The sequence below is a fragment of the Streptomyces sp. NPDC055815 genome (assembly GCF_053616475.1).
The window spans coordinates 56,154-111,502 of sequence record NZ_JBSHDU010000010.1 but is presented as its reverse complement, the minus strand read 5'-3'; the positions used below and the strand labels follow the sequence as shown (position 1 = coordinate 111,502).

The 55,349-nt window shown below is 72.9% G+C and carries 54 protein-coding genes and 1 riboswitch (1 of these 55 only partly in view); of the genes, 18 read left to right on the top strand and 36 right to left on the bottom strand.

Features of this window, described 5'->3' with window-relative positions; all coding sequences use genetic code 11:
• On the top strand, positions 1–507 hold the 3' portion of the coding sequence (locus ACWGN5_RS10055; protein ID WP_453513100.1) for a TetR/AcrR family transcriptional regulator. It extends 168 nt beyond the left edge of the window; 507 of the gene's 675 nt are visible here — the last part of the coding sequence; its start codon lies off the left edge, out of view; the stop codon is at positions 505–507.
• 32 nt (positions 508–539) lie between these two features.
• On the opposite strand, the gene ACWGN5_RS10050 is transcribed toward ACWGN5_RS10055, so the two are convergent.
• The 3 genes from ACWGN5_RS10050 to ACWGN5_RS10040 form a co-directional block, all read right to left on the bottom strand.
• Complete coding sequence (locus ACWGN5_RS10050; protein WP_453513097.1) at positions 540–1,319, bottom strand: SIMPL domain-containing protein; 780 nt, start codon at positions 1,317–1,319, stop codon at positions 540–542.
• Between the two features lie 123 nt (positions 1,320–1,442).
• Positions 1,443–2,459, bottom strand: coding sequence for a DUF6745 domain-containing protein (locus ACWGN5_RS10045; RefSeq protein WP_453513095.1), 1,017 nt, complete (start codon positions 2,457–2,459; stop codon positions 1,443–1,445).
• Positions 2,460–2,484: 25 nt separating this feature from the next.
• Positions 2,485–2,811, bottom strand: coding sequence for a hypothetical protein (locus ACWGN5_RS10040; protein ID WP_453513093.1), 327 nt, complete (start codon positions 2,809–2,811; stop codon positions 2,485–2,487).
• A 167-nt stretch (positions 2,812–2,978) separates the two neighbouring features.
• On the opposite strand from ACWGN5_RS10040, the gene ACWGN5_RS10035 reads away from it, so the two are divergent.
• From ACWGN5_RS10035 to ACWGN5_RS10015, 5 genes are read left to right on the top strand one after another with little or no spacing between them, the layout of a single operon-like run.
• On the top strand, positions 2,979–3,938 hold the full coding sequence (locus ACWGN5_RS10035; protein WP_453513091.1) for an STM4015 family protein: 960 nt from the start codon (positions 2,979–2,981) through the stop codon (positions 3,936–3,938).
• Positions 3,939–3,997: 59 nt separating this feature from the next.
• Complete coding sequence (locus ACWGN5_RS10030) at positions 3,998–5,158, top strand: STM4014 family protein (protein ID WP_453513159.1); 1,161 nt, start codon at positions 3,998–4,000, stop codon at positions 5,156–5,158.
• Between the two features lie 11 nt (positions 5,159–5,169).
• Positions 5,170–6,000 (top strand): STM4013/SEN3800 family hydrolase, encoded by an 831-nt coding sequence (locus ACWGN5_RS10025; protein ID WP_453513156.1) that lies wholly within the window; start codon positions 5,170–5,172, stop codon positions 5,998–6,000.
• Complete coding sequence (locus ACWGN5_RS10020; protein ID WP_453513088.1) at positions 5,997–7,328, top strand: STM4012 family radical SAM protein; 1,332 nt, start codon at positions 5,997–5,999, stop codon at positions 7,326–7,328. The genes ACWGN5_RS10025 and ACWGN5_RS10020 overlap by 4 nt, the downstream gene beginning before the upstream one ends.
• Before the next feature lie 9 nt (positions 7,329–7,337).
• On the top strand, positions 7,338–8,201 hold the full coding sequence (locus tag ACWGN5_RS10015) for an STM4011 family radical SAM protein (RefSeq protein WP_453513086.1): 864 nt from the start codon (positions 7,338–7,340) through the stop codon (positions 8,199–8,201).
• On the opposite strand, the gene ACWGN5_RS10010 is transcribed toward ACWGN5_RS10015, so the two are convergent.
• Both ACWGN5_RS10010 and ACWGN5_RS10005 read right to left on the bottom strand, forming a co-directional pair.
• Positions 8,188–8,982 carry an SGNH/GDSL hydrolase family protein gene (locus ACWGN5_RS10010; protein ID WP_453513085.1) on the bottom strand — a complete coding sequence of 265 codons (795 nt, stop codon included), beginning with the start codon at positions 8,980–8,982 and terminating at the stop codon, positions 8,188–8,190. The genes ACWGN5_RS10015 and ACWGN5_RS10010 overlap by 14 nt on opposite strands.
• A 163-nt stretch (positions 8,983–9,145) precedes the next feature.
• A complete protein-coding gene (locus ACWGN5_RS10005; RefSeq protein ID WP_453513082.1) occupies positions 9,146–10,090 on the bottom strand; it encodes a M23 family metallopeptidase in 945 nt (314 codons plus the stop codon).
• Positions 10,091–10,092: 2 nt separating this feature from the next.
• A riboswitch (cyclic di-AMP (ydaO/yuaA leader) is annotated at positions 10,093–10,267 on the bottom strand.
• Positions 10,268–10,622: 355 nt separating this feature from the next.
• Between ACWGN5_RS10005 and ACWGN5_RS10000 the strand changes: the two genes are divergently transcribed.
• The gene (locus ACWGN5_RS10000; protein ID WP_453513080.1) at positions 10,623–11,444 is read left to right on the top strand and encodes a tyrosine-protein phosphatase; all 822 of its coding nucleotides are present in this window, start codon (positions 10,623–10,625) and stop codon (positions 11,442–11,444) included.
• 3 nt (positions 11,445–11,447) lie between these two features.
• Here the strand turns inward: ACWGN5_RS10000 and ACWGN5_RS09995 are convergent, their stop codons facing one another.
• The 18 genes from ACWGN5_RS09995 to ACWGN5_RS09910 form a co-directional block, all read right to left on the bottom strand.
• A complete protein-coding gene (locus ACWGN5_RS09995) occupies positions 11,448–11,603 on the bottom strand; it encodes a DUF6126 family protein (RefSeq protein WP_189803391.1) in 156 nt (51 codons plus the stop codon).
• A 19-nt stretch (positions 11,604–11,622) separates the two neighbouring features.
• Entirely contained in the window at positions 11,623–12,252 is a 630-nt protein-coding gene (locus ACWGN5_RS09990; RefSeq protein WP_392156065.1) for a helix-turn-helix domain-containing protein, read from the bottom strand.
• A 65-nt stretch (positions 12,253–12,317) separates the two neighbouring features.
• On the bottom strand, positions 12,318–13,703 hold the full coding sequence (locus tag ACWGN5_RS09985; protein WP_453513077.1) for an aspartate aminotransferase family protein: 1,386 nt from the start codon (positions 13,701–13,703) through the stop codon (positions 12,318–12,320).
• Positions 13,700–14,725 carry an adenosyl-hopene transferase HpnH gene (hpnH, locus tag ACWGN5_RS09980; protein WP_453513075.1) on the bottom strand — a complete coding sequence of 342 codons (1,026 nt, stop codon included), beginning with the start codon at positions 14,723–14,725 and terminating at the stop codon, positions 13,700–13,702. Before hpnH ends, ACWGN5_RS09985 begins: the two co-directional genes overlap by 4 nt.
• Before the next feature lie 7 nt (positions 14,726–14,732).
• Entirely contained in the window at positions 14,733–15,404 is a 672-nt protein-coding gene (locus ACWGN5_RS09975) for a phosphorylase family protein (protein WP_453513073.1), read from the bottom strand.
• The gene (gene shc, locus ACWGN5_RS09970) at positions 15,404–17,389 is read right to left on the bottom strand and encodes a squalene--hopene cyclase (protein WP_453513071.1); all 1,986 of its coding nucleotides are present in this window, start codon (positions 17,387–17,389) and stop codon (positions 15,404–15,406) included. Before shc ends, ACWGN5_RS09975 begins: the two co-directional genes overlap by 1 nt.
• A 107-nt stretch (positions 17,390–17,496) precedes the next feature.
• On the bottom strand, positions 17,497–18,597 hold the full coding sequence (locus ACWGN5_RS09965; RefSeq protein ID WP_369147593.1) for a polyprenyl synthetase family protein: 1,101 nt from the start codon (positions 18,595–18,597) through the stop codon (positions 17,497–17,499).
• Complete coding sequence (gene hpnE / locus ACWGN5_RS09960) at positions 18,594–20,042, bottom strand: hydroxysqualene dehydroxylase HpnE (RefSeq protein ID WP_453513068.1); 1,449 nt, start codon at positions 20,040–20,042, stop codon at positions 18,594–18,596. Before hpnE ends, ACWGN5_RS09965 begins: the two co-directional genes overlap by 4 nt.
• A gap of 103 nt (positions 20,043–20,145) precedes the next feature.
• Positions 20,146–21,096, bottom strand: a complete 951-nt coding sequence (hpnD, locus tag ACWGN5_RS09955; RefSeq protein WP_453513066.1) for a presqualene diphosphate synthase HpnD — start codon at positions 21,094–21,096, stop codon at positions 20,146–20,148.
• Positions 21,093–22,004: a squalene synthase HpnC gene (gene hpnC / locus ACWGN5_RS09950; RefSeq protein ID WP_453513063.1), complete on the bottom strand. Its 912-nt coding sequence runs from the start codon at positions 22,002–22,004 to the stop codon at positions 21,093–21,095. The genes hpnD and hpnC overlap by 4 nt, the downstream gene beginning before the upstream one ends.
• 302 nt (positions 22,005–22,306) lie before the next feature.
• On the bottom strand, positions 22,307–22,954 hold the full coding sequence (locus ACWGN5_RS09945; RefSeq protein ID WP_453513061.1) for a TetR/AcrR family transcriptional regulator: 648 nt from the start codon (positions 22,952–22,954) through the stop codon (positions 22,307–22,309).
• Positions 22,955–23,065: 111 nt separating this feature from the next.
• Complete coding sequence (locus ACWGN5_RS09940; RefSeq protein WP_453513058.1) at positions 23,066–23,851, bottom strand: ABC transporter ATP-binding protein; 786 nt, start codon at positions 23,849–23,851, stop codon at positions 23,066–23,068.
• A complete protein-coding gene (locus tag ACWGN5_RS09935) occupies positions 23,844–24,773 on the bottom strand; it encodes an ABC transporter permease (RefSeq protein ID WP_453513056.1) in 930 nt (309 codons plus the stop codon). Before ACWGN5_RS09935 ends, ACWGN5_RS09940 begins: the two co-directional genes overlap by 8 nt.
• Before the next feature lie 50 nt (positions 24,774–24,823).
• Entirely contained in the window at positions 24,824–25,669 is an 846-nt protein-coding gene (locus tag ACWGN5_RS09930) for a glycosyltransferase family 2 protein (protein WP_453513154.1), read from the bottom strand.
• 47 nt (positions 25,670–25,716) lie between these two features.
• Positions 25,717–26,496 carry a CDP-alcohol phosphatidyltransferase family protein gene (locus ACWGN5_RS09925; RefSeq protein WP_453513053.1) on the bottom strand — a complete coding sequence of 260 codons (780 nt, stop codon included), beginning with the start codon at positions 26,494–26,496 and terminating at the stop codon, positions 25,717–25,719.
• 10 nt (positions 26,497–26,506) lie between these two features.
• Positions 26,507–27,568 carry an iron-containing alcohol dehydrogenase family protein gene (locus ACWGN5_RS09920; protein WP_453513051.1) on the bottom strand — a complete coding sequence of 354 codons (1,062 nt, stop codon included), beginning with the start codon at positions 27,566–27,568 and terminating at the stop codon, positions 26,507–26,509.
• Positions 27,556–28,305, bottom strand: a complete 750-nt coding sequence (locus tag ACWGN5_RS09915; protein WP_453513049.1) for a phosphocholine cytidylyltransferase family protein — start codon at positions 28,303–28,305, stop codon at positions 27,556–27,558. Before ACWGN5_RS09915 ends, ACWGN5_RS09920 begins: the two co-directional genes overlap by 13 nt.
• A complete protein-coding gene (locus ACWGN5_RS09910; RefSeq protein ID WP_453513152.1) occupies positions 28,302–30,122 on the bottom strand; it encodes a DUF5941 domain-containing protein in 1,821 nt (606 codons plus the stop codon). Before ACWGN5_RS09910 ends, ACWGN5_RS09915 begins: the two co-directional genes overlap by 4 nt.
• A 386-nt stretch (positions 30,123–30,508) precedes the next feature.
• Between ACWGN5_RS09910 and ACWGN5_RS09905 the strand changes: the two genes are divergently transcribed.
• From ACWGN5_RS09905 to idi, 3 genes are all read left to right on the top strand, one after another.
• The gene (locus ACWGN5_RS09905; RefSeq protein ID WP_453513047.1) at positions 30,509–31,450 is read left to right on the top strand and encodes a cation diffusion facilitator family transporter; all 942 of its coding nucleotides are present in this window, start codon (positions 30,509–30,511) and stop codon (positions 31,448–31,450) included.
• Positions 31,451–31,655: 205 nt separating this feature from the next.
• Complete coding sequence (locus ACWGN5_RS09900; protein ID WP_453513045.1) at positions 31,656–32,915, top strand: GNAT family N-acetyltransferase; 1,260 nt, start codon at positions 31,656–31,658, stop codon at positions 32,913–32,915.
• A gap of 152 nt (positions 32,916–33,067) precedes the next feature.
• Complete coding sequence (idi, locus tag ACWGN5_RS09895) at positions 33,068–33,688, top strand: isopentenyl-diphosphate Delta-isomerase (protein ID WP_453513043.1); 621 nt, start codon at positions 33,068–33,070, stop codon at positions 33,686–33,688.
• A gap of 121 nt (positions 33,689–33,809) precedes the next feature.
• On the opposite strand, the gene ACWGN5_RS09890 is transcribed toward idi, so the two are convergent.
• Positions 33,810–34,262, bottom strand: a complete 453-nt coding sequence (locus ACWGN5_RS09890; protein WP_453513150.1) for an ATP-binding protein — start codon at positions 34,260–34,262, stop codon at positions 33,810–33,812.
• A 130-nt stretch (positions 34,263–34,392) separates the two neighbouring features.
• Positions 34,393–35,058 carry an HdeD family acid-resistance protein gene (locus tag ACWGN5_RS09885; protein ID WP_453513041.1) on the bottom strand — a complete coding sequence of 222 codons (666 nt, stop codon included), beginning with the start codon at positions 35,056–35,058 and terminating at the stop codon, positions 34,393–34,395.
• Between the two features lie 66 nt (positions 35,059–35,124).
• Here ACWGN5_RS09885 and ACWGN5_RS09880 point away from each other — a divergent pair, with 66 nt between their 5' ends.
• Positions 35,125–35,868: an enoyl-CoA hydratase/isomerase family protein gene (locus ACWGN5_RS09880; protein WP_453513038.1), complete on the top strand. Its 744-nt coding sequence runs from the start codon at positions 35,125–35,127 to the stop codon at positions 35,866–35,868.
• A 3-nt stretch (positions 35,869–35,871) separates the two neighbouring features.
• Here the strand turns inward: ACWGN5_RS09880 and ACWGN5_RS09875 are convergent, their stop codons facing one another.
• Positions 35,872–36,510: a DJ-1/PfpI family protein gene (locus ACWGN5_RS09875; protein ID WP_453513036.1), complete on the bottom strand. Its 639-nt coding sequence runs from the start codon at positions 36,508–36,510 to the stop codon at positions 35,872–35,874.
• A 12-nt stretch (positions 36,511–36,522) separates the two neighbouring features.
• Positions 36,523–37,494, bottom strand: coding sequence for a GlxA family transcriptional regulator (locus ACWGN5_RS09870; protein ID WP_453513035.1), 972 nt, complete (start codon positions 37,492–37,494; stop codon positions 36,523–36,525).
• Positions 37,495–37,713: 219 nt separating this feature from the next.
• On the opposite strand from ACWGN5_RS09870, the gene ACWGN5_RS09865 reads away from it, so the two are divergent.
• The 4 genes from ACWGN5_RS09865 to ACWGN5_RS09850 all read left to right on the top strand — a co-directional run bounded on the left by ACWGN5_RS09865 (position 37,714) and on the right by ACWGN5_RS09850 (position 42,374).
• Positions 37,714–38,580 (top strand): SCO6745 family protein, encoded by an 867-nt coding sequence (locus ACWGN5_RS09865; protein WP_453513033.1) that lies wholly within the window; start codon positions 37,714–37,716, stop codon positions 38,578–38,580.
• A gap of 107 nt (positions 38,581–38,687) precedes the next feature.
• Positions 38,688–41,129: a Tex family protein gene (locus ACWGN5_RS09860; protein WP_453513031.1), complete on the top strand. Its 2,442-nt coding sequence runs from the start codon at positions 38,688–38,690 to the stop codon at positions 41,127–41,129.
• Positions 41,130–41,335: 206 nt separating this feature from the next.
• Complete coding sequence (locus tag ACWGN5_RS09855; RefSeq protein ID WP_453513028.1) at positions 41,336–41,791, top strand: DUF2690 domain-containing protein; 456 nt, start codon at positions 41,336–41,338, stop codon at positions 41,789–41,791.
• 136 nt (positions 41,792–41,927) lie between these two features.
• Positions 41,928–42,374 (top strand): DUF2690 domain-containing protein, encoded by a 447-nt coding sequence (locus ACWGN5_RS09850; protein WP_453513026.1) that lies wholly within the window; start codon positions 41,928–41,930, stop codon positions 42,372–42,374.
• Between the two features lie 71 nt (positions 42,375–42,445).
• On the opposite strand, the gene ACWGN5_RS09845 is transcribed toward ACWGN5_RS09850, so the two are convergent.
• Genes ACWGN5_RS09845 through ACWGN5_RS09830 form a run of 4 tightly spaced genes read right to left on the bottom strand, consistent with a single transcriptional unit; the run spans position 42,446 to position 45,716 of the window.
• Positions 42,446–42,847, bottom strand: a complete 402-nt coding sequence (locus ACWGN5_RS09845; protein ID WP_453513024.1) for a hypothetical protein — start codon at positions 42,845–42,847, stop codon at positions 42,446–42,448.
• Positions 42,844–43,587, bottom strand: coding sequence for a 2-phosphosulfolactate phosphatase (locus tag ACWGN5_RS09840; protein ID WP_453513022.1), 744 nt, complete (start codon positions 43,585–43,587; stop codon positions 42,844–42,846). Before ACWGN5_RS09840 ends, ACWGN5_RS09845 begins: the two co-directional genes overlap by 4 nt.
• Before the next feature lie 28 nt (positions 43,588–43,615).
• Positions 43,616–45,253, bottom strand: a complete 1,638-nt coding sequence (locus ACWGN5_RS09835) for an ABC-F family ATP-binding cassette domain-containing protein (protein ID WP_453513021.1) — start codon at positions 45,251–45,253, stop codon at positions 43,616–43,618.
• 13 nt (positions 45,254–45,266) lie between these two features.
• Entirely contained in the window at positions 45,267–45,716 is a 450-nt protein-coding gene (locus ACWGN5_RS09830) for a hypothetical protein (protein WP_453513018.1), read from the bottom strand.
• Between the two features lie 70 nt (positions 45,717–45,786).
• Between ACWGN5_RS09830 and ACWGN5_RS09825 the strand changes: the two genes are divergently transcribed.
• Positions 45,787–46,743, top strand: coding sequence for an FAD-dependent oxidoreductase (locus ACWGN5_RS09825; RefSeq protein WP_453513015.1), 957 nt, complete (start codon positions 45,787–45,789; stop codon positions 46,741–46,743).
• Positions 46,744–46,808: 65 nt separating this feature from the next.
• On the opposite strand, the gene ACWGN5_RS09820 is transcribed toward ACWGN5_RS09825, so the two are convergent.
• The 3 genes from ACWGN5_RS09820 to ACWGN5_RS09810 all read right to left on the bottom strand — a co-directional run bounded on the left by ACWGN5_RS09820 (position 46,809) and on the right by ACWGN5_RS09810 (position 50,608).
• Positions 46,809–47,111 carry a hypothetical protein gene (locus tag ACWGN5_RS09820; RefSeq protein WP_453513013.1) on the bottom strand — a complete coding sequence of 101 codons (303 nt, stop codon included), beginning with the start codon at positions 47,109–47,111 and terminating at the stop codon, positions 46,809–46,811.
• A gap of 118 nt (positions 47,112–47,229) precedes the next feature.
• Complete coding sequence (locus ACWGN5_RS09815; protein WP_453513011.1) at positions 47,230–48,537, bottom strand: M14 family metallopeptidase; 1,308 nt, start codon at positions 48,535–48,537, stop codon at positions 47,230–47,232.
• A 37-nt stretch (positions 48,538–48,574) separates the two neighbouring features.
• Positions 48,575–50,608 carry a Xaa-Pro dipeptidyl-peptidase gene (locus ACWGN5_RS09810; RefSeq protein ID WP_453513009.1) on the bottom strand — a complete coding sequence of 678 codons (2,034 nt, stop codon included), beginning with the start codon at positions 50,606–50,608 and terminating at the stop codon, positions 48,575–48,577.
• Positions 50,609–50,822: 214 nt separating this feature from the next.
• Here ACWGN5_RS09810 and ACWGN5_RS09805 point away from each other — a divergent pair, with 214 nt between their 5' ends.
• Positions 50,823–52,373, top strand: a complete 1,551-nt coding sequence (locus tag ACWGN5_RS09805) for a M1 family metallopeptidase (RefSeq protein ID WP_453513007.1) — start codon at positions 50,823–50,825, stop codon at positions 52,371–52,373.
• Between the two features lie 65 nt (positions 52,374–52,438).
• On the opposite strand, the gene ACWGN5_RS09800 is transcribed toward ACWGN5_RS09805, so the two are convergent.
• Together ACWGN5_RS09800 and ACWGN5_RS09795 are read right to left on the bottom strand one after the other, a co-directional pair.
• Positions 52,439–53,329, bottom strand: coding sequence for an oxygenase MpaB family protein (locus ACWGN5_RS09800; protein WP_453513004.1), 891 nt, complete (start codon positions 53,327–53,329; stop codon positions 52,439–52,441).
• 96 nt (positions 53,330–53,425) lie between these two features.
• Positions 53,426–53,914, bottom strand: a complete 489-nt coding sequence (locus ACWGN5_RS09795) for a F0F1 ATP synthase subunit B family protein (RefSeq protein ID WP_453513002.1) — start codon at positions 53,912–53,914, stop codon at positions 53,426–53,428.
• A 157-nt stretch (positions 53,915–54,071) separates the two neighbouring features.
• Here ACWGN5_RS09795 and sph point away from each other — a divergent pair, with 157 nt between their 5' ends.
• On the top strand, positions 54,072–55,064 hold the full coding sequence (gene sph, locus ACWGN5_RS09790) for a sphingomyelin phosphodiesterase (RefSeq protein WP_453513000.1): 993 nt from the start codon (positions 54,072–54,074) through the stop codon (positions 55,062–55,064).
• Positions 55,065–55,349: the final 285 nt, after the last annotated feature.

Below are 55,349 nucleotides of genomic sequence, written 5' to 3'. Positions count from 1 at the left end.
CTGGTCGCCGCGGCCTTCGCGCACGCCGCCGAGGCCGACCTGGCCCGGCTGCGGCAGCTGCTCGAACGCCGCTCCACGGCGGTGCGGCGGCTGCGGGCCGCCGTCCGCTGGTACGCCCCCACCGGCCAGGCCAAGGGCTGGCGGCTGTGGATCGAGAGCTGGGCGGTCTCGCTGCGCGACCCCGAGCTGCGCCGGGTCGCCGCCTCCCTCGACCGGGAGTGGAAGGCGGCGCTGGCCCGGGTGATCGAGGAGGGGGCGGCCGCGGGGGAGTTCCGCTGCGCGGATCCGGCCGCGGCGGCCTGGCGGCTCACCGCCTTCCTCGACGGCCTCGCCGTACAGACGACGGCCTACGCCGGCTCCCTCTCCCGCGCCGCCCTGCTCCGCTGGGCGGACGAGGCCCTCGGCCGAGAACTGAATCTCCCGGCCGACGCCCCGATGAAGGTGGGCGGGGAGACGGGAGACGGCGGGAACCCGGCGACCGGCGGCGACGGCGTGCCGTCGGTCTGATCCGACCCTCCCTCGGTCGGCGGGCGGGTCCGTCAGATCAGTTCGTAGACCGCCGAGACCGTGACCTGCTCCTCGATCTCGCCGGGCGCCAGCGGCACGGTCGGTTCGTCCGCCGGCAGGGTGGGGGCCGCGCCCGGGCCCGGGCGGACCGACTCGCCCTCGCTCAGGGAGACCAGCCGGCCGAGCCGGTGGCCGCTCAGCTGGGCGTGCTGCGAGGCCTTGTCGTACGCGTCCCGGTAGGCGGCCTCACGGGCCTTCGCCCGCAGCGCCGAGGGGTCGGCGACGTCGAAGACGACACCGTTGACCCGGCCCGCGTTGCCGGTGGCCTCGTTGAGGGCGCCGATGACCTGGCCGGTCCTGTCCAGGTCGCGGACCTTCACCGAGAAGGACTGGCCCGCCTGATAGCCGGTCACCTTGCTGTCCCCGGCGGTGTTCTGGGCGTAGACCGGGGCCAGCGAGAGGTTGTCGGTACGGATGTCCCGGTCGGCGATCCCCTGCTTGTGCAGGACGTCGAGGAGCGCCTCGGCCGCGGTGGTCTGCGCCGCCATCGCCTCCTTCGCCGTCGGGCGGGTGGCCTCGACCCCGACGGACAGGATCGCCAGGTCGGGCGCGGCGGACGCGCGCCCGTTGCCCGTGACGGTGACCGTGGCCGTGGTCGTGGCGGCGGCCGGTTCCGGGGCGGTACGGAGGGCGGTCCGCTCGGGCGCGGCGGCCAGGGCGGGGGCCGCGGTGCCGGTGAGGAGGCCGCCGAGCACGGCGGTGGCGGCGAGGAGACGGGCGGTGCGGGCGGCGCTGGGCCGGCGGAATGTCACAGGCGGTCCCTTCGGGGGTGGCTGCCGGGGCTCCGGCGGGCACATCCCAGCACCCGGCGCCGCCGCCTCCCGCGCGCCACTCCTGACCGGCGGCTCCCTTCACCTCTCCGCACCAACCGTGCGCTAGGTCTGGACGAGCGGCTCGTACTCCTCGGGCCGGAGCCCGAACGTCCAGGCGACGCCCTCGCGCGCGGTCCTGGTCGTGGGCGGCACCCGCAGCCAGTACGTCCGGTGGGTGCCGTCCGGTTCGGGCGTGGAGTTCACGACCTCGACCATCACCACGTCCTCGTCGTCGGCGAGTGCGATCCGCCAGAGGACGCCCGTCTCGTCGCTGTGCTCGTGCCGGGCGCCGGAGACGGCGAGGTAGCGGTCGTAGCCGTAGTACTCCAGCATCACGCGCCGCAGTTCGGCGTTCTCCTCCTCGCGTATCCGCTCGGGGGTGAGGTCGGCGAGACCGGCGAGGAACTCGGCGGGCACCGGCATGCCCCGCCAGGCGTGGAGGGCGAACCCGTCGGCGAAGGCGAGCGCGGGGCCGTCGCCCCGGTCGAGCCGGCCGGCCTCGTCCCGGTGGAGCTCGACGGGCCTCTCGCAGATCACGACGGCGTTCTCGTAGGGCCACCACCAGCCGGCGTGCCCGGCGACGGTGGTGAGTCCCGCGAGCCGGGTGCCTTGTCCGTCGAAGGCGGCGAGCCAGGCCGCGTCGTGCTGCCCGAGGACGGCGTCGAGGAGCAGCAGCCGCACGCCGGCCGCGTCGGCGCCCGCCGCTTCCGTCACGCCCGCCCGTATCCGGTCCGCGAGGCTCCGCGTCAGGTCCCAGAGCTGTGCCCCGGTCGCCTGCCAGTGCGCCGCCCAGCCGGCCGGTCCGAGCACGTCGTGGAGGCGGCGGCGCTCCTCGGCCCACGGCCGGGTGCGCACCTCGTCCCGTACAGAACGGCCCGGGTCCGCCAGGCCCCGTACGAGCGTGACGGCCGCGAGCGGCGAGTCCGCCCAGAGGACGCGCTCCGGCTCGGCGAGGCCGGCCGTGCGGTACGCGAGCCGGACGCCGGCCTCGGCGGCGGCGCGGTCGGCGGGCCCGGTGGCGGCGGCGACGGCCCGCCACGTGTCCGCGGTGGTGGTGCGGTTCATCTCGTTCTCCCCCATGTCCTTCACTTCTCTCCGGCGGACGTCAGTCCGCCACGATCCGGTACGCCCCGGGCACGTACTCCCGCTGCCGCACCACCCGGTACCAGCCCTTGGGCAGCGGTATCGGCGCGTGCTCCTCGTGCACCACCCGCCCGCCCTCGGGCAGTTCGAGCAGGAGCGGGCCCAGCGGTCCCGGTTCCCGCACGAGCCGCCCGGGGCCGGGGATCGCGTGGGCGTGCCCGGTGACCTCGCCGAGGGCGAGGAGCAGGCGGCCCCGGGCGTCCCTCGGCTCCCCCGCCGCCGCCTTCACCCGCTCCGGAACCGCGGTCTCCGCGACGGGCGCGATCAGCACGTCTCCCTGCCGGTACATGGCTCTCCCCTCCCCGTCCGGCACGGGCGGCCGAACACGAGAACGACGCTAGGGCCCGGCACTGACAATCGGTCCGGAACCCACCCGGCGAAGGGCGTTGTCGGTGCGGCTTGGTAGAACTCTCTCCATCAGCCCGACCCACCCCGACCGTTGTCTGGAGCACCGCCATGACCGTTGGCACCTACCTGCAGGAATTCCACGGCCTGCCCGTGTTCGACTTCCCGGGCGCGGACGCACAGGTCGAGCTGCCCGCGACGGACACGGTCGCCTGGCGGATCTCCGCGCCGACGTACTCGGATCCCGGAGACGAGCTGTGGGGGCCGCAGTTCGAGCGGTTCCTGAAGACGGTCGACACGGGACGGGTGCGCGCGCTGGTCGTCGGCGGCTGGGACGAGGCCTACGAGAACTCGTCCGCCGACATCGTCACCGCGCTGATCGGCGCCAACAACCGGCTGACGGCCCTGGAGGCGGTCTTCCTCGGCGACATGACGGGCGAGGACTGCGAGATCTCCTGGATCATCCAGTCCGACGTGACGCCGCTGCTCGCCGCCTACCCGGCCCTCACGGAGTTCGGGGTGCGCGGTGGCTCGGAGCTGGCCTTCCCCTCGATCCGGCACACGGGTCTGCGGACCCTGGTCGTCCAGACCGGCGGCCTGCGCGCCGAGGTCGTGCGCGGCATCGTCGGCAGCGACCTGCCCGCCCTGGAGAAGCTGGAACTCTGGCTCGGCACCGACGAGTACGGCGGCGACAGCACGACGGACGACCTGGCGCCGCTGCTCGCCGGCACGGCGTTCCCCGCCCTGCGCGACCTGGGCCTGTGCGACAGCGTGATCCAGGACGCCGTGGCCGCCGCCGTCGCGGGCGCGCCCATCGTCGCCCGGATCGAGCGGCTCGACCTCTCCATGGGCGTGCTCACCGACGAGGGCGCGGCGGCCCTCCTCGACGGGCAGCCGCTGACCCATCTCACCCACCTCGACCTCTCCCACCACTACCTGTCGGAGGCCATGTGCGAGCGCGTCCGCGCCGCGCTCGTCCCGCACGGCGTGACCGTCGACCTCAGTGACGCGCAGGTGGCGGAGGACGACGGCGACGGGGACGTCTGGCGCTACGTCGCGGTCGCCGAATGACCTCCGTCCCGCGCCTCGTGGGCTCCGGCGATCGGGCGGACTCCCGACAGCCGCGCCTCATGGCCACCGGCGACCCGACGGGCGGCCGTCGAAGCCCGCGTCTCGTCGTCGTCGGTGATCCGGCCAGCCGCCGTGTCGCGTTCTTCCAGGACGCGCTGCGGGCCGCCGGGCTGCCCGAGGCGCGGGCGGTGTCGTGGCCGGACGTGCTCCGGGGCCGGGCGCGGTTCGCGGCGGGCGAGACCGTGCGGCTCGATTCCCCCGGCGAGGACCCGGAGGCCGACCGGCTGCTGCGCGGGATCGAGGATCCGGCCCGGGTCGAGGGCACCGGCCGCTGGTACGGGCGGTTCACCGCCGCCGTGGCGGACCTGGCCCGCTCCGTCGCCGAGGCGGGCGCCGTCCTCGTCGACGATCCGTCCGAGCTCGCGGTCCTGTTCGACAAGCGGCTGAGCCACGGCCGGCTGAGGGCGGCCGGAGTCCCGGTGCCCGAGTCGCCGACCTCGGGCCCCGGCGCCGCGGAGATACGCGGCTGGGCGGACGTCAGGGCGTTGACCGCCGAGAGCGGTATGCGCCGGGTGTTCGTGAAGCTCGCGCACGGCTCCTCCGCCTCGGGGGTCCTGGCTCTGGAGACGAACGGCGCGGGCCGCGTCCAGGCCACCACCTCCGTGGAGCGCGGAGCCGACGGCCTGCTCTTCAACTCCCTGCGGGTACGGCGCTACACGAGCGAGCGTGAGGTCGCCGCGATCGTGGACGCCCTCGCCCCCGACGGCCTGCACGTCGAGCGCTGGCTGCCGAAGGCCACGCAGGACGGCCGGGCCGCCGACCTGCGGGTGGTGGTGATCGACGGGCGCGCCACCCACGCCGTGCTCCGCACCAGCCGCTCCCCCATGACCAATCTGCACCTGGGCGGCGCCCGGGGCGATCTGGCCGCCGCGCGGGCGTCGATCGCCGCGGCCGGCGGCAGCTGGGCGGACGCCCTCGGGGTCTGCGAGCGGGCGGCGGCCGCCTTCCCCGGCACCCGGTGCGTGGGCGTCGATCTGCTGCCCGCGAGCGGCTGGCGCCGGTTCGCCGTGGGCGAGGTGAACGCCTTCGGCGATCTGCTGCCCGGCCTCACGGGCCTGCCCGGCAGCGGCGCCGAGGGGCTCGACACGTACGGTGCCCAGGTCGCGGCACAGTTCCCGTACCCCGACGAAACCAGCACCACAGGAACGAGCACCACGTGAACCAGCCCGACATGAACGCGATCGTCGGCAGCCACGATCTGCTCCTGGTCACCCTCGACACCCTCCGGTACGACGTGGCGGCCGAGCTCGCGGCCGAGGGCCGCATCCCGAACCTGGCGCGCCATCTCCCCGGCGGGGTCTGGGAGCGGCGGCACGCGCCCGGCAGCTTCACGTACGCCTCCCACCAGGCGATCTTCGCCGGCTTCCTGCCGACCCCGGCGTCGCAGGGGCCTCACCCCCGGCTGTTCGCGGCCCGTTTCGCGGGCAGCGAGTCGACCGCCGACGGCACCTGGGTCCACGACACCCCCGACTTCGTGTCCGCCCTGGCACGGGAGGGCTACCGGACGGTCTGCGTCGGCGGGGTCGGCTTCTTCAACAAGCGGCCGCCCCTAGGCTCGGTGCTCCCGGACCTGTTCCAGGAGAGCCACTGGGAGCCGTCCTTCGGCGTCGCCTCCCCGTCCTCCTTCGAGTCCCAGGTCGCGTGCGCCGAGGAGGTCGTCGCCGGCCTCCCCCGGGAGGAGCGCCTCTTCCTCTTCGTCAACGTGTCGGCGCTGCACCAGCCCAACTGGTTCCATCTGCCGGGGGCGACCCGCGAGGCCGGCGACTCCCGGGAGACCCACGCGGCCGCCCTGGAGTACGTCGACCGGCACATCGGGCGGCTGTTCGCCGCGATGAGCAGCCGCCGCCCCTGTTTCGCGATCGTCTGCTCCGACCACGGCACGGCGTACGGCGAGGACGGCTTCACCGGCCACCGGCTCGGCCACGACGTCGTGTGGACCGTGCCGTACGCACAGTTCGTCCTACCAGGACCCCCGGGCGCCGAGGGCGAGGTCGCGGCATGACCCACAGCCCCCGCCCGTACCGCAGCTACGTCTACGCCTACCCGCACAAGACGGCCTACCGCGTGCTCCCCGAGCGTCCGGAGCTGGCCGCTCTCTGGGCCGACGAGCCGAAGGACGCTCTCTCGCTCTACGCGCACATACCGTTCTGCGAGGTCCGCTGCGGCTTCTGCAACCTCTTCACCCGGATCGGCGCCCCGGACGAGCTGACCACCCGCTATCTCGACGCCCTCGACCGCCAGGCCACCGCCGTCCGCGAGGCCCTCGGCGACGCGGCACCGGTGCGGTTCGCGACGGCCGCGTTCGGCGGCGGGACGCCCACCTTCCTCACCGCCGCCGAGCTGGAGCGGCTCTGCGACATCGCCGAGAAGCGGATGGGCGTGGACCTGCGCGCGGTGCCGCTCTCCGTGGAGACCTCACCGGCGACGGCGACCGCCGACCGGCTGGCGCTGCTCGCTGACCGGGGCGCGACCCGGCTCAGCATCGGCGTGCAGAGCTTCGTGGAGGCCGAGGCGAGGGCCGCGGTCCGGCCGCAGCACCGCGCGGACGTCGAGGCGGCGCTCGGCCGGATCCGGGACACGGGCGTTCCGGTCCTCAACATCGACCTGATCTACGGCATCGACGGCCAGACCGAGCGGTCCTGGCGGGTCTCGCTCGACGCGGCCCTCGCCTGGCAGCCCGAGGAGCTGTACCTCTATCCGCTGTACGTGCGCCCGCTGACCGGTCTCGGCCGGCTCCAGGACCCGGCGGCCGCCGACCGGGAGTGGGACGAGCAGCGGCTGCGCCTCTACCGGTACGGCCGGGATCATCTCCTCGCGCACGGCTACGAGCAGGTGTCGATGCGGATGTTCCGCCGCAGGGACGCCGGTCCCGCGGGGCCGGACGACTACGCCTGCCAGACGGACGGCATGATCGGCCTGGGCTGCGGCGCCCGCTCGTACACCTCGGCCCTGCACTACTCCTTCGACTACGCCGTCGACATGCGGGAGATCCGCTCGATCATCGACGCGTACACGGAGACGGAGGACTTCTCCCGCGCCCAGCACGGATACGAGGTGGACGGGGACGAGGCCCGTCGCCGTCATCTCCTCCAGTCGCTGCTCCAGGCCGAGGGCATGCCGGTCGCCGGGTACGAGGAGCGGTTCGGGTCCTCGCCGTTCGCGGACTTCGGCCCGGAGCTCGCCCGCTTCGAGGAGTACGGCTGGCTGGCGGACGCCCCGGCCGGGCTGCTGCGGCTGTCGCCCGAGGGACTCGCGTACTCGGACGGGCTGGGCCCCGAGCTGTTCTCCCCCGCCGTGGCGGCCGCGATGGCCGCGTACGAGGCGAAGTAGGGGGCGGCCGTGGATCTCACCCTGCTCTACCGGGGCCCGCTCTCCTCCTGCGACTTCGACTGCCCGTACTGTCCCTTCGCCAAGCGCCGGGACAGCCGGGAGCAGCTGCGCGCGGACCGGGCGGCGCTCGAACGGTTCACCGGCTGGGCGGCGGCGCAGACGGGCGACCGGCTGCGGATCCTCTTCACCCCGTGGGGCGAGGGCCTGGTCCGCTCCTGGTACCGGCGGGCGCTGGTCGAGCTGTCGCGGCTTCCGCAGGTGGAGCGGGTGGCGATCCAGACCAATCTGAGCTGCCGGACGGAGTGGCTGGCCGAGGCGGACCCGGAGAGCGTGGCGCTCTGGTGCACGTACCACCCGGGGCAGACCCCGTACGAGCGGTTCCTCACGAAGTGCCGGGAGCTCGCGGATCGAGGCGTCCGCTACAGCGTCGGCGTGGTCGGCCTTCCCGAGCACCGGGAGGAGGCACGCCGGCTGCGGGCCGCGCTGCCGCCGCACGTCTACCTCTGGGCGAACGCGGCGGAGGGGCACACGTACACCGACGCGGAGGCCGCGGGCTGGACGGAGCTCGACCCGCTGTTCCCGTACAGCCGGCATCCGCACCGCTCGGCGGGGCTGCCCTGCCGCACCGGCGAGTCGGTGATCTCGGTGGACGGCGAGGGGACGGTGCGGCGCTGCCACTTCGTCAGGGCCGAGCTGGGGAACCTGTACGACGGCTCGTACCGTGCCGCCCTGCGTCCCCGCGCCTGCCCCCTCGCCGTCTGCGACTGCCACATCGGGTACGTCCACCTGGAGACGCTGCCGCTGTACGACGTGTTCGCCGGCGGGGTCCTGGAGCGGATCCCCGCCGCCGTACCGCCCGCTACAGGGGCATGAGGTCGGGGCGCTTGGCCTCGACGTGGTCGCCGGAGCTCTCGCCGCGCAGCCGGCGCCCGATCCACGGCACCAGGTACTCCCTGGCCCAGTGGATGTCGTCGCGGCGCACCTCGAGCGTGCCGCGCGCCGGGACCGGCGGCCAGGGCTGGTCGGGGTCGGCGGGCACCGGCATGCCGAGGACCTGGGCGGCGCGCAGGGCGACGCGGGTGTGTCCCTCGGGCGACAGGTGCAGCCGGTCGTCGTCCCAGGCCCGGCGGTCCTGGACGGACTTCAGCGACCACAGGTCGAGGACCGGGCAGTCGTAGCGGTCCGCGATGGCCCGGACGTGCCCGTTGTACGTGGCGATCTTGCCGCGCAGGTGCTTGAGGAGCGTCACGTCGCGGGTGTCGAAGCCGGTGGTCACCATGACGGTGCCGACGGCGGAGCTGAGGTCGGCGACGGCGCGCTCGAAGCGCTCGGCCACGTCGTCGGGGTCCGTCCCGGGGCGGATGATGTCGTTGCCGCCCGCGCAGAAGGTCACCAGGTCGGGGGCGAGTTCCTTCGCCCGGGGGACCTGTTCCGCCACGATCTGGTCGAGAAGGCGCCCGCGTACGGCCAGGTTGGCGTAGCGGAAGTCGTCGTGCTCCGGCAGCTGGTCGGCGAGCAGGACCGCGAAGCGGTCCGCCCAGCCGACGTACGTCCCGTCGGGCCCGGGGTCTCCGACGCCCTCGGTGAAGCTGTCACCGATCGCCGCGTACGACCCGAATGCGTTCTTGTCTGTTGATCTCGAATCGTCTGCCACGGGAGCACATTTTTCCCCTTCGCGTGTGACCTACGCGACCGTAAGGAGGGGTTGACGCCGGGTGACATATGCCACCGATAAAGATTCCGCCAAGCCGGAATACGCCGGAAGCCCGGCACGTGTGTGCCGGGCTTCCGGATGACGAAGGCTTCTTGACGCGGTGTCAGATGCTCACGCCGTGCGACCGCAGGGCGGCCAGCGGGTCGACGTCGGAGCCGTACTCCGGGCCGGTGCGCATCTCGAAGTGCAGGTGCGGGCCGGAGGAGTTGCCGGTCGAGCCGGAGAGGCCGATCTGCTGGCCGCCGCGGACGGTCTCGCCGGCGGAGACGGAGATCGAGGAGAGGTGGGCGTACTGCGAGAAGGTGCCGTCGGCGTGCTGGATGACGACCTGGTTGCCATACGCGCCGCCGTTGCCCGCGGAGTAGACCGTGCCGGGGCCGACGGCGATGACGCTGGTGCCGGTGGAGGCGATGAAGTCGACACCGGTGTGGTAGCCGGAGGACCACATCGCGCCCGAGGCGCGGTACGGGGTGGAGACGCCGCCGCTGACGGGGGCGAACCAGCCAGAGGAGGAGGTCGTACCGGCCGACGAGGAGGACGACGAAGAGGAGGTGGAGGTCGCGGCGGCGGGGGCCGAGGAGCGCTCGCTGCCGCGGGAGGCGCGCTGGGTGTCGCCGTTCTTGCCGGAGCCCTGCGTGCTCTCGTGCGTGGCCTTCTTCGGGTGGGCCTTCGCGGTGCTCTTGGCGCCGAGGGTGAGCTTCATGCCGGGGAGGATCAGCGAGGGGTTCTCGCCGATGACCTGGCGGTTGTCCTGGTACAGCTTCTGCCAGCCGCCGACGAGGTGGTGCTCGGCGGCGATCTTCGACAGGTAGTCGCCGCGGACCACGGAGTACGTCTTCGGCGCGGCCTTCGCCTGGGCGGCAGGGGCGGCCTTCGTCTGGGCGACGGCGTGGGCGGGGGCGGCGGCCGGGGCGGCCTGCTCGGCGGCGTGGGCGCCGGTGGCTCCGAGGAGCGGGAGGGCGACGACGGCGCCGCCGGTGCCGGCGGCGGCGATGCCCCGGGTCAGACGGTTGACCTTGGGGCGGCGGTGCTTACCCTTCGCGGGCATGGCGAATTCCTCTCCGTCGCCTGCGAGGTGAGCTGTCGGGTTCGGACTGGAGATGTCCGGCCGCGTTCTCACGCGACTTCACCCCGAGCCGTCCTTCTTCGAGGGATCGGCGTACTTACCTGGGTCCCCCGCTCCTGCCTTCTACGGGTGAGTGCGGATTCCGGGCGGTGGCAGGATTCGGCGGTCCGACCGGAGTGAGCGCGACGCTAGACGAGGGGGGCGGCGTGAACAAGCCACGGTTTTCAAGTGCTCCCGGTTCGCGTGATATCCGGCCGGAATTCCGGTCACCCTCCGTGGATGACGGTCCCTCGATCTCCTTTTCCCGGGGGGAAATTGGAAAAGACGATCAGGCACGGTCCGTCACGGTTATGACGCTCCTCACGCGCCGATCCCCATCTCCCCTGCAACCGGGGCGGGTTATACCGAACTCCTCAATACGGACAGATCACCCATTCCCGTCCGAGGGGGTGCGTGTTCCGGCCCTCACCCGAGATGATTGCCCCAGGAATCGATCTACAGAACAGGAGCAGCCGTGACGCAGCAGCTGCCGCAGGTCCCGCCCGCCGAAGCCGACGAGCCCGAGCTGACGGAGGTCCGCAACTTCCGGGACGTGGGCGGGCTGCCGACGGCGGACGGGCGCGCCGTCCGCCCCGGCCGCCTCTTCCGCAGCGGCCACCTCGCCCACGCGACGGAGGACGACGCCGCCTTCCTGGCCTCGCTGGGCCTGCACACCGTATTCGACTTCCGCAACGAGGCGGACCGGAAGATCGAGGGCGCGGACGTCGAGCTGCCCGGCGTGCGGAACGTGAACATACCGCTCAACGACCCGGCCGACGGCAAGGAGTTCTGGCGACTGGTCCGCGACGGCGAGATCGAGCAGCTCCGGGAGATCCTCGGCGACGGCAAGGCGGCCGCCCGGATGTCCGATTCGTACCGTAAGAGCGTGCTGGAGCGGACCGCGGAGCACAGCCGGCTCCTGCACTCCATGGCGGAGGAGAGCGTCCCGGCCCTCCTGCACTGCGCGGCCGGCAAGGACCGGGCCGGGGTCGCCATCGCGATCACCCTGCTCGCCGTCGGGGTCGACCGGGAGGCGATCGAGGCCGACTACGTGAAGTCGAACGCCCCGCACCGCCGCTACAAGGTGCGCCGCAGCTCCACCTCCCCGGACGCGATGTCGCCCGAGGTGATGGAGCTGCTGAGCCCGCTCTTCGACGCGCGGGTGGAGTACCTGCGGGCCGCGTTCGAGACGATCGAGACGACCTGGGGCTCGGTCGACGCCTACTTCTCCGAGGGCCTGAAGCTGGCCCCGGAGACCCGCGAGCGGCTGCGGGAGCGGCTGGTCACGGAGGCCTGAGGCCTACTGGTTCTGCCCGCCCAGCATGAAGAGCAGGTAGAGGAAGCCGGCGAAGAGGTGGCCGGCGATCAGATAGGCGAAGAGGCGGAGCACGAGCCCCTTGGGGAACTTGCCCTCACCGCGCTCCTCGCCGGTGACCGGTACGGACTTCTCGGACATGTCGGTCCTTTCTGGGACGTCAGCGCCGGTGCGGGGTCCCGTCGCCGAGGCACAGCTCGGCGGCGGGGCTCTGCATCAGGGTGTGGACGAAGAGCAGCTCGGCCCCGCCGGGTGTGGCGGCGCCGATCCGGTGCGGGGTGAGCGAGTCGAAGTGCGCGCTGTCCCCGGGGTCGAGTACGTGGACGGCCTCGCCGAGCGCGAGCCGCACCCGCCCCTCCAGGACGTGGATCCACTCCTCGCCGGGGTGGACGCGCACGATGTCGGCCCGGGTGGCGTACGGCACGTGGACCCGCAGGCACTGGAGGGCGCGCCCGGCACCGCCCGCCTGCCGGTAGATCCAGCCGTCCGCCTCGACAGGCTCGGAGCGGCCGGCCCGGACGACGGGGTCGCGTTCGGGGGGCGTCTCGCCCAGGAGCTCGGAGACCGTCGTACCGTAGATGCGGGACAGGGCGAGCAGCATCGGAAGCGAGGGCTGCCGGTTGCCGGTCTCCAGGCGCGAGAGGTGGGCCGGCGAGAGACCGGCCCGCTGGGCGGCGGCCTCCAGGGTGAGTCCCCGGCGGCGGCGCAGGGCCCGCAGCTGGGGGGCGACGTCGGGCAGGACGTCGGGGGTGACGGGGTCCGGGGAGGTGTCCCCGGGGACGTGGTCCATGCGTCCATTCCGCCAGGATCGTGCCTCTGAGGCAAGTTTCTTGCCTCAGAGGCAAAAGCCCGTGCTCAACGCTGGGCGACCGCCTGCTTGACCAGCGTCTTCCCGAAGTCCCACATGAGCCCGCCGCCGCCGTGGGCGTCGTCCATGACCGCCGTGAAGGCCGTGACGAACCGGTCCACGTCCGCCTCGTCGATGACCAGCGGCGGGATCAGCTTGATCACCTCCAGGTGGTCCCCGGAGACCTGCGTGAGGATCCGGTGCCGCTGGAGCAGCGGGACGACGACCATCTGGGCGAAGAGGCCCTTGCGGGCCGCCTGGAGCATCGTCCAGCGCCCGCGCAGCCCGAGCGAGGAGGGCCGCCCGAACTCGATCCCGATCATCAGGCCGCGGCCGCGGATCTCGTGCAGCAGCTCGTACCGCGGCACGAGCTCCTTCAGCCGGCCGGACAGCAGCGCGCCCATCCGACGGGCGTGGGCGACGGTGCCCTCGTCCTCCATGACCGAGAGGACGGCGAGCCCGGCCGCCATGGCCTGCGCGTTCGACCCGAAGCTCGCCGAGTGGACCAGGACCCGGTCCATCGACGAGTACACCTTCTTGAAGATCCAGTCCTTGCCGAGGGTGGCGCCGACCGGCACGTAGCCGCCGGAGAGCGCCTTGGCGACGCAGACCAGGTCCGGCTCGACGCCCTCCTCGTGCTGGTAGGCGTAGAAGTCCCCGGTCCTGCCGAGGCCCGTCTGCACCTCGTCGGCGATGAGCAGCGCACCGTGCCGGTGAAGCAGCTCCTGGGCGCCCCGGAGGAAGCCCGGGGGCGCCTCGTGGACGCCCTTGCCCTGGATGGGCTCGACGACGAAGCCGGCCACGTCCCCCTTCCGCAGCTCCCGCTCCAGGGCGCCGAGGTCGCCCAGCGGGATCGCCGTGTCCGGCAGGAGCGGGTCGAAGCCCTCCCGGAAGCCCTGCTCGCCGTTGACGGAGAGGGAGCCGGTGGTGAGCCCGTGGAAGGCGTGGTGGCAGTAGAGGATCCTCGGCCGCCCGGTGGCGTACCGGGCGAACTTGAGGGCGGTCTCCACGGCCTCGGTGCCGCTGTTGCCGAAGAAGACCCGGTCCAGGTGCGGGCTGTGGGCGAGCAGCTTCTCGGCGAGGAGCCCGGGCAGCGGCTGGCAGTCGAAGCGGGTGAGGTCGGCGAGCTGGGCGTCCAGGACGTCGTGGAGGGCCTTGCGGACGACGGGGTGGTGCCGTCCGAGGCCCATCACGCCGAAGCCGGCGAGCATGTCGAGGTGGTCGACGCCGTCGGCGTCCCAGAAGTGGGCGCCCTCGGCCCGCTCGTAGACCTTGTCGAAGCCGATGGTGTGCAGCATGCGGGGCAGCTGGTGGTTGAGGTACCTGGCGTGCAGCTCGTACCGCTCCGCGCCGCGCTCGGAGAGCAGCGCCCGCAGGTCGAACCCGCCGGTCATGACGTGGTGTTCCCGGAGACCGTCTCACGGATCGCCCGCAGGGACTCCTTGAGGGAGCCCATGGTGGCGAGGACGGCGGTGGGCTCGTAGCCGCAGTGCGCCATGCAGTTGGCGCAGCGCGGGTCCTTGCCGCGGCCGTACTTGTCCCAGTCGGTGTCCTCGACGAGTTCGCGGTACGTGGGGACGTATCCGTCGCTCATCAGATAGCAGGGGCGCTGCCAGCCGAAGAGCGAGTAGTTGGGAATGGCCCAGGCGGTGCAGGGGAAGTCCGCCTTTCCTTCCAGGAAATCCAGGAAGAGCGGCGAGTGGTTGAGCCGCCAGCGCCGCCGGTTGCCGCCGGCGAAGGCCTTCTTGAAGAGTTCGCGGGTCTGCTCGACGCCGAGGAAGTGCTCCTGGTCGGGGGCCTTCTCGTAGGCGTAGGCGGGCGAGATCATCATTTCGTCGACCTGGAGGTCGTCGTTGAGGAAATTGAGCACCTCGATGATGGTCTGCGGGGTGTCGGTGTTGAAGAAGGTCGAATTGGTGGTGACCCGGAAGCCTCGCCGCTTGGCCTCCTTGATGGCCGCCACCGCCTCGTCGAACACGCCCTCCTTGGCGACGGACTCGTCGTGCCGCTCGCGCAGCCCGTCGATGTGGACCGCGAAGGCGAAGTACGGGGAGGGGGTGAACTTCTCCAGCTTCTTGCGCAGCAGCATCGCGTTGGTGCAGAGGAAGACGTACTTCCGCCGGGCCACCAACTGGCGCACGATCTCGTCGATCTGAGGGTGCATCAGGGGCTCGCCGCCCGCGATGGAGACCATGGGGGCGCCGGACTCGAGCACCGCGCCGACCGCCTGGGCGACCGGCATGCGCTGCTTGAGGACACCCGCCGGGTGCTGGATCTTCCCGCAGCCCTCGCACTTGAGGTTGCAGGCGTAGAGCGGCTCCAGCTCGACGATCAGCGGGAACTTGTCCCGCTTGCGGAGCTTCTGTTCGAAGAGGTAGGTCCCGACCCGGATGGACTGACGGAGCGGCATGGCCATAACTCGTTCACCTCCTGGGGAGCAGCAAAGAACGGTGCCATTCGAAGAACGCGGGAAGGACGGCACGAAGAACACGGAAGGCTGATATTCCCCCGCGTACCGTGCCGATCCGGACCAGTTCATGTTCCGGAGCGTCCACGACCACCCGGACGGCCGCAACCGGACGCGCGTCCGGACCGTCCCCGAACGCTCCGGCGGCCCGGGCGGTACGGAGCGTGGCGGCGGACTCCATGTCGACGGCGATCGCGCCGCCGGCCCCCAGCGCGGCCCGCTCGGGGCCGCGGACCACATGGTCGGAGCCGATCAGCGGCCCGGTGTGGACGGCGCGCCCGGGCACCGCCTTGACCAGGGCCTTCACCAGGAGCTCGGTCCCGGCGCAGAGGGTCGTGCCGTCGGGGGCGCGGGTCTCGTCGGCGACGATCAGGTCCCCCGGGTGCATGCCGGGCGCGAGGCCCGCGCAGAAGCCGGAGGCGATCACCGCGGCGTCCCGCCAGGCCTCCTCGCCGAGGACCCGGGACACGGCCCGCCGGGCCCGGTCGGGCCCCATGCCGGTGCGCAGCACGGTCACGGGTCCCGGCGCGCCGCCCCGGTCCCCGCTGCGCAGGGCGAACTGCTCGATGCCGAGCGCGCAGGCGATCAGCAGCGGCGGGCCGGCGCCCGGGCCGGGCTCGCGGCCCATCAGCACTCCTTGCGCGGCGAGGGCTCCCCGTACACATAGCGCCCGAGCGCCGTGAGCGGGAACACCTGCCGGTAGAGGTGGTAGTTGATGGAGAAGTCCCAGGGGAAGCCGGTGCCGGTGAAGTACGGCTCGTCCCAGGAGCCGTCCTCCCGCTGGTTCTCGACCAGCCAGGCGACGCCCCTGCGGACGGGCTCGGAGTCGCGCTCCCCGGCGGCCAGGAGGGCGATCAGGGCCCAGGCGGTCTGGGAGGCGGTGGAGGGGCCGCGCCCGACCCACTCCTCCTCCTTGTACGAGCGGAGGTCCTCGCCCCAGCCGCCGTCGTCGTTCTGCGTGGATCCGAGCCAGGCGACGGCCCGGCGCATCGCCGGGTGGGAGGCGGGCAGGCCGGCGGCGGCGAGCGCGGGGAGCACCGAGCCCGTGCCGTAGACGTGGTTGACGCCCCAGCGGCCGAACCAGGCGCCGTTGGGCTCCTGTTCGGCGAGCAGCCACTCGATGCCCCGGCGGGCGCGCGGGTCCTGGGCCATCCCCTCGTACGCGAGCATCTCCACCACGTGGGCGGTGACGTCGGCGGAGGGCGGGTCGATCACCTCGCCGAAGTCGCAGAACGGCAGCTTGTTGGGGAAGACGCTGGTGTTGTCGGCGTCGAAGGCTCCCCAGGCGCCGTTCTTCGACTGCATGCCGAGGGTCCAGCGGGCGCCCCGGGCGACGGCCGCCTCCACCCGGGCGGGGTCCGGGTGCTCCACCCGCCGCAGGGCGAGCAGGACTTCGGCGGTGTCGTCGATGTCGGGGTAGTTGTCGTTGTGGAACTCGAACGCCCAGCCGCCCGGCGGGAGTCCGGGCCGGCGCACCGCCCAGTCCCCGGTGCGGGTGATCTCCTCGTCGAGCATCCAGTCCACGGCCTTGACCAGGGCCGGGTGGTCGGGCCGGAGCCCGGCGTCGGCGAGGGCGATGGTGGCGAGGCAGGTGTCCCAGACGGGCGACTGGCAGGCCTCGATCATCCGCGAACCGTCCTCGCGCCATACGGCGAACCGGTCGAGGGATTCCAGGCCGGCCCGCATGACCGGGTGCCGGAGGTCGTAGCCGAGGAGGTGGAGGGCGATGACCGAGTAGACGGCGGGAGGCTGGATGCCGCCCCAGCAGCCGTCGTTCTCCTGCCGCTCGACGATCCACCGGGCGGCGACGTTCATCGCCGTCCTGCGCACCCCGCGCGGGGCGAAGCGGTGGTAGACGTGCAGCGCCTTGTCGAGCCGCTGGAAGATCCCGTCCCAGCCGGTGGCGGGGGCGAGCGGCCGGGGCGGGTTCGGCCGCGCCGGGTCGGTGTGCAGTTCGTCGAGGGGGAAGGGCGCGGGCCTCACCGGGCGCTTCGCGGAGACGACGGTGAGCGGCACGATCGTCTGCCGGGCCCAGCAGCCGAAGTCGTAGATGTTCAGCGGGAACCACTTCGGCAGGAAGAGCAGCTCCGGTGGCAGCTCGGGCAGGTCCTCCCAGCGCCACCAGCCGAAGAGGGCCAGCCAGATCCGGGTGAAGACCCGGGTGGCGGCGATCCCGCCGCGGGCGCGGACCCAGGCGGAGGCGCGGGCCATGTGCGGGGCCTCGGGCGGGTCTCCGGCGAGCCGCAGGGCCACATAGGCCTCGACGGTGGCGGAGAGCTCGCCGGGTCCGCCGTAGAAGGTGGCCCAGGCGCCGTCCTCACGCTGCTCGCGGCGGATGTGGAGGGCGGCGGCGCGGGTGGTGTCGGCGTCGAGGATGCCCAGGAACTGGCGGAGGAGGAGGTCCTCGGCGTCCATGGTGACGTTGGTCTCCAGGTCGCCCTTCCACCAGCCGGCCGGGTCCTGCCGGGCGAGCAGATGCTCGACGGCCCGTTCGGCGGCCCGCGCGGCGGTGCCGTCGAGGCCGGACGCGAAGGCGTCGGTGTCGTTCGTCTTGCTGGCCGAGGCTGCCCGGGGGCCCACGGCCCCGGCGCTTCCGTCGGTCGTCGCTGTCATGGCTTCCCCTTTGTGCAGTCGGTTCCTTCTGCTCCTGCGGGTCTGCCGTCGGCCGGCGCCGGATGGCACCGGCCGGCGACTGCGAACTCATATCTGGGTGATGGTGATCATCTCTTCCGTACGACCACGAAGTCGGCCAGTGCGACGAGCTGGTCCCGCACCCGCGCCGGCATGTCCACCTCGTTCAGCGCGGCGATCGCGATCGCGTGCTGGCGGCGGGCCTCCTGGGAGGTCCACTCGCGGCCTCCGGCCTCCTCGATGAGGGCCGCGCGGGTGGCGAACTCCTCCTCGGAGAAGGTGTCGAAGTCGATGGACTTGGCGTCCGCGGCGAGCAGTTCGCCGAGCCGCTCGGAGGCCGGTCCGCCCGCGGCGAGGGCGGCGACGACCGGCAGGGACTTCTTGCGCTGGCGCAGGTCGCTCCAGGTCTGCTTGCCGGTGGCCTCCGGGTCGCCCCAGATGCCGAGCAGGTCGTCCACGGCCTGGAAGGCGAGGCCGAGGTGGTAGCCGTACTCCTCCAGCTTGTCGGCGGTGCGGTCGTCGGCCCCGCCGAGGACGGCGCCGATGGAGACGGCGCAGGCGAGCAGGGCGCCGGTCTTGTTGCCCTCCATCTCCAGGCACTCCTCGACGGTGACCCGCTCGCGGTGCTCGTAGGAGATGTCCTGGGCCTGCCCGTCGATGAGCTTGCGGCTGGCCGTGGTCAGCCGGCGGGTGGCGCGGCCGGCCTCGACGGTGCCGAGTTCGAGCAGGATCTCGTTGGCGAGGGCGAAGAGGGCGTCGCCGACGAGGATCGCCTGCGCGGGGCCGTGCACCTTCCACACCGTGTCGCGGTGGCGGCGCTGCTCGTCGCCGTCCATCAGGTCGTCGTGGAGCAGCGAGAAGTTGTGCACGAGCTCCACGGCGACGGCGCCGGGGATCCCGACCTCGGGCCCGACCCCCGCGGCCTCGGCCGACAACAGGGCGAGCGCCGGGCGGACGGCCTTGCCGCTGTCGGCGTCCGTCGGGTTGCCGTGGGCGTCGATCCAGCCGAAGTGGTAGGCGGCCACGGTGTCCATGGGCGGCGCGAGGCGGTCGACGGCCGCCCGCAGTACGGGGGTGGACAGGGTCCGCCCCCGCTCCAGCAGTGCGGACACGTCCGCGGTGTCGACGGCCGGATTGTCCGGCGGCACTGTCGGCACGGTCTCTCCTCTTGTTCCGGTACTCACACTCATACCGCCTCCTGCAGCGGATGGTCATGGCGGCGGCCGAGGGCGGAGAGCGCGGCGCCCGCGGCGCTGAAACCACTGCGGACGGCACCCTCCATGGTCGCGGGCCAGCCGGTGGCGGTCCAGGCCCCGGCCAGATACAGCCCCGGGGCCCTGGTGCGGGCGCCGGGCCGGAGCCGGCCGACGCCCGGGGTGGGGGCGAACGTGGCCGTCCGCTCCCTGGTGACGAAGAAGTCGCGGATCCCGGCGCCGCGGGCGGCGGGCAGGAGCCGTTCCAGCTCGGGGAGGTACTTCTCGCGCAGGGCGGCGACGGGTTCGTCGATCTCGTCCTGCGCGGCGGACTGGGAGATGGCCAGGTACTGGCCGGCGCCCTTCAGTCCGGAGGAGTCGGTGCGGTCGAAGACCCACTGCACCGGGGAGCCGAGCGTGGTGAAGAAGGGCTGCTTCAGCACCTTGCGGTCGTAGACGACGTGCAGGTTGAGGATGGGGGCGGTGTCGATGTCGAGGAGCCGGTCGGGGTCGTCGAGGGCGCCCTCGGGCAGCAGGCCGTGGGTCTCGTGCTGCGGGACGGCGAGGACGACGGCGTCGGCCTCGATCCGCTCCCCCGGTACGTCGACGGCCCAACGCCCGTCGTCGGTACGGGAGATCCGCTCGGCCTTGGTGCGCAGCGCGGTGCGGACGCCGAGGGCGTCGAGCTCCTTCGAGGCGCGGGTGTCGTGGAGTTCGCCGAGCGGGACGTGCGCCCAGCCGATGTCGGCGGCGCCGGGCTCGGAGAGGAGTCCGGTCTTGAACACCATCGCGGCGAGCCCCATGGAGGCCTGCGGGGCGGGGGCGTTGAGGGTGGGGATGCCGACGAGGTCCCAGAGGGCTTCGACGGCCCGCGGGGACTGTCCGTGGCGGCCGAGCCAGGTGGCGAAGTCGATGCCGTCGAGGGCCGGGTCGGCGGGGTCGAGCTTCTTCAGGGCGAGCGCGGCCCGGCCGACGGAGGCGCGCTCGGCGAGGGAGAGGTGCGGGTACGTGGCGAGGCTGCGCGCGAGGTGCAGCGGTACGGGGAGGTTGTCGCGGCGGAGCCGGCCGAGCCGGGGGCCGCGCGGGTGCGCGACGTCGAGGACGGGGACGTCGAGGCGGTCCTGGAGGGGTGCGAGCCGGGCGCCGTCGACCCGGTCGAGGAACCAGCGGTAGGCGGTGCAGCAGCGCAGGTAGACGTGCTGGCCGTTGTCGACGGTCAGGTCGCCGCGCCGGAAGGAGAAGGCGAGGCCGCCGAGCCGGGGCCGGCCTTCGAGCAGGGTGACGCGGACGCCGCTCTCGGCGAGCTGGAGGGCTGCGGTGATCCCGGCGAGCCCGCCGCCGACGACGACGGCGGAGTGCTGCCGGCCGGAGCCCGTGCCGGGGACGCGCCCGGTGCCGGGTGTGGCCGGCGGGGTGTCGTGGTCGGTTCCTTCGGGGTTCACGCGGCCTCCGTTCGGGTCGTCGTGGTCGGATTCGGGGGCACCTCGGGCAGGGACGCCGGAACGGCGCCCGGGGTTGCCCGGCGGGCGGCGGCGCACGGGCGCATCACGCGCGCCTCCTGACCGTGCGGCGGGCGATGTGGCGGGTGTCGAGGCCGGAGAGGCCGCGCACCGCGACGTACGCCTTCTCGCGGCCCGGCAGGGAGACGCGGCCGCGCAGGACGGCCTCGGGGTCGCGCTCGATCCGGTCGAGGAGGCGCCGGTAGATGCCGGCCATGGCGGCGACGCACGCGCCGCTGCGCCGGTCGAGCATGGGCAGCAGCCGGTAGCCCTCGGCGAACAGGGCGCGGGCGCGCCGCACTTCGAAGTGGACGAGCCCGGCGAAGTCGGCCCCGGGGCCCGGGGCGTCGCCGCCGAAGCCGTCCGAGCAGCCGAACTTGGCCAGGTCGTCGGCGGGCAGATAGGTGCGCCCGTTCCCGGCGTCCTCGCGTACGTCCCTGAGGATGTTGGTGAGTTGGAGCGCGAGGCCCAGGGTGTCGGCGTACTCGGGTGCCCGGTCGGCGCCCTGGGCGCCGGGCTGGGTGCCGAAGACGCCGAGGGACAGCCGGCCGATCGCACCGGCGACGCAGCGGCAGTAGACCTTGAGGTCGTCCCAGGTCTCGTAGGTCGCGCCGCGCACGTCCATGAGGACGCCGTCGATGAGCTCGTCGAGGCCGCCGAGCGGGATCGGGAAGCGGCGGGCCGAGTCGGCGAGGGCGACGGCGACGGGGTCGGTGTCGTCCTCCTCGACGAGGCCCTTGCGGATGCGCTCCAGGATGTCCCGGGTGGCTTCGAGCCGCTCCCGCTTCTCCTCGGGCGGGAGCGTGCCGTCGCCGATGTCGTCGACGCGCCGCGAGAAGGCGTACAGCGCGGACATCGCCTGTCGCTTCTCGGCCGGGAGCAGCCGGATCCCGTAGGCGAAGTTGCGGGCCTGCTGTCCGGTGACCGCCTCGCAGTAGCTGTAGGCGGCCTGGACCGGTGCGGACGGCTGGTGCTGTGCCTCCACGGTCGCGCTCACCCCTCTCTCCGCGCCCGGAGCAGTACCGCTCCCGCCTGGCGCATCAGGCTCGGCTTGGTGGACTTCGGTGGGCCGGCCAGCACGTCGTATCCGGCGTCGGCGACGGCGTCGAGCGCGGCGAGTCCCCCGGCCGTGAACCCGGCGAGGAGGAGGCGGAGCCGTCCGTGGACGCTGCCGACGAGCGGGGCGCCCGCGTGCAGGAGTGCGCGGGCCCGCTCGGCCTCGAAGGCGATCAGGGCCCGCACGGAGGCGCCGGCGGTGGGCGCGGCGAGGTCGTGCTCGGTGACGTGGAAGCGCTTGAGGTCCTCGGCCGGCAGGTAGATCCGGTCGCGGGCGAGGTCCTCGGCGACGTCCTGGAGGTGCTCGACGATCTGGAGGGCGGTGCAGATCTCGTCGGAGCGGCGGATCCGCTCGGGGGTGTCGGTGCCGGTGATCGCGAGGACGAGCCGGCCGACGGGGTTGGCGGAGAGCTCGCAGTACGCGAGGAGGTCGTCGTACGTCTCGTAGCGGCGGACCAGCTGGTCCTGCCGGTTGGCGGCGATCAGGCCGAGGAAGGGCCCGGGGGTGAGCCCGCGCCGGCGCACGGTCGGCTGGAGCGCGCGCAGCAGCGGGTGGTGCGGGGTGGAGTCGAAGACCCGGCGGAGGTCGGCCTCGAAGGCGTCGAGGAGGACGAGCCGGTCCGCCGCGGCCGCGGGGTCGACGCCGAGGTGGCGGGCGTCGGCGCCGCCGGGGGCGAGGTCGCCGTCGCCGATGTCGTCGACGAGCCGGGCGAAGCCGTAGACGGCCATGAGGTCGTCGCGCCAGGCGCGGGGCAGGAAGAAGGGGGCCACGGGGAAGTTCTCGTCCGCGGCCTTGCCGAGTGTGGCGCGCGAGGAGGCGTCGGTGCGCGCCTGCCGGGTCTCCGTCACTGGGCGGTTCCCGACGGAGGGACGGCGACACCCTCGTGGAGCTGGAGATTCTGCGTCATGGCCGTCACGTCTCCCGTTCTACACTGCCGATCCAATCCATCCTATTTCGGACACGCCGCCGACCCCTGCCCGTAGGGCCGCCACCCGGGGGCCCGATGGCCGCGGGGTACCGCCCTCATTGCCGCGAAACAGACCGGTCCAGCTTACGTTGTACGACGACCTTCGCCATTCCGGGGTGGCGGGCGTCGCGCCCCTCACCCGTACTGGCCGTCAACCAGCCCTCCCCGCAAGGGAGTTCGGGTTCAGCCGGCGGTCGTTCCGGAGACCACCATGGAGAGGGTCGCCTCGACGACGACGCTCCTGCCCTGGGCGGAGAGACGGCGAAGGGGCCCGTCGACCAGGAGAAGTGACAGTCCGTGCACGGCCGACCACGCGGCGGCGCCGGTGGCGGGGCGGACGCCGGGCCGCGCGGTGCCGAGCGCGGCGAGCGCTTCGAGCGCCTCCCTGAGCAGGGTGAACGCCCGGATCTCGGGCTCGGCGGGCCGCCGCTCGGGGGCGGGCTCGCCCCCCGCGCCGGGGCGGGGGACGCAGAACGCGGCCCGGTAGAGGCCGGGCTGCTCCACGGCGAAGCCGACGTACCCCCGGCAGAGGGCGGTGACCCGGCGCTCGGCCGCGAGGAAGGGGTCGTCGGCGCCGGGTTCACGGGCGGCGGCCCGCTCCATGGACGCGGCGAGCTCCCGGCGGGCATGGGCCCGGACGGTACGGAGGAGTTCGCCCCGCCCGTCGAAGTGCCGGTAGGCGGCGGTGGGCGAGACGCCGACCCGGCGGGCCGCCTCGCGCAGGACGACCCGCTCGGGGCCGCCTTCGCAGGCGAGGTCGACGGCCGCGCAGATCAGCGCGTTGCGCAGATCGCCGTGGTGGTACGTCTTTCCCGCCGAGCTCGCTGCCATGGGCTCATCCTGCCCGAAGTTAACCGCATGAACATTCCAGGTGGGGGTTGCGACGCGCAGAAAACGGAAGAACCCCTACCGGATGAATCCGGCAGGGGTTCCTCAGAGGCTTCAGCGCGCGGTCTCGCGCTCGTACGCCTTCAGGACTTCCTCCGTGGGGCCGTCCATCAGGAGCTGCCCCTTCTCCAGCCAGAGCACCCGGTCGCAGGTGTCGCGGATGGACTTGTTGCTGTGGCTCACCAGGAAGACCGTGCCGGCCTCCTTGCGGAGCTCGCGGATGCGCTCCTCGGAGCGGATCTGGAACTTGCGGTCACCGGTGGCGAGGGCCTCGTCGATGAGGAGGACGTCGTGGTTCTTGGCGGCCGCGATGGCGAAGCGGAGCCGGGCGCCCATGCCGGAGGAGTACGTCCGCATGGGAAGGCTGATGAAGTCGCCCTTCTCGTTGATGCCGGAGAAGTCGACGATGCCCTCGTAGCGGTCCTTCACCTCCTCGCGGCTCATGCCCATGGCGAGGCCGCCCAGGATCACGTTGCGCTCGCCGGTGAGGTCGTTCATGAGCGCCGCGTTGACGCCCAGGAGCGAGGGCTGCCCGTCGGTGAAGACGCTGCCGCTCTCGGTGGGGAGCAGACCGGCGATGGCGCGCAGCAGGGTGGACTTGCCGGAGCCGTTGGAGCCGATGAGGCCGATGGCCTCGCCGCGGTAGGCGGTGAAGGTGACGCCGCGGACCGCGTGGACCTTGCGGACGCCCCGGGTGACCTCGGCCTTGCCGCGGCCGACGATCCGGCTGAGCGCCGCCGTGGCGCTGCCCTTGCCGCCGCCGCCGGCGTTGACCCGGTAGACGATGTGGACGTCGTCGCAGATGACGGTGGGGACCTTGCCCTGGTTCGTGTCAGCCACGGCCGTACCTCTCCTCGGCCTTCCAGAAGTAGACGAAACCGCCGATGCCGAAGAGCAGGGCCCAGGCCAGCGCGGTGATCCAGACGTGGTCCGGCAGGTTGTCCGCGCCGTAGCCCTCGATGAGGGCGTAGCGCATCAGGTCCATGTACACGGCCGCCGGGTTGTACATGAGGATGTCGGCGATCCAGGCCGGCTTGTCGGCGAGCATCGTCTGGATCGAGAACATCACGCCCGACGCGTACATCCAGGTGCGCATGATGAACGGCATCAGCTGGGCGAGGTCCGGCGTCTTGGCGCCCAGCCTGGCCACGATCATGGCGAGGCCCGTGTTGAACACGAACTGCAGGGCGAGCGCCGGGATCACGAGCAGCCAGCGCAGCGAGGGGTAGCTGCCGAAGAAGACCGCGACCGCCACGAGCACGATCATCGAGTACAGCAGCTGCTGGAGCTGCTGGAGCGAGAAGGAGATCGGGAGGGTGGCGCGCGGGAAGTGCAGGGCCCGGACGAGGCCGAGGTTCCCGGAGATCGCCCGGACGCCGGCCATGACCGAGCTCTGGGTGAAGGTGAACACGAAGATGCCGGTGACCAGGAAGGGGATGTAGACCCCCTTGGACATGCCCCGGCCGGCTTGCAGGATGAGCCCGAAGATCAGGTAGTAGACCAGGGCGTTCAGGAGCGGGGTCGCCACCTGCCACACCTGGCCGAGCTTCGCCTGGCTGTACTGGGCGGTGAGCTTCGCGGAGGAGAAGGCCAGGATGAAGTGGCGGCGGCTCCACAGCTCACGGACGTACTCGGCGAGACCGGGCCGGGCGCCGCTGACCGAGAGGCCGTACTTCGCGGCCAGCGCGGCCGAGGAGAGGCCCTCGTCGACGGACGGAGGCGCGCTCGTCGCGACCGCCCCGCCCTGGTGTGTGTCACTCACAAGTCGAAACTTTCGTGTTCAAGATGCGCGGCACGTCGGGTACCACGATGTCAGACGACCGGGGGGCGACCCAGCCGGGTCAGCCGCCACACCGTACGCCACCTCATGGGGCGGCGCGGTCCGCAGGGGGTCGTCCAGCCCGCGCGGAATCCGCCGAGCCACGCCTTCAGCGCGGAGAGCGAGGGCCGCCGGGCCAGGGTGAGCAGGAGCCAGACGCCGAGATAGACCGGCACCAGGGGTGCGGGCAGATTGCGACGTGCCAGCCACACTCGGTTGCGGGCCACGTTGAAGTGGTACGAGGCATGCCGGGACGGGGCTGTGGTGGGGTGCAGCAGCACCATGTCGGAACGGTAGTCGATCATCCAGTCGGCGTCGAGCGCGCGCCAGGCGAGGTCGGTCTCCTCGTGCGCGTAGAAGAACTCGTCGGGCAGACCGCCGACTTCGGCGAAGACCTTGGTGCGCACGGCGTTGGCGCCGCCGAGGAAGGTGGTCACCCGCGAGGAGCGCATCGGGTCGGCCGAGCGGAGCCGGGGCACGTGCCGGCGCTGGGTGACCCCGGTCTCCGGATCGGCGATCCGGAAGCTGATGATGCCGAGGCGCGGGTCGGCGGTGAAGGCCTGCCGGACCAGCTCGCCGGTGTCGGTGTGGGCGAGCAGCCCGTCGTCGTCGAGGAAGAGCAGGACGTCGACGTCGGTGCCGCCGGGTCCGAAGGCCTCGATGCCGACGTTCCGGCCGCCGGGGATGCCGAGGTTCTCGGGCAGCTCGACGGTCCGGACCCAGTCGGGCACCCCGGTGACGGGGGTGCCCTGACCGACGACGACGACCTCGATCGGGTCGCCCTCCTGCTTCGCGATCGAGTCGATGAGCGCGCGCAGGTCGTCGGGGCGGGTGCCCATCGTGATGACGACGGCACCCACCCTGAGCGGCGTACTCACGGCCGGCCTCACTTCAGCCTGCTGGAGACCATGATCGACACCAGGTGCAGCACGGTCTGGAGCAGGGCGATGCCGGCGAGGACGGCGACACCGAGCCGGGAGAAGAAGAGGTCTCCCCTGGCCTGGTCCGCGATCGCGAGGACCACGATGAGCAGCGAGGCCTCGATGCCGAGGACGAGCCGGTGGAACTTGAGCGCGGCGGCGGCCCGGCGGGCGAGCGCCATGCCCGAGGAGCGCGGCTCGGAGGCCGCCTCCTTGACCGGCGGCAGACCGCCCTGGTGGCGGGCGACGCCGACGAGGTCGGTCTCGGCCTTGATCAGGATGGCGCCGAGGGAGGCGAGCGTGCCCAGGAAGGCCCACAGCCAGTCGATCCGGCCCGAGCCCCACAGGTCGGCGGCGCGCAGGCCGAAGCCGACGAGGACGGCCGCGTCGCACAGATAGGCGCCGACCCGGTCCAGGTAGACCCCGGCCAGCGAGTACTGCTTCTTCCAGCGGGCCACCTCGCCGTCGACGCAGTCGAGCAGCAGGTAGAGCTGGACCATGAGCGCGCCGAGCAGCGCGCCCGGGATCCCGGGCACGAGCAGGGCGGGTGCGGCGAGGACGCCCGCGAGCGTCATCACGTACGTGAGCTGGTTCGGCGTCACCTTGGTGCCGACGAGCTGCCGGGTGATCCTGAGGGAGATCTCCCGCATGTACAGCCGGCCGCCCCAGTGCTCACCGCTCCGCCGGTCCTTCACACCCGGCGGGTGGACGACCGGGCGGAGTTCCGCCACCGAGGGCTTCCGCACCGGACGGGCCTCAGCTACCGATGGATTTGGCATAGTCGGCGTACGCGTCCCTGATCTCGTCGTCGGACAGGTCGAGGTGTTCGAGGATGGTGAAGCGGCCCGGCCGGGTCTGCGGGGCGAAGGACACCGCCCGGACGAACTCGTCCACGGTGAAGCCGATCTCCTCCGGCAGGACGGGCAGCCCGTGCCGGCGCAGGGTCTCGACCATCAGCGCGGAGGAGCTGCGGTCGCCGCGCAGGTGCATGGCGAAGGCGGCGCCGAGACCGCACTGCTCGCCGTGGCTGGCGGCGCGGGCCGGGAAGAGCAGGTCGAAGGCGTGGCTGATCTCGTGGCAGGCGCCCGAGGAGGGGCGCGTGTCGCCGCTGATCGACATGGCGATGCCGGACATCACCAGGCCCTCGGAGAGCGTGACGAGGAAGTCGTCGTCGCCGACGCCGCCGGGGTGGCGGAGCACCGCCTCGCCCGCGCTGCGGGCCATGGCGGCCGCGAGGCCGTCGACGGGCTCGCCGGTCTCGCGGTGCGAGAGCTCCCAGTCCGCGATGGCGGACAGGTTGGAGATCGCGTCGCCGATGCCGGAGCGGACGTACCGCACGGGGGCGTCCCGGATCACGTCGAGGTCGATGACCAGCGCGATCGGGGTCGGCACCCCGTAGGAGCCGCGCCCGTTGTCGTTGTCCAGGGTGGACACCGGCGAGCAGATCCCGTCGTGCGACAGGTTGGTGGCGATGGCCACCAGCGGCAGCCCGACCCGGGCCGCCGCGTACTTGGTCACGTCGATGATCTTGCCGCCGCCGAGGGCGACCACGGCGTCGTACCGCTTGCCGCGCATGGCGTCGGCGAGCTTGACGGCCTCGTCGATCGTGCCGCCCGAGACCGGGTACCAGTCGGCACCGGGCAGCTCGGGGGCGAAGTGGTCACGCAGCTTGAGGCCCGAGCCGCCGCTGATAGCGACGGCGATCTTGCCGTTGCTGGAGATCCGCTGGTCCGCGAGGAGCGCGGACAGGTCGTCCAGCGCTCCCCGGCGGATGTCGACGACGACCGGCGAGGGGATCAGCCGAGTCAGTACTGGCACGCGATCTCACGGCCCTTCGCGAGGTCGTCGTGGTTGTCGATCTCGACCCACTTGACGTCACCGATGGGCTCGATGTCGACGGTGAAGCCGCGGTTGACGAGCTCCTGGTAGCCGTCCTCGTAGTAGAGGTCGGGGTCGCGCTCGAAGGTGGCCTTGAGCGCGTCGGCGAGCTCCTCGGCGGCCTCGGCCTCGATGAGGGTGACACCGATGTACTCGCCGGTGGCGGTGGCCGGGTCCATCAGCTTGGTGATGCGCTCGACGCCCTTGCCCTCGGCGACGATGACCTTCATCTCCTCGTCGGCGAGGTTCTTCACCGTGTCGAGGGCGAGGATGATCTGGCCCTTGCCGCGGGCGGCGAGCAGGGTCTTCTCGACGGAGACCGGGTGGACGGTGTCGCCGTTGGCGAGGATCACACCGCGCTTGAGGACCTCACGGGCGCACCACAGGGAGTAGGCGTTGTTCCACTCCTCGGCCTTGTCGTTGTCGATGAGGGTGAGGGTGAGGCCGTACTTGGCCTCCAGCGCCTCCTTGCGGGCGTAGACGGCCTCCTTGCGGTAGCCGACGACGATCGCGACCTCGGTGAGGCCGATCTCGGCGAAGTTCTTGAGCGTGCCGTCGAGGATGGTCAGCTCGTTCTCGGTGCCCTCGCCGGACACGGGCACGAGGGCCTTCGGAAGCGTCTCGGTGTAGGGGCGCAGACGCCGTCCGGCACCGGCTGCCAGTACGAGGCCGATCATGCTGTTTCTCCTTCGTCGTGAACGGCGGGTGCTCCGGAGGAGACCCAGAAGCGGATGGACTCCACGAGCACCACCAGCGCGACGGCGACCGCCAGCGCGGTCAGTGCCAGGGTGAAGTCGTCGCCGCGGTCCGCCAGCAGGGCGGCGAGGACGGTCACCAGGAGCGTGCGCCCCTCGTGTCCGCCGGTGACGCGCACCAGCCAGGCGGGCGGCGCGCCGGTGCCCCCGCGAATGCGGTACACCGTGTCGTAGTGATGGTAGGCGACGGCCGCGACCAGCCCGAATGCGGCGGGGAGTGCGTGGGCGGCGTCCGCCTTGGCCGCGAGGATGAGCACGGTGCCGTACTCGGCGGCGCGGAAGACGGGCGGTACGAGCCAGTCGAGGGCGCCCTTGAGGGGGCGGGCGACGGCGGCGCCGGCGAAGACCGCGTAGATGATCGCGGCCATGACGGTGAACGGGCTGCCGAACGGGTCGAGCCAGGCCGACACGAGCAGGCAGGCCGCGCCGATCAGGGCGATCACCACGGGGAAGCGGGAGAACGGCCGGATGCCCGGCCGCCGTCCGGCCTTGGCCACCAGTTCGGCGATCGGCCCCGAGTCCGCGAGGTCCGCCAGGGCTCGTGCGGCCCGGTCGGTGCGGGTGGCCTTGCGGGTCAGGGAGCGCAGGACGCGGCCGGCCGTGGTGTAGCAGGCGCCGAAGGCGCAGCCGACGATCAGGGCCCAGAAGACGATCCGGGGGCTGGTGGCGGCGGTGAGGACGGCGATCATCGCCCAGCGCTCGCCGATCGGCAGGATGATCATGCGGCGGGCCCAGACCGTCCAGCCGACGCTGTCCAGCTTGCTGGAGAGGGCGGCGGTCGGGCTGGTGTTGGCCGTGGCGTCGTGGTTGGCCTCGTTGAAGGAGAAGTCCACGACGTGCCGGCAGGTCATGAGGACCATCGCGCCGAGCGCGAGCGCCCAGACGTCGTCGCCGTTGCGGGCGGCGCCGAGGGCGAGGCCCGCGTAGAAGGCGTACTCCTTGGCCCGGTCGAAGGTGGCGTCGAGCCAGGCGCCCATCGTCGAGTACTTGAGCGCGTAGCGGGCGAGCTGCCCGTCGGTGCAGTCGAGGACGAAGGAGACCAGGAGGAGGACGCCGGCGGCGATGTAGCCGCCCCGCTCGCCGGTGGCCGCGCAGCCGGCCGCGATCAGCGCGGTGAGCAGTGAGGCGGTGGTGACCTGGTTGGGCGTGAGGCCGCGGCGCGCGCACCAGCGGGCGATGTAGCGCGAGTACGGGCTGATGAAGAAGGTGGTGAAGAAGCCGTCGTGCGCCTTGACGGCGGAGCGCAGGCGTACGGCCTCGTCGTCGACGGCCTCGACGGCGGCGCGGGCCTCGTGGCGGGCCTCGGCGTCGGTGGGCACGGTGGCGACGAGGGTGCCGAGCTGGGGCCGGTGGACGGCCACGCCGTCGGCGTCGAGGGCATCGGCGAGCGCGTCGGTGAGGCCGTCGGTGAGCGTGCCGGTGCCGGCGGCCCCGGAGCTCGCGGAGACCGTGGCCAGGGCGCGGGCGAGCGCGGGGCGGGCCTCGCGCTGCGCGGTGAGCGCGCCGGGGGCGGCGGCCGCGGGGAAACGGGGGTCGGTCAGGGTGAGGCGCAGGGCGTGCGGGTGACCGACGAACCGGGGGTCGACGAGCGCGACGCGCTCGCCCGCCGGGACGGCGGCGAGGAGGGCACCGGCCTCCTCGGCGCCGGAGGCGATCCGGACGTCGAAGCCGAGCGACCGCAGATCGCCGTCGAGCGAGGATCCGGGTACCGGCGGGCCGGTGAGGATGGCGGTCGACAGACGAACTCACTCCTTGAAGTGACGGAGGGGCCGGCGGGGCCATGGCGGCCCCGGGCGCGGCGGTGTGGCCCGGCACCGGGCGGCGACACGTCGGCTGAGGCTATCGGATGAACGGAAACGAGTTCACCGAGGCTTCGCCGCCAGGACTCCCCCGGGACCGACCGTGTCCGCCCGGGTGCGCCGCGTACTGCGGAGATCATCATGGGCGATCGGCGGCCCGCCCCACAAACCCGCTCCGGCAGGCGGGCGGCACCCCCTCTCCGTTGGGGCGTTGTCGCAGGTCAGAGCATATGACAACGGTGTTCAGTACCGTGTTGCACATACCCCCCACCCGTAGTTCACTTGCGAATCGGGGCACACGAGAGACACGACCGGGAGGCCTTGTCATGGGGGCTGGACACGACCACGGGCACAGCCACGGCGGCCCGCCGCCGACGGGTACGGCGGCGGCCGGGTACCGGAACCGACTGCGGATCGCGCTCGGCATCACGCTCTCCGTGATGGTGATCGAGATCATCGGCGGTCTGGCCGCGGACTCGCTCGCGCTGATCGCCGACGCGGCCCACATGGCGACCGACGCCGTCGGCCTCGCGATGGCGCTCCTGGCGATCCACTTCGCGAACCGGCCGCCCTCGGGGAACCGCACCTTCGGATACGCCCGCGCCGAGATCCTGGCGGCGCTCGCGAACTGTCTGCTGCTGCTCGTCGTCGGCGGTTACGTGCTGTACGAGGCGATCCAGCGGTTCATCGAGCCGGCCGAGACCAAGGGCGGGCTCGCGATCGCGTTCGCGGTGATCGGCCTGGTGGCCAACGTCATCTCGCTGTCGCTGCTCATGCGGGGCCAGAAGGAGAGCCTCAACGTGCGCGGGGCCTATCTGGAGGTGCTCGCGGACGCGCTGGGTTCGGTCACCGTGATCGTCGCGGCCGGGATCATCCTGGCGACGGGCTGGCAGTACGCGGACCCGATCGCCTCGATCGTGATCGGTCTGATGATCGTGCCGCGCACCCTCAAGCTTCTGCGCGAGACCCTCGACGTGCTCCTGGAGGCGGCCCCCAAGGGCGTCGACATGGCGGAGGTACGGGCGCACATCCTGGCCCTGCCGGGCGTCGAGGACGTGCACGACCTGCACGCCTGGACGATCACCTCGGGGATGCCGGTGCTCTCGGCGCACGTGGTCGTCGACCAGGACGCCCTGGACTCGGTCGGGCACGAGAAGATGCTGCACGCCCTCCAGGGCTGCCTGGGCTCGCACTTCGACGTGGAGCACTGCACCTTCCAGCTGGAGCCGGCCGGGCACGCGGAGCACGAGGCGAAGCTGTGCCTCTGACGCTCCCGCGGGCCGCCTGTTAGTCTGTTCGTACGAACACGTGTGGAGAGGAGCTGAGGTTGATGACCGTCGCGATGGAGGCTGCCCAGTGCGGCAGCGCCCGGTCGTCCCTCAGCCTCCGGGTCTCCGGCTGACCTGATCCCGGTCTTTCCCACCGGTACGTCACGTCGTCGGCCGGGACCCTCTCCACAAAGGGTTTCCCACGTTGTCCGACAACGCTCTGCACAACTCCTTCTTCGCCCTGCACCACGGTCTGCCGCGGCAGGGCCCCGGCTCCGACACCACCACCCGCCGGCTCCTCGCGCTCGCGGGGAGGCTTCCGGAGCGCCCGCGCGTGCTCGACCTGGGCTGCGGACCCGGCCGCTCCGCGCTGCTCCTGGCCGCCGAGGCGAACGCCCAGGTGACCGCCGTCGACACCCACGAACCGTTCCTCGCGGAGCTGCGGCAGACCGCCGCCGCCCGCGGGCTCGACGGTGCGATCACCACCCTGAACGCCGACATGGGAGCGCTGCCGTTCCCCGACGGCTCCTTCGACCTGGTCTGGGCCGAGAGCTCGGTCTTCGTCCTCGGCTTCGACCGGGCCCTCGCCGCATGGCGCAGGCTCCTCGCGCCCCGAGGCGTCCTGGTGCTCACCGAGTGCGTCTGGACCACCGCGGAGCCGGGCCCGACGGCCCGCGCGTTCTGGGAGGACCACTACACCCTGCGCACGGTCGCCGGGAACGCGGCGGCGGCGGTCGAGGCCGGCTACCACGTCCTGGGGACCGTCCCGCAGCCCGAGAGCGACTGGGACGAGTACTACGTCCCGCTCGCGGCGCACGCCGACGCGGCGGACACCACCGTGCCCGGCATGGCCGAGGCGGTGGCCGGGGCCCGCGCCGAGATCGCGCTGCGGCGCGAGCACGGCTCCGAGTACGGGTACGCGGGCTTCGTCCTGCGGCCCGCCGATCCGCGCTGGCACACCCGCACGGAGACCGACGCGGACGCGGAGGCGATCTGGCGGGTCGTGGCCACCGCCTTCGGGTCGGAGGACGCCCCCTCGGAGACGGAGGCCGATCTGGTCGACGCGCTCCGGCGGGACGACGCCTGGCTGCCCGGTCTGTCGTACGTGGCGGAGGCCCCGGACGGCACGGTCGCGGCGCACGCGCTGATCACCCGCTGTCTGGTGGACGGCGCCCCCGCGGCCGCGCTCGCCCCGGTCTCGGTGGCCCCCGCCCACCAGCGGACGGGGGCCGGGCAGGCCGTCGTCCGGGCGGTGCTCGACGCGGCCCGGCTGCGCGGCGAGCCGCTGGTGCTCGTCCTGGGCCATCCGGAGTACTACCCGCGGTTCGGGTTCGTACGGGCGTCCGAGTATGGAATCCGGCCAGGTTTCGAGGCTCCGGACGAGGCGATGATGGCGCTCGTCCTGGACGCTTCCGTACCCGTTCCGCCGGGCACGCTGGCCTATCCGGCACCTTTCGGGGTGTAGTGCCCGATTGAGCCCCTCCCGCTCCCGCCGCACCGGCTGTACTCCGGTGCGGTGGGAGCGGCCACGTCCGGCCGCCGAAGTACGGACAAGCCGGTTTTGTACGGCACACTGTGGTGGCCCCACCGGGCCGAGGACCGATGCGAAGGATGGGTATGCCGATCACACCAGCCACCGCGGCTCAGATCTCGCCGGAGACCGCGTCGAACGGCTTCCAGCCGTCCGGAGTCCCGGCGCCGATCATGCTCGAACTGGTCGACGAGGAGGGGAGGACCATCGGCACCGCGGAGAAGCTCGCCGCGCACCAGGCGCCGGGTCAGCTGCACCGCGCCTTCTCCGTCTTCCTCTTCGACGAGTCGGGCCGGCTGCTGCTCCAGCGGCGGGCGCTCGGCAAGTACCACTCCCCCGGCGTCTGGTCGAACACCTGCTGCGGCCACCCCTACCCGGGCGAGGCGCCGTTCGCCGCGGCGGCCCGGCGCACCTTCGAGGAGCTGGGCGTCTCGCCGACGCTGCTCGCGGAGGCCGGCACGGTCCGCTACAACCACCCGGACCCGGCCTCCGGCCTGGTGGAGCAGGAGTTCAACCACCTCTTCGTCGGCCTGGTGCAGGCCGACCCGCGGCCGGACCCGGAGGAGATCGAGTCCACCGCCTTCGTGACCGCCGACGAGCTGGTCGAGCGGCACGCCGCCGTGCCCTTCTCGGCCTGGTTCATGACGGTCCTGGACGCGGCGCGTCCGGCGATCAGGGAGCTGACGGGCCCGTCCGGCGGCTGGTGACCACCGGCGCCACGGGCACGCCGCCCGGCCCCGGTGCCATCGGGGCCGGGACCCGCTGCCCGGACCCGAGCGCCGGATCGTACCGAGGGCCGGACGCGCTGCCCGGACACGGCGGGAAGGGTCAGGCCGGGCTCAGCGGCAGGGCCGCCCAGATGATCTTCCCGCCGCTCGCGGTGTGCTCGACGTCGCAGGCGCCGCCGGACTCCTGGGCGATCTCGCGGACGAGGAGCAGCCCACGGCCGCCGGTCTGGCCCCAGTCCGCCTCCAGTGCCTTGGGGCGGTAGGGGTGGTTGTCCTCGACCGACACCCTGACCCACTCGGGGCCGATCGCGACCTCCACCGCTATCTCCGGGGAGAGCAGCGCCGCGTGCCGTACGGCGTTGGTCACCAGCTCGGAGACGATCAGCAGCAGGCCGTCCATGATCTCCTCATGGACGGGGACTCCCTGACGGACCAGCAGGTCGCGTACGGCGTGCCGGGCCTGCGGGACGGAGACGTCGACCGCTGCAGCGGTGAAGCGCCAGACTCCTTCGTAGGACGGTTGCCGGGCGGGGACGCCTCCGTGGGTCTCCACGGTCCCGTTCCCACCCTCGTGCTCGATTCTCGCCACGGATCGAGTCTTGGCAATGCGCGCGGGCGGACCGGCCTACTGACCAGAAGTCGACACTTATCGGCCGCCTTCTGATCGGCTGAGTATGCCAACGTCAGTTGTTCGACTGTTCCTGCGCACTTTCTGAGGACTCCGGAGACGGGGCCGTGGCCGGTGCCGACGGGGTCACCATAGTGACGATCCGCCGCCCGCCCACCCCGATCGCGATCAGGCCCAGACCGTCGAAGAGCAGGGCCAGCGAGAAGAAGACGCCGAGGACGTACCGGCTGCTGTCCGGCCAGTCGAACAGGACGAGCAGACCGAGCAGCAGTCCGAAGGCCCCCTGGAGGAGCGTCCAGCCGAACTGCGGCCCGCGCACCACCACACTGCCGACCAGACGGAACAGCCCGCCGGTGAGGAACAGCAGGGCGGCGAACATCGTCAGCGCCTCCGCCGAGCCCTCCGGGTGACGGATGACCACGACACCGGCCGCGATGTTCAGCGCCGCCACCACCACCGCGAGCCAGAAGTAGCCGGTGCCGCGCGACTGGATGGCCTGGAGGAGACCCACCGCACCGCCGATGAGCAGCAGCCAGCCGAAGAGCAGCATCGAGGTCAGCGTGGCGACACCCGTGTAGATCAGGCCGACGATCCCGCCGAGCACGAGCAGGACGCCGAGCACGGCCAGCCGGCTGAAGCTGCGGCGGAGCCTCTTCCCCTCGCGCCTCATCTCCCGGACCGGGTCCGGCTCGGCATGCGTCCCGCGGGCGTCCTCGGTCATGCGGTGCCTCCTCGGAGCGACCCCTTCCTGATCGTACGTTCGGGTCCGGCGGATAGCATCCGGCCCATGGAGCCGCAGCTGAAGGAAAGCGTCACGGACGGTATCGCCACCGTCGTCATCGCCAACCCCGCCAAGCGCAACGCCATGAGCGCCGGCATGTGGCGCGCCCTGCCCGGCGTCCTGGAGCGGCTCGCCGCCGACCCCGCCGTCCGGGTCCTGGTCCTCACCGGCGAGGGCGACACCTTCTGCGCCGGGGCCGACATCGCGGGGCTGCGGGAGCCCGGCGACGAGCAGCAGACCCTCGCGGTACGGGCCGAGGACGCGCTCGCGGCCTTCCCCAAGCCGAGCATCGCCGCCGTGCGGGGCTTCTGCGTCGGCGGCGGCAGCCAGCTCGCCGCCGCCTGCGACCTGCGCTTCGCCGAGGAGGGCGCCCGGTTCGGGATCACGCCCTCGAAGCTCGGCATCGTCTACCCGTCCTCCTCGACCCGCCGGCTCACCGCCCTGGTCGGGCCCTCGACCGCCAAGTACCTGCTGTTCTCCGGCGAGTTGATGGACGCGGAGCGGGCGCTGCGGACCGGCTTCGTGGACGAGCTGCACCCGGCGGGCGCGCTGGACAAGCGGGTGGCCGAGTTCGCCCGGCTGCTCGCCTCCCGCTCGCTGCTCACCCAGGCGGCGGCCAAGGAGTTCGCCGACGGGCGGCTCGACCGGGACGACCACTGGGCGGAGCAGGCACGCGGCAGCGGCGACACCGCCGAGGGTGTCGCCGCCTTCCTGGAGCGACGCGCGCCCCGCTTCACGTACGGGCTCTGAGGCTCAGCCCTCCCGTACCGGCACCTTCTGGCCGCGCCAGTGCGCGACGATCGCGGCCGGGGCCTTCTCCGGGGAGCCGGCGTCGTACGGCGGCTGTGGGTCGTACTCGGTGAGCAGCTGGATCGTCTGGGCGGTCTCGTCGCCGGCGATCCGGCCGAGCAGGTGCAGTGCCATGTCGATGCCGGAGGAGACGCCGGCGGCCGTGACGTACTTGCCGTCGAAGACGACCCGCTCGCCGGTGGGTTCGACGCCGAGCGCCCGCAGTTCGTCGAAGGCGAGCCAGTGGGTGGTCGCCCGGCGGTCCTTCAGGAGGCCCGCCGCGGCGAGGACGAGCGAGCCGGTGCAGACGGAGGTGGTCCAGGTGCTGGTGGCGTCGGCGGTACGGAGCCAGTCGAGGATCTCCCGGTCGTGCAGGGCGACCCGCGCGTCGGGGCCGCCGGGGACCAGGACGATGTCCGGCCGCGGGACCTCGGCGAGGCTCCGGTCGGCGACGAGCGCGAGGCTCCCCTGGTCGTTGCGGACCGGCCCGGCCTCCTTGGCCACGAACACGGTCTCGGCACCGGGGAGACGGGCGAGCAGCTCGTAGGGGCCGACGGCGTCCAGGGTGGTGAAGCGGTCGTAGAGCAGGACGGCGATCTGCATGTGCGGTTCCTCTCAGGTGCGGGACAGATGGAAGCGGCGGCGGTACTCGGCGGGGCCCGTCCCCAGGGCCTTCAGGAAGGCGCGGCGCATGGTCTCGGGCGTGCCGTAGCCGGAGGCCCGGGCGACCTCCTCGACGCCGCGCGAGGTCTCCTCCAGGAGGCGACGGGCGTGTTCGAGGCGGACCCGGTCGACATAGCGGCCGGGCGGGGTGCCGGTCTCCGCGTGGAAGGCGCGGGCGAAGTGGCGGGGCGAGAGCCGGGCGCGGGCGGCCAGCGACTCGACGGAGAGGTCCGCCTCGGGATGCTCGGTGATCCAGGCCTGGAGGTCACGGAGCGGCTCCCGGCGGGCGGTCTGGGCGGACAGCTGGACGCTGAACTGGGCCTGGTTGCCGGGGCGGCGCAGGAAGACGACCAGGTAGCGGGCGACGGTGAGGGCGACGTCACGGCCGAGGTCCTCCTCGACGAGGGCGAGGGCCAGGTCGACCCCGGCGGTGACGCCCGCGGAGGTGGAGAGCCGCCCGTCCCGTACGAAGATGGGGTCGGGGTCCACGTCGACCCCGGGATAGCGGCGGGCGAGGTGCTCGCAGGCGATCCAGTGGGTGGTGGCCCGGTGTCCGTCGAGGAGCCCGGCCTCGGCGAGGAGCAGCGCCCCGGTGCAGACGGAGACCAGGCGCTCGGCCCGCGGGGCGTGGACGCGCAGCCAGTCGATCAGGGCCGGGTCGGGTGCGCGGGTGCCTTCGCCGCCGGGGACGACGAGGGTGTGCGGGGGCCCGTCGGCGAGCGCGGTGCCGAGGTCGGTGTCGGGGAGCAGGCGCAGTCCACTGGCCGTGCGGACCGGTCCGCCGCCCAGGGAGGCGGTGCGGATCGGGTAGGCGGACGGGTCCCCGGCGGCACGGGCGGCACCGGCGAAGACCTCGACGGGGCCGGTGACGTCGAGGCTCTGGACGTCGTCGAAGAGGACGACGAGGACGGGGCGCTGGGGCATGTCTCCATCCTCGGCAGGGGCGGGCGGCGTCCGCAACGACGGGTAACCCACCTTTCCTGCCATGCCGACGGCGCCATGCGGCACGGCGGGCCACTCCCGCGGTTCCGCCGCCCGAAGCGGTTCGGCACGGCCCGGCCGCTCCCGCCGTTCCGCCGTCCGACGCGGCTCGGCGCGGTCCGGCTGTTCCCGTCGTACCGACCAGTCGGTAACGTTCGGTCCATGACGACTGCTCTCCCCCCGCGCGCGGGCCGCCGCTGCCACAACGCCCTCAACCCGATCCACTCCACGCTGTACTTCTCGCCCGACCTGGACCGCGAGTTCGGCGCCCTCGGATTCACCGACCAGAGCGCGATGCGGCTCGCCGCGCGGAGCGCCGCACTCGGCGCGGTGGGCGCGGGCACGGTCGCCGCGACCTTCTACAACTACAACCACGCGTTCCTCTCCGGGCACCTCCCGGCCGTCTGGGAGACCGCCGCCCCCGCCGAGGTCCTCGACGCCCGGCTGCGGACCGCCGACGCGACCCTGCGCCGGCTGCTCGGCGACGAGGCCGTCGCCTCCGCGGAGATGGCCGAGGCGGCGGAGCTCGCCCTGCGCGCCACGGAGGCCTGCACCCGGCACGCCCGGCCGCTCTACTCGGCCAATGCCGACCTGCCGGTGCCCGAGCAGCCCCACCTCGCGTACTGGTACGCCGCCACCCTGCTCCGCGAGCACCGGGGCGACGGCCACCTCACCGCGCTGCTCTCCGCCGGGCTCGACCCCGTCGAGGCCCTCGCCTCGCACACCGCCACCGGCAAGGGCATGGCCCCGCGCTGGGTCCTCGGCACGCGCGGCTGGCGGCGGGCCGACTGGGAGGCGGCGACGGAGCGGCTGCGCGAGCGCGGGCTCCTCGGCGCCGACGGCGAGCTGACGGAGTCGGGCACGGCCCTGCGCGCGGAGCTGGAGGACCACACGGACCGGCTGGACTCCGCCCCGTACGAGCACCTGGGCGCGTACGGGGTCGAGCGGCTCACCGAGCTGGGCCGCGGCTTCCTGTTCGCGGCGGCCGGCGCGGGCGCCTTCCCCGCGGACCTGGTCGGCAAGGGCTGAGGCGGGGCCGGGGACGCGCGCGGGACGGGCCGGTTACCGCGTCCGGGTGACCGACCCGGCAGAATGCACTCGCAAGCTTGAGGCACGAGAAGGCGAGTCGGGACACCGTGACGACGTCCATCGAAGCAAGGATCGCCGAGGAGCTCGGCGTACGCGAGCGACAGGTGAAGGCAGCCGTCGAGCTCCTCGACGGCGGTTCGACCGTGCCGTTCATCGCGCGCTACCGCAAGGAAGCGACCGAGATGCTCGACGACGCGCAGCTGCGCACCCTGGAGGAGCGGCTGCGCTATCTGCGCGAGCTGGAGGACCGCCGGTCGGCGATCCTCGACTCGGTCCGCGAGCAGGGCAAGCTGACGGACGAGCTGGAGGCCGCCCTGCGGGCGGCCGACACCAAGGCGCGCCTGGAGGACATCTACCTGCCCTTCAAGCCCAAGCGCCGGACCAAGGCGCAGATCGCCCGCGAGGCCGGTCTGGAGCCGCTGGCCGAGGGGCTGCTCGCCGATCCGTCCGTCGAGCCGGCGGCCGCCGCCGCGGCCTTCGTGGACGGCGACAAGGGCGTCGCGGACGCCGCCGCGGCCCTGGAGGGCGCACGGGCGATCCTCGCCGAGAAGTTCTCCGAGGACGCCGACCTCATCGGCGAGCTGCGCGAGCGCATGTGGGGCCGCGGACGCCTGGTGGCGAAGGTGCGCGAGGGGCAGGAGGAGGCGGGAGCGAAGTTCGCCGACTACTTCGACTTCGCCGAGCCGTTCACCGCGCTGCCCTCGCACCGGGTGCTCGCCATGCTGCGCGGCGAGAAGGAGGACGCCCTCAGCCTGGAGCTGGAGCCGGAGGAGCCGACGGAGGGTCCTTCCTCGTACGAGGGGATCGTCGCGGGTCGCTTCGGCGTGGCCGACCGTGGCCGTCCCGGTGACAAGTGGCTGCAGGACACGGTCCGGTGGGCGTGGCGGACCCGCATCCTGGTGCACCTCGGGATCGACCTGCGGCTGCGGCTGCGGACGGCCGCCGAGGACGAGGCGGTCCGGGTCTTCGCGGCGAACCTGCGGGACCTGCTGCTCGCCGCCCCGGCCGGCACCCGGGCGACGCTCGGGCTCGACCCCGGTTTCCGTACGGGCGTGAAGGTCGCCGTCGTCGACGCGACCGGCAAGGTCGTCGCGACCGACACGATCTACCCGCACGTCCCCGCCAACAAGTGGGACCAGGCGCTTGAGAAGCTGGCGCGGCTCGCGAAGGAGCACGCGGTCGAGCTGGTCGCGATCGGCAACGGCACGGCCTCCCGCGAGACCGACAAGCTGGCGGCCGAACTCCTCGCCAAGCACCCCGAGTTGAAGCTGACCAAGGTGATGGTCTCGGAGGCCGGCGCCTCGGTCTACTCGGCCTCCGCCTTCGCCTCGCAGGAACTCCCGGGCCTGGACGTGTCCTTGCGCGGAGCGGTCTCCATCGCCCGCCGGCTCCAGGACCCGCTCGCGGAGCTGGTGAAGATCGACCCGAAGTCGATCGGCGTCGGCCAGTACCAGCACGACCTGGCCGAGGTGAAGCTCTCGCGCTCGCTCGACGCCGTGGTCGAGGACTGTGTGAACGGCGTCGGCGTGGACGTCAACACCGCCTCGGCGCCGCTGCTTTCGCGGGTCTCGGGCATCAGTGGCGGCCTCGCCGAGAACATCGTCGCGCACCGCGACGCCAACGGCCCCTTCCGCTCCCGCAAGGCGCTCAAGGACGTGGCGCGGCTCGGCCCGAAGGCGTACGAGCAGTGCGCGGGCTTCCTGCGGATCCGGGGCGGCGACGACCCGCTCGACGCCTCGTCGGTGCACCCGGAGGCGTACCCGGTGGTGCGCCGGATGGTGAAGGCGACGGGCGGCGAGGTCGCGGCCCTGATCGGCGACACGGGCACGCTGCGCTCGCTGCGGGCGGACGACTTCGTCGACGAGACCTTCGGTCTGCCGACGGTGACGGACATCCTGCGCGAGCTGGAGAAGCCGGGCCGTGACCCGCGTCCGGCGTTCCGCACGGCGACCTTCAAGGAGGGCGTCGAGAAGATCGGCGACCTGGAGTCCGGGATGGTCCTGGAGGGTGTCGTCACCAACGTGGCCGCGTTCGGCGCGTTCGTGGACGTCGGTGTGCACCAGGACGGTCTGGTCCATGTGTCGGCGATGTCGAAGACCTTCGTCAAGGACCCGCGCGACGTGGTGAAGCCCGGCGACGTGGTCAAGGTGAAGGTCCTGGACGTGGACGTGCCGCGCAAGCGGATCTCGCTGACGCTGCGGCTCGACGACGAGCCGGGCGCCGACGGCCAGGGCGGCGCTCCCCGGCGCGACCGGGCGGACCGGGGCGAGCGGGGCGAGCGCTCCGGCCGTCCGCCGCAGCAGCGTCAGGGCGGCGGCGGCCGCCGGACCGAGGGCGGCAACCGGAACGACCGCGGGGACCGGGGCGGCAACCGGAACGCCGGCGGCGGCCGGGACCGCTCGGCGGCTCCCGCGCCCGCCAACAGCGCGATGGCCGACGCCCTCCGCAAGGCCGGCCTGCTCGGCGAAGGCGGCGGCAAGCGCCGCTAGAGCCTGTCCGGAAAGTCCCGCCTGGGTCGCGGCGTCTGGCACGCACGCCCGCCGCCCGAACGAGGCCACAGCCCCCTGGCTGTGGCCTCTTCGCGTGCGGCCCACGAGGTGGCCCGATATATCCGTTGACGCGCACAGGACATCGGTTCATGATCATCTACGGCCTCCACGGGGGAGGTGCACGATGTTCCTGGAGGTCACACCCCATGAAGCGCATGATCGCGAAGGTGGCGGGCGTTTCCGCCGCCGCGATGACCATGGCCCTCGTCCCGCTCGCGGGCACCTCGTACGCCGCCGGCTGCTCCGGCTCCGGCTGCGACAACCGCGGCCCCGTCTCCATGGGCTGTGACGCCGACGCCGTCACCAAGGGCAGCGCGACGTCCCGCACCCACTCCGGCCTCAGGGTCGAGCTGCGCTGGTCCCCCACCTGCCAGGCGGCCTGGGCCCGGGTCACCGCCACGGGTGAGCAGTGGTACGAGCGGTACGGCGTCATCGAGAAGTGGTCGGGCTACGGCACCGGGTTCCAGCGCAGCCTCCAGGTGACGTTCCCCAACCCGGGCACGGACTGGACCAACATGCTGGGCAGCCCCACCGCCTACTACCGCGCCTGCATCAGCGCGCCCGCCGCCACGAACGAGGTGGACTGCACCCCCTTCTGGTAAACCCGCCGGCCCCCACCCCCGCGTGAACGAGGCAGCCCGCTCTGCCTGTCGACGCGGACAGGTCCCACGATCCAGAACGACTCCGGCCTCCACGGGACGCCGGAGACCTTCCCGCTCTCGGAGGTATCGGAAACAGATGAAGCGCGCACTCGCAAAGGTGGCGGGCGTCTCGGCCGCCGCGATGACCATGGCCCTCGTCCCGCTCGCGGGCACCTCGTACGCCGCCGGCTGCTCCGGCTCCGGCTGCGACAACCGCGGCCCCGTCTCCATGGGCTGTGACGCCGACGCCGTCACCAAGGCGAGCACCGTCAACGGCAACGGCTTCAAGGCCGAGCTGCGCTGGTCCAACACGTGTCAGGCCGGATGGGTCCGCGCCACGTCCCCCTCCGGAAGCCAGTGGTGGCCCCGGTACGGCTCCATCGAGAAGTGGCTGGGCGCCGGCACCGACTTCCAGCGCAGCCTCTCGGTGCAGTTCCCCTACGAGGCGGGCGCCGACTGGTCCAACATGCTGGGCAGCGGCAGCGCCTACTACCGCGTCTGCATCAACGACAACGGCAACGTGACCTGCAGCAACTTCTGGTAGACCGCAGGCCCCGCGCCCGCGTCGACGAGGCCACATCCCATCGGGCTGTGGCCTCGTCGCGTCCGGACGGGTTACGGGAGGAAGCGCAGGGCCCAGTCGGCGCGGTTCGCGACCGAGAGGTCCTCGTCCTCCGTCATGGCCTGGAGGAGCCCGCGGGCCGCCTTCGGGTCCGTCTGGACCAGCTCGACGATCTCGGTGGCCAGGCCGTCCTGGTCGTCCCCGAGGTCCACGGCGGAGGCACGGATCAGGGCCGGGAGCACGTCCGGTCCACCGATGGCGGCGAGGACGCCGCCGAGGAGTTCCCGCGCGTAGGCGTTCCGCTCGGCGAGGGCGCGGTCCAGCTCCGCCTGGAGGCGCGGCAGGAGACCGGTGTCGCCGGAGGCGGCGATCTCGTCGGCGAGGTCGATCGTCTCGTCCACGTCCGCGTCCAGATCGTCCAGCATCTCGGTCAGCCGGGTCAGTAGGTCGGTCATCGTGCCTCCTGGAAAGCGCCGTCCATCAGGACCGGGACGACCGCGGAGCCGTCGAGCTCGGCGGCCACGGCCACGTCCTGCGGAAAGCCGTACTCGTACAGTTCACGGCCCGAGTCGCAGCCGTGCAAGGCGGCGACCGGGTCCTCGGTCGCGTCCCACAGCGTGGCCGCCGCGGTCGCCTCCGGGGTCAGGGGGTGCGTCCGCGCGGCACGCGTCCTCGCGAAGGCGGACAGCACCGCTCCCGCGCCCAGCAGGTCCTCCAGGGCCGGGCGCAGGGAGCCGTCGGGCCACCGCTCGCCGGAGGCGATGACGGCGAGCGGGCGGTCCGCCGTGCCGTAGCCCCGGTCGGCGAGCCGGCGGGCGACGGCCGAGTGGTTGCGCAGGGAGGCGGCGACGACGGTCGCGCCGCCCGAGGCGGCCTCGGCCGCGATGGTGGAGCCGTTCGGGGACGGCAGGACCAGGCGGTCGGGCACGGCGGCCGCGCGCAGGGCGGCCGGGGAGAGGGTCCACGGGTTCGCCTCGGTGGCCTCGCGCCGGCCGACGGCGAGCGCGGCGCCGTGCTCCCGGGCGTACGCGGCGGCCGTGGCGTCCCGCCAGCGGTACGGCAGGACGGCGGTGCCGCCCTCGACAGCGACGCCGACGGCCGTGGTGAAGGACAGGACGTCGACGACGACCACGCAGGCGGCCGCCGGGGCGAGGACCCGCGCCTCGACGGGGCCCCAGCCGAAGGAGACCGTCACCGCGGGCCCCGCAGGAAGGAGACCCGCATCAGAGCTCGGTCACCTTGCCGTCGGCGACCTCGATGCGGCGGGTGGTGCGGACCGCGTCGAGCATCCGCCGGTCGTGGGTGACGAGCAGCAGCGTGCCGGTGTACGAGTCGAGGGCCGACTCCAGCTGCTCGATGGCCGGCAGGTCCAGGTGGTTGGTCGGCTCGTCCAGGACGAGCAGGTTCACGCCCCGGCCCTGCAGCAGGGCGAGCGCGGCGCGCGTCCGCTCGCCCGGGGAGAGCGTGGTGGCCGGCCGCAGCACATGGACGGCCTTCAGGCCGAACTTGGCGAGCAGCGTCCGCACCTCGGCGGGCTCGGTGTCGGGCACGGCCGCGCAGAACGCCTCCAGGAGCGTCTCCGTGCCGTGGAACAGCTTCCGGGCCTGGTCGACCTCGCCGACGACGACGCCCGAGCCGAGGACCGCGTCGCCGGAGTCCAGCGGGAGACGCCCGAGGAGCGCGGCGAGCAGGGTCGACTTCCCGGCGCCGTTGGCCCCGGTGACGGCGACCCGGTCGGCCCAGTCGATCTGGAGGGTGACGGGACCGAAGGAGAAGTCGCCGCGGCGCACCTCGGCCTCCCGCAGGGTCGCCACGACCGAGCCGGAGCGCGGCGCGGCGGCGATCTCCATGCGCAGCTCCCACTCCTTGCGGGGCTCCTCGACGACGTCGAGGCGCTCGATCATGCGCTGGGTCTGCCGGGCCTTCGCGGCCTGCTTCTCGCTGGCCTCGCCGCGCAGCTTGCGGCCGATCTTGTCGTTGTCGGACGCCTTGCGGCGGGCGTTGCGGACGCCCTTGTCCATCCAGTTGCGCTGCATGAGGGCGCGCCCCTCCAAGGCGGCCTTCTTGTCGGCGTACTCCTCGTACTCCTCGCGCGCGTGCCGCCGGGCGGTGTCCCGCTCCTCCAGGTAGGCGTCGTAACCGCCGCCGTACAGGGTGATCTGCTGCTGGGCGAGGTCGAGTTCGAGGACCTTGGTGACGGTCCGGGTGAGGAACTCGCGGTCGTGGCTGATGACGACGGTCCCCGCGCGCAGCCCCTTCACGAAGGCCTCCAGGCGCTCCAGGCCTTCGAGGTCGAGGTCGTTCGTGGGCTCGTCGAGGAGGAAGACGTCGTAGCGGGAGAGGAGCAGCGAGGCCAGGCCCGCGCGGGCGGCCTGGCCGCCGGAGAGCGAGGTCATCGGCTGGTCGAGGCCGACGGTGAGGCCGAGCGAGTCGGCGACCTCCTCGGCGCGCTCGTCGAGGTCGGCGCCGCCGAGGTTCAGCCAGCGCTCCAGTGTGACGGAGTACGCGTCGTCGGCGCCGGGCGTGCCGTCGACGAGGCCCTGGGTGGCCTCGTCCATGGCGGCCTGGGCGGCGGCGACCCCGGTGCGGCGGGCGAGGAACTCGCGCACCGTCTCCCCCGCGCGCCGCTCGGGCTCCTGCGGGAGGTGGCCGACGACGGCGGTGGGCGGGGAGAGCCGCAGCTCTCCCTCCTCCGGGGTGTCGAGCCCGGCGAGCAGCCGCAGCAGGGTCGACTTGCCGGCGCCGTTGACGCCGACGAGGCCGATGACGTCACCGGGGGCGACGACGAGGTCGAGCCCGGCGAAGAGGGTGCGTTCGCCGTGGCCGGCGGCGAGGTCCTTGGCGACGAGGGTTGCAGTCATCAGGGAACGAATCCTAGGCGACGCGGCGACACGCCGAGGATTCGAGGAGCCGCAGGAGCACGGAGCGGTAGCCGGCGCCGTCGAAGCGGTACGGGCCGACGCCGGGGTAGCCCTCGCGTACGAGGGCGGTGGCGGGGCCCGTCTCCCAGGCGAAGTCGCGCCAGACGACGTCCGAGCCCTCGCGGGCGACGACGGCGGTGACCGCGCCGCAGCCGGGGTCCTCGCAGTCGGGGCAGGAGTGGATCACCTGGCGGGTGCCGTCGGCGAGGAGGAGACGGTGGGCGTGCTCGGGGCGGACCGTCGGCGGGAGGTCCGCGGCGAGCGGCGAGACGGTGTCGAAGCCGTCGGTCTCGTCGAGCCGGTGGAGCAGCGGCCTGCCGTCGACGAGGAAGTCGTGGTGGAGGTGCTCGCCGACCGGGCTGGCGGCGGAGACGAGGTCGAGGGGCGTGTACGGGACCGGCATGACTCCAGTGTTTCCCCGTTCCGTGGCCGCACCGTCCCGGAAATGTCATGGTCCCGGTACGGTCCCGGGCATGAGCGACGACGTGATCGTGGTGGGGGGCGGGGTCGTCGGACTGGCGACGGCGACGCGGCTGGCGGAGCGTGGGCGCCGGGTACGGATCTGGTCCCGGGACGACCTGTTGGAGACGACCTCCGCGGTGGCGGGCGCCCTGTGGTGGCCGTACCGGATCGAGCCCGCGGCCGAGGTCGGACCCTGGGCGCTCACCTCCCTGCGGGTGTACGAGCGGATGGCCGTCGATCCGGGACGGACCGGGGTCACCTGGGCGGCCGGGGTCCACGCGGGCACGGTCCTGGACGGGCTCGGTCCCTGGGCCGAGGAGGTCGAGGGGCTGCGGCAGTTGGCGCCGGAGGAGGTTCCGGGACCGTACCGGACGGGGCTCGCCGCGCGCCTGCCGCTGATCGACATGCCGGTCCATCTCAGCTTCCTGCGGGGCCGGTTCGAGGCCCTGGGCGGGACCTTCGAGCGGCGTGAGGTCGCCGGCTTCGAGGAGGCGGAGGCGGAGGCGCCCGTGGTCGTCGACTGCACGGGGCTCGCGGCGCGGGAGCTCGTACCGGATCCCGGACTGCGGCCGGTGCGGGGGCAGTTGGTCCTGGTGGAGAACCCGGGGATCGAGGAGTGGTTCACGGCGGCGGACGAGTCGGCCGGCGAGACCACCTACTACTTCCCGCACGAGGACCGGCTGGTGCTCGGCGGGACGGCGGAGGAGGACGACGAGCTGCTCGAGCCGGATCCGGCGACGGCGGCGGCGATCGTGGCGCGGTGCGCGCGGGTGCGGCCGGAGATCGCGGAGGCCCGGGTCCTGGGCCACCGGGTGGGTCTGCGGCCCGCGCGGGCGGGCGGGGTGCGGATCGAGGCGGTGCCGCTGCCGGGCGGTGGGCGGCTCGTCCACCACTACGGGCACGGCGGCGCGGGGGTGACCGTGGCCTGGGGCTGCGCGGAGGCGGCGGCGGATCTCGCCCTCGGCTGACGTGTCCGGAAACGACCGCGGGGCGGTTGCCGTCCTTCCGGATGGCAACCGCCCCGCGTGACGTCTTACTGCCAGAGCGGCGGCTTGCTGTTGTTGTCCGCGTCGACGCACGCCTGGGCCTTGCGCTCCAGGGCGTCGGCGCGGGCGAAGGCCTTGCGGGCCTCGTCCCTGGCGCCGAGGCGCTTGAGCTGGTTGCCCCGGTCGCGCTCCTTGTGGGCGTCCGCCCGCAGCTTGCTGACGTTGCAGGTGACGGTCTTGGCGGCGGCCGGCTCGGCCGTCACCGTCTGGCCGAGCAGCACGCCCCCGGCGAGCAGCGTCGTGGCGAGCAGCGCTGTCAGGGCACGGCGCGCGGGCTTGATGTGGCGCATGGTGGTTCTCCAACTTCAGGGCCTGGTCGGCCCGTTCGAGGCATGGTCAGTACCAGCAGGTAACTTTACCTCGGCAAACATCGGATTCACGCCACGCCGTGCCGGGGGCACCCGATCGTCAACACCTCTCCACAGGACTCCCACTGACGAGGTGATAGCTCGCCCGCGCGTCCAGGAGCAGCGGGACGAGCGCGCGCTGCGACTGGCGCAGCGGCACGAACACGCCGGTCCCCTGCTTCCGCACGGTCACGCCGTGCAGGGCGAGTTCGTCGCCCGCCTCGGCGTACTGGGCGGCGTCCAGGCGGTAGCCGCAGGGCGGGTCGGCGAGGATCTCCGCCGGCTCGGCCGGATCGTTGTCGGCGCCGCCGAGGTAGACCGGGCCCCGGTCGGCGAACCCGGTGTGGCGGGCGAGGGCGGTGGCCGCGGTGAGCGGACCGCGCCGCTCGTCCAGGTAGGCGAAGGCCCCTTCCAGGGCGGCGTGCTGGGTGGCGACCCGGCGGCGGTGGTTGCGGGCCGGATCGTCCTTCTCCGCCTGGTCGAGGGCGTCGACCCGGGTCTCGACGAGCAGTCCCGCGGAGTGCTTGATGCCGGCCGTGTTGCGCAGGATCCGCTCCTGGCCGTCACCGGCGACCTGCTTGACCGGCTCGCCGGTGAGGGGGTCGGTCCAGATGCCGTAGATGCCGGTGCTGTAGCCGGCGAGCCCGGCGGCCGGCCGGACGTACGACTCCGAGAGCGTCCGGGACTCCTCGTGGACGTGCGGGTCGGCGTCGAGGCTGCGGGGCCAGAGGGCGAGCAGGTCCTTGTCGTAGTAGCGGGGAGTGGCCCCGTACTCGTGGAGGTCGTAGACGAGTGCGGGCTTCCGGTCGCGGATCACAGCGGCGACCGCGCGCGCCTCGGCGGTCCGCAGGGCGAGGTGGTCGCGGTTGACGTCGACGCCGTCGCCGTTGCCCCGGGTGTCGGCCTCGCGGCCGTCGGGGTTCGCGGTGGGGACGACGAGGAGGGTGGTGCGGGCGAGGAAGCGCAGGGTGTCCTCGTCCCGGCCGTACTCGAGGTCGCGCACCGTGCTCAGACAGGCTTCCCGGCCCGCCGGCTCGTCGCCGTGCTGGCTGCAGACGAGCAGCACGGTCGTGCTGCCGGCACCGAGGGTGGCGAGCCGCAGCGGGCGGCCCTGCCCGGTGGTGCCGATCTCGCGCAGCGCCACCCGGTCGCTCCCCCGGTCGACCGCCGCGAGGAACTCCCCCTCCTCGCCCTCGGTGGTCCACCGGGCGCCCCTGGTCTCCTCGAAGCCGGTGCGTGGGAGGGCCTGCACGGGCGCGCTGTCCGCCGCCTTGGCGGGGACGGTGACGAGCGGCAGGGCGAGGGCGGCGGCACCCACCACGAGGGCGAGCGCCCGGCGGGAACTCCGGTGTCCGGTACGGGGGTTCATCGGCTGCTCCCGGTCCTGGCCGGTCGGGTACGGGGGTTCATCGGGCGGCTCCCTCGGGGGTGGTGCCCGGCAGGCGGGGTCCGGTGACGGCGGCCGGCGGGACGGGGCCGGTCAGGGACGGGACGGAGGGGGACGTGGGCACGGCGGGGGCCACGCCGGTCGTCGCCCGGTGGAACGCCGCGGCGCCGCCGACCAGCGGCACCTTCGCCCAGGTGCGGGAGAGGTCGAGGGTGACGGTCGGGGTGGTCGACGGAGGGTCGAGGAGGTCCTTGTCGGTGCCGCCGACGATCAGGGCGAGCCGGTGGCCGGCCGGGACGACGTGGTCGGTCGCGGCGAGGTTCAGGGTGAGGGTGTACGCCCTTCCGGGGATCAGCGGGCGCTCCTTGCGCGGGTCGGCCCAGGTGCCGAGGTCGGCCCAGCCCCGGCTGACGACGTTGTACGTGACGTCCGTCGTCCGGGCCGCGGTCTCCTTGAAGCAGGCGCTGTCGCCCGGCGTGCTCGCGCCCCAGCAGGTGCGGTCGGTGAGGGTGGTGATGCCCTCGCCGGCGGCCCCGTAGTCCCGGATCGTGTCCGGGCCGAGGTCGACGAGGACGGTGGAGAGGTGCGCGGTGGAGGTGCTGGGGGTCGCGGTGACCGTCACCTTCGAGGAGCCGGAGATCCGCAGGTCCCGGGAGAGCGGGCGGGTGACGAACCCGGCCTTCTCGGGGGTGTCCTGGTCGATCCTGGCGGCCCAGTCGAGCTCGCCGAGGCTCGGGTCGTCGGTGAAGGCGGCGGTCGAGCCGGGCGCGGCGGGGGTGAGGCCGAGGCCGCCGGCGCCGGGCTGGGCGGTGCGCACCGGGCGCATGGTGGTGGTCGCGGTGGTGCGCGGCGGCCAGGCGCGGTCGGTGGTCCAGACGTCCGGGGCGCGCTCGATGTCGGCGACGGGCTCGCGGTCGATGCCGTTGTCGTAGCCGAGGAGGTAGTGGTCGAACCAGCGGTGCAGGGTGCGGACCCAGTCGGCGCGCCGGAAGTCGAAGGGGTCGACGTGGCCGGTCTGGGAGAGCCAGATCTTCCGCTCGACGCCGTGCGCGGCGAGCGCGTCCCACCACTGGCCGAACTGGCCGGCGCGGACGTTGAGGTCCTGCTGTCCGTGGACGACGAAGACGCTGGCCCTGACCTTGCCGGCGTCCTTGACGTGGTCGCGCTCGGTCCAGGCCGGGGTCCAGTCGCCGCTGTAGGGGGTGGCGGCGGTGATGCGGTCCTGGACGGCGCCGCAGCGGGCCTGCGCCTCGGGGCTGTTCACGTACTCGGAGAGCCAGCTCGGGTTGGCGTTGTAGAGCGGGGCGCCCTGCGCGTGGAAGTAGTCGTACCAGGACGAGATGGCACCGATCGGAACGATCGTTTTCAGCCCTTCGACGCCGGTGGCGGCGACGCCGTTGGCGATGGTGCCGTCCCAGCTCTTGCCGATCATGCCGACGTTCCCGGTGCTCCAGGTGGTGGCGCGGGCCGGGGTCCCGCCGGTGCGGGAGGTGTAGCCGCGGGCGCGGCCGTTCAGCCAGTCGACGACGGCCTTCGCGGACTGGACGTCGGAGCGTCCGCCGACGTCGTCGCAGCCGTCGGAGCGGTTGGTGCCGGCGAGGTCGACGGCGACGAAGGCGTAGCCGCGGGGGACGAAGTAGTTGTCGTAGAAGAGCGGGAGCTGGACGGGGTTCCCGTCGGCGTCGTAGGTCTTCTTCTGGCCCTCGTTGCCGCGACCGCAGCAGGCGTAGTACGGGCTGGCGTCCATGATGACCGGGATCTTCCGGCCGGCCGCCGCGGGCTCGCGGGGGCGCACGATGTCGACGGCGACCCGGTCGGCGCGTCCGTCGCCGTCGCCGTCGAGACCGGTGTCCACCCAGACGGACTCACGGACGGCGTCGGCGTACGAGTGGACCGGGCGGGACTCCCGTACGAAGGGCGCGGCGGGCGCGGCCGGTTCCGGCCGGGCTCCGGCGGGGGTGACCAGGGTGGCGAACAGGGCGGCCGTGGCCGCGGACACGAGGGTTCCGTACGTCAGTCGGGCTCCGCGGGTTCTCCGCTTTCGCATCGGCATGCGCGGGAACGTACCCCGGTCAACTCCCGGGCAAAAGAGTGCCGGAGGCATTCGGGTGCGATTCGGGTGGCGCACGGTACATGTCGGCCGAATGGCGATCGTGTGACAGGGGGTCCTCTGGACGTGACGGTGCGTCGGGGGGCTGAATAGGGTCCGAATTAAGGACCGACGACCACCCGCGCGTCTTACGTTTCTTATGACTTGGGGAGCACCTGTGCACCGCAGACTCATCGTTCCGAGCGCCCTCGCGGCCTCCCTGCTGCTGGCGATCCCGGCATCGGCCGCCTCCTTCACCCCGGGCGCCCCGGGCATCGGCGACTCCTACTACCCCTCCAGCGGCAACGGCGGCTACGACGTCTCCCATTACGACCTGCGCCTGAAGTACCAGCCGGCCACGGACCTCCTGGAGGGCACGGCCACGATCCTCGCCACCACCAAGCAGGACCTGTCCCGCTTCAACCTCGACCTCGGTCTGAAGGTCAGTGAGATCCGAGTGAACGGGCGCCTGGCGAAGTTCGCCTCCACGGGCGACCACGAGCTGGAGGTCACCCCGGCGAACCCGCTGGCGAAGAACACGCCGATCTCGGTGGTCGTCCGCTACGCGGGCAAGCCCTCGGAGTTCAAGATCGACGGCTGGTCGGCCTGGGCCCGTACCCCGGACGGCGGCGTCGCCGCGCAGGAGCCGGACTCGGCCGTCTGGTGGTTCCCGTCCAACGACCACCCGCTGGACAAGGCGACCTTCGACGTGTCGGTCCTGGTGCCGGACGGTCACCAGGCCATCAGCAACGGCGTGCTGCAGTCGCAGTCCTCGCGGCTCGGCTGGACCCGCTTCAACTGGCGCTCCAACAAGCCGCAGGCGACGTACCTGGCGACGCTGGCCGTGGGCAAGTTCGACATCACGACGGACAAGACGGCGAACGGGCTACCCGTCCTCAACGCCTACAGCAAGGACCTCGGCGACAACGCGGGCGCGGCGCGCGCCTCGATCGAGCGCACGACCGAGGTGGCGGAGTGGCTGGAGTCGGTCTTCGGGCCGTACCCCTTCAACTCCCTCGGCGGCTACGTGCCGAACGTGACCAGCGGTTTCGCCCTGGAGACGCAGACCCGTCCGTTCTACAGCCCGCGGCAGTTCGCCAACGGCGCGAATGTGTCGGTGGTCGTCCACGAGCTGGCGCACCAGTGGTACGGCGACAGCGTGTCCGTCAAGGACTGGAAGGACATCTGGGTCAACGAGGGCTTCGCCCGCTACAGCCAGTGGCTGTGGTCGGAGAAGGAGGGCGAGGGCACGGCCCAGGAGCTGGCGGACTACGTGTACGCCACGCGGGCGGCCGACGACCCGTTCTGGACGGTGAAGCCGGGTGACCCGGGGGCCGACAACCAGTTCCACATCGCCGTGTACGACCGGGGTGCGCTGGCGCTCCAGGCGCTGCGCAACGAGCTCGGCGACGAGGACTTCTTCGCGATCCTGAAGGGCTGGCCGCAGGAGAACGCCTACGGCAACGCGCACGTCTCGGACTTCGTGAAGTACGCGGAGCGGATCTCCGGCAAGCCGCTGGCCGGTCTCTTCGACACCTGGCTGTACCAGCCGTCGAAGCCGGCGGCCTCGTCGGCGACGGCGGCGGGCCTGTCCGCCCCGGCGGCGGCGCCGTCGTCGCGCTCCGCCGCGAAGCCGGCGAAGCCCGCGCAGCCGAAGTCGTGGAAGAAGATCGCGGAGACGAACACGATCCACGAGAACGAGGCCGCCGAGAACCACGCCGGGCACTGATCCCGAGGGGCCGGGGGCTCACGACGGCACTGGTCCCGAGGGCCCCGGTCCCGCGAGGTCGTTCGTCAGCGCTGGGCGCGGCGGGCGGCCTCGCGGGCTTTTCGGGCCAGGGGCAGGTAGCGCAGGCGCTCGGGGAGGACCGGGACCACGGCCCGGACGATCCGGGCGAACCGGCGCAGGGACCGCTCCTGGGCGTCCGTCCATTCCAGGCCGATGGCCTCACGGGCGTCCGGCGGCATCAGGCCGACAGTGAGGAAGGCGCGCAGCCGCAGGAAGGGGCGGCGCAGAACGGGCCAGAGGAGGCGGAGGGCGAGCCGGAGCGGCAGCGGGCCGCGGTCCGGGGCGGGCAGCGGAAGGTCGGTGTCGAGCAGCTCCCGTACGACGGTGGTGGCCTCGATCTCCTCGGCGAGGACCTTCCGGTAGTACGGCCAGAACGCCTCGATCGTCTGCGGCATGTCCCGGTCGTGGATGCCGAGGATCCGGCCGACCTGGAGCCACTCGGCGTACAGCTGCCGTTCCTGCGCCTCGGTGAGCGGGCGGGCGAGGAGGCGGAGCCCGTGCCGGTAGATGGGGAAGCCGGTGGCGTGCACCCAGGAGTAGTAGGCCGGGGTGAGGGCGTGGTAGCGGCGGCCGTGGGCGTCGGTGCCCTGGATGGTCCGGTGCAGTTCCCGGAGCCGGCGGCCCTCCCTGGCGGCTTCCTCGCCGCCGTAGATCCACAGCTGGAGCGAGCGCAGGGAGCGCTCGCCGCGCCCCCAGGGGTCGGTGCGGAAGACGGAGTGGTCGTCGACGCCGGCGCCGATCGCGGGGTGGGCGACCTGGAGGGTGAGGGCGGCGGGCAGCATTAGGAGTGCCCGGACGTCCCCCGCGACGCTCCACAGCACTCCGCCGACGGGCGGCGGCACGGGCTCGTCACGGGCCGGGGCCCGGTCGAGCGGCTTCACACGGTCCACGGCCATCGCCTTCTCCTCATGTGTCCAGGCTGCACCCATGACGAAGGGGCCGTCACGCGGGCGCTGCGGCCCGGGTGACGGCCCCTTCCGGGACGTACGGGGTCAGGCGCGGTCGGCGCCGACCGGCTCGCCGACGATGCGGGCGGCGAGGGCGTGGGCCCAGGCGTCGACGTCGGCGTTGAGCTCGCGCTCGGCGGCGGCGCGCTCCTCGGCGATCTTGGCGGTGCCGGCGGCGAGGATCGCGTCGCGCTCGGCCTGGCCCTCGGCGCGGGCGGCGGCGATGGCGGCGGAGCCCTCCTCGGTGGCCTGGGAGCGGATGCGCGCGGCCTCGTGGCGGGCCTCGGCGAGCTCCGCCTCGTACTGCTCGCGGATGGCGGTGGCCTCGGCGCGCAGGTCGTCGGCGCGGCCGGTGCCGCCCTCGATGGCGTCGTCGCGCTCGTCGAGGGTGCGCTTGATCTTCGGAAGGATGCCCTTCGCCAGGATCAGGAAGGTGATCCCGAACAACACCAGACCGAGGATGAGCTCGGCCCAGACGGGGTTGAGCGGACCGAGGTCCATCTTGAAGACAGTGGAGTTCGTAGCGAGGGTCATGCGCGCATTCTACCTGCTCCAAATCACATCAAATCAGACACCGTGACGAGAGTTGGCGTGATCTTGCGAGCTCGGCAACATTCCCGGCATCCAAAGGCTACCGGAAGGTAACCACGGCTGATTGTATGTGCGCGCCAGCCCAACCCCCCACGTACTCATGGGAGTTCACGTGTCGTTCGCCGCGCTCCGCCGCACCCCCGGCGCCGCCCTTTCGCTCGCGCTCGCCGCCGCCACCCTGGCGACGGCCGCCCCGGCCGCGTCCGCCGCCTCCACGGAGGCCCCGCGCCTGAAGGTGCTCACGTACAACACGTTCCTGTTCTCCAAGACCCTGTACCCGAACTGGGGCCAGGACCACCGGGCCAAGGCGATACCCGCCGCCCCCTTCTTCCAGGGGCAGGACGTCGTGGTGCTCCAGGAGACCTTCGACAACTCCGCCTCGGACGCCCTCAAGGCGAACGCCGCCGCGCAGTACCCGTACCAGACGCCCGTCGTCGGCCGCAGCAAGACCGGCTGGGACGCCACCGGCGGGGCCTACTCCTCCACCACGCCCGAGGACGGCGGCGTGACCATCCTCAGCAAGTGGCCGATCGTCCGCAAGGAGCAGTACGTCTACAAGGACGCCTGCGGTGCCGACTGGTACTCGAACAAGGGCTTCGCCTACACGGTGCTCGACGTGAACGGCACCCGCGTCCACGTCGTCGGCACGCACGCGCAGTCCACCGACCCGGGCTGCTCGGCGGGCGAGGCGGCGCAGATGCGCAGCCGGCAGTTCAAGAACATCGACGCGTTCCTCGACGCCAAGAACATCCCGGCGAACGAGCAGGTCATCGTCGCCGGTGACATGAACGTCGACTCGCACACCCCGGAGTACGACACGATGCTCGCCGACGCGGGCCTGGCGGCGGCCGACGCCCGCACCGGCCACCCGTACTCCTTCGACACCGAGCTGAACTCGATCGCGTCCTACCGCTACCCGGACGACCCGCGCGAGGACCTCGACTACGTCCTCTACCGCTCGGGGAACGCCCGGCCGGCCGGCTGGACCAACAACGTGGTCCTGGAGCAGAGCGCGCCCTGGACGGTCTCCAGCTGGGGCACGCAGTACACCTACACGAACCTCTCGGACCACTACCCCGTCACGGCGTACTGACCCGCGTCAGTACCCGTAGCCGCCGAAGACGCTGTACAGCCAGACTCCGAGCACTCCGGCGACGCAGAGCAGGACGAAGAAGGAACCGAGACTCGTGTGCCGCTCCCTGCGGGGCGGCCGGGGGGGGGGGGGGGGGCGGGGCGCCCCCCCCCCCCGCCCGGGCCCCCCCCCCCCCCCCCCCCCCCCCCCCCCCCCCCCGCCCCCCGCCCCCCCCCCCCCCCCCCCCCCCCCCCCCCCCCCCCCCCCCCCCCCCCCCCCCCCCCCCCCCCCCCCCCCCCCCCCACG

Excerpts from the sequence above, each read along its gene's own strand:
- ACWGN5_RS10045 (WP_453513095.1), bottom strand. The coding sequence starts at position 2,459 with ATGGGGGAGAACGAGATGAACCGCACCACCACCGCGGACACGTGGCGG.
- ACWGN5_RS10040 (WP_453513093.1), bottom strand. The coding sequence starts at position 2,811 with ATGTACCGGCAGGGAGACGTGCTGATCGCGCCCGTCGCGGAGACCGCG.
- ACWGN5_RS10035 (WP_453513091.1), top strand. The coding sequence starts at position 2,979 with ATGACCGTTGGCACCTACCTGCAGGAATTCCACGGCCTGCCCGTGTTC.
- ACWGN5_RS10030 (WP_453513159.1), top strand. The coding sequence starts at position 3,998 with ATGGCCACCGGCGACCCGACGGGCGGCCGTCGAAGCCCGCGTCTCGTC.
- ACWGN5_RS10025 (WP_453513156.1), top strand. The coding sequence starts at position 5,170 with ATGAACGCGATCGTCGGCAGCCACGATCTGCTCCTGGTCACCCTCGAC.
- ACWGN5_RS10020 (WP_453513088.1), top strand. The coding sequence starts at position 5,997 with ATGACCCACAGCCCCCGCCCGTACCGCAGCTACGTCTACGCCTACCCG.
- ACWGN5_RS10005 (WP_453513082.1), bottom strand. The coding sequence starts at position 10,090 with ATGCCCGCGAAGGGTAAGCACCGCCGCCCCAAGGTCAACCGTCTGACC.
- ACWGN5_RS09995 (WP_189803391.1), bottom strand. The coding sequence starts at position 11,603 with ATGTCCGAGAAGTCCGTACCGGTCACCGGCGAGGAGCGCGGTGAGGGC.
- ACWGN5_RS09990 (WP_392156065.1), bottom strand. The coding sequence starts at position 12,252 with ATGGACCACGTCCCCGGGGACACCTCCCCGGACCCCGTCACCCCCGAC.
- ACWGN5_RS09985 (WP_453513077.1), bottom strand. The coding sequence starts at position 13,703 with ATGACCGGCGGGTTCGACCTGCGGGCGCTGCTCTCCGAGCGCGGCGCG.
- hpnH (WP_453513075.1), bottom strand. The coding sequence starts at position 14,725 with ATGGCCATGCCGCTCCGTCAGTCCATCCGGGTCGGGACCTACCTCTTC.
- ACWGN5_RS09975 (WP_453513073.1), bottom strand. The coding sequence starts at position 15,404 with ATGGGCCGCGAGCCCGGCCCGGGCGCCGGCCCGCCGCTGCTGATCGCC.
- shc (WP_453513071.1), bottom strand. The coding sequence starts at position 17,389 with ATGACAGCGACGACCGACGGAAGCGCCGGGGCCGTGGGCCCCCGGGCA.
- ACWGN5_RS09965 (WP_369147593.1), bottom strand. The coding sequence starts at position 18,597 with ATGAGTGTGAGTACCGGAACAAGAGGAGAGACCGTGCCGACAGTGCCG.
- ACWGN5_RS09945 (WP_453513061.1), bottom strand. The coding sequence starts at position 22,954 with ATGGCAGCGAGCTCGGCGGGAAAGACGTACCACCACGGCGATCTGCGC.
- ACWGN5_RS09930 (WP_453513154.1), bottom strand. The coding sequence starts at position 25,669 with ATGGGCACCCGCCCCGACGACCTGCGCGCGCTCATCGACTCGATCGCG.
- ACWGN5_RS09915 (WP_453513049.1), bottom strand. The coding sequence starts at position 28,305 with ATGATCGGCCTCGTACTGGCAGCCGGTGCCGGACGGCGTCTGCGCCCC.
- ACWGN5_RS09905 (WP_453513047.1), top strand. The coding sequence starts at position 30,509 with ATGGGGGCTGGACACGACCACGGGCACAGCCACGGCGGCCCGCCGCCG.
- idi (WP_453513043.1), top strand. The coding sequence starts at position 33,068 with ATGCCGATCACACCAGCCACCGCGGCTCAGATCTCGCCGGAGACCGCG.
- ACWGN5_RS09885 (WP_453513041.1), bottom strand. The coding sequence starts at position 35,058 with ATGACCGAGGACGCCCGCGGGACGCATGCCGAGCCGGACCCGGTCCGG.
- ACWGN5_RS09880 (WP_453513038.1), top strand. The coding sequence starts at position 35,125 with ATGGAGCCGCAGCTGAAGGAAAGCGTCACGGACGGTATCGCCACCGTC.
- ACWGN5_RS09875 (WP_453513036.1), bottom strand. The coding sequence starts at position 36,510 with ATGCAGATCGCCGTCCTGCTCTACGACCGCTTCACCACCCTGGACGCC.
- ACWGN5_RS09870 (WP_453513035.1), bottom strand. The coding sequence starts at position 37,494 with ATGCCCCAGCGCCCCGTCCTCGTCGTCCTCTTCGACGACGTCCAGAGC.
- ACWGN5_RS09865 (WP_453513033.1), top strand. The coding sequence starts at position 37,714 with ATGACGACTGCTCTCCCCCCGCGCGCGGGCCGCCGCTGCCACAACGCC.
- ACWGN5_RS09855 (WP_453513028.1), top strand. The coding sequence starts at position 41,336 with ATGAAGCGCATGATCGCGAAGGTGGCGGGCGTTTCCGCCGCCGCGATG.
- ACWGN5_RS09850 (WP_453513026.1), top strand. The coding sequence starts at position 41,928 with ATGAAGCGCGCACTCGCAAAGGTGGCGGGCGTCTCGGCCGCCGCGATG.
- ACWGN5_RS09845 (WP_453513024.1), bottom strand. The coding sequence starts at position 42,847 with ATGACCGACCTACTGACCCGGCTGACCGAGATGCTGGACGATCTGGAC.
- ACWGN5_RS09835 (WP_453513021.1), bottom strand. The coding sequence starts at position 45,253 with ATGACTGCAACCCTCGTCGCCAAGGACCTCGCCGCCGGCCACGGCGAA.
- ACWGN5_RS09830 (WP_453513018.1), bottom strand. The coding sequence starts at position 45,716 with ATGCCGGTCCCGTACACGCCCCTCGACCTCGTCTCCGCCGCCAGCCCG.
- ACWGN5_RS09825 (WP_453513015.1), top strand. The coding sequence starts at position 45,787 with ATGAGCGACGACGTGATCGTGGTGGGGGGCGGGGTCGTCGGACTGGCG.
- ACWGN5_RS09820 (WP_453513013.1), bottom strand. The coding sequence starts at position 47,111 with ATGCGCCACATCAAGCCCGCGCGCCGTGCCCTGACAGCGCTGCTCGCC.
- ACWGN5_RS09815 (WP_453513011.1), bottom strand. The coding sequence starts at position 48,537 with ATGAACCCCCGTACCGGACACCGGAGTTCCCGCCGGGCGCTCGCCCTC.
- ACWGN5_RS09810 (WP_453513009.1), bottom strand. The coding sequence starts at position 50,608 with ATGCCGATGCGAAAGCGGAGAACCCGCGGAGCCCGACTGACGTACGGA.
- ACWGN5_RS09800 (WP_453513004.1), bottom strand. The coding sequence starts at position 53,329 with ATGGCCGTGGACCGTGTGAAGCCGCTCGACCGGGCCCCGGCCCGTGAC.
- ACWGN5_RS09795 (WP_453513002.1), bottom strand. The coding sequence starts at position 53,914 with ATGACCCTCGCTACGAACTCCACTGTCTTCAAGATGGACCTCGGTCCG.
- sph (WP_453513000.1), top strand. The coding sequence starts at position 54,072 with ATGGGAGTTCACGTGTCGTTCGCCGCGCTCCGCCGCACCCCCGGCGCC.